Origin of the sequence: Actinoallomurus acaciae (assembly GCF_042429965.1) — a bacterium.
GTDB lineage: Bacteria > Actinomycetota > Actinomycetes > Streptosporangiales > Streptosporangiaceae > Actinoallomurus > Actinoallomurus acaciae.
Map to the genome: position 1 here is coordinate 54,923 of NZ_JBHLZP010000001.1, position 48,445 is coordinate 103,367.

The 48,445-nt window shown below is 69.3% G+C and carries 53 protein-coding genes, 2 tRNA genes, 1 other RNA gene and 5 pseudogenes (1 of these 61 only partly in view); 31 read left to right on the top strand and 30 right to left on the bottom strand.

The features are described 5' to 3' along the window. Both ACFFNX_RS00285 and ACFFNX_RS00290 read left to right on the top strand, forming a co-directional pair. On the top strand, window positions 1-147 hold the final stretch of the coding sequence (locus ACFFNX_RS00285) for a B3/B4 domain-containing protein (RefSeq protein ID WP_378193175.1). The gene continues 498 nt to the left of window position 1, outside the view; only the last 147 of its 645 coding nucleotides appear in the window; the start codon falls outside the window, past its left edge; it ends in the stop codon at window positions 145-147. Then, complete coding sequence (locus tag ACFFNX_RS00290; RefSeq protein WP_378193178.1) at window positions 144-977, top strand: EamA family transporter; 834 nt, start codon at window positions 144-146, stop codon at window positions 975-977. The genes ACFFNX_RS00285 and ACFFNX_RS00290 overlap by 4 nt, the downstream gene beginning before the upstream one ends. Before the next feature lie 64 nt (window positions 978-1,041). Here ACFFNX_RS00290 and ACFFNX_RS00295 read toward each other — a convergent pair whose 3' ends face one another. The 5 genes from ACFFNX_RS00295 to upp all read right to left on the bottom strand — a co-directional run bounded on the left by ACFFNX_RS00295 (window position 1,042) and on the right by upp (window position 4,486). Continuing rightward, on the bottom strand, window positions 1,042-2,367 hold the full coding sequence (locus tag ACFFNX_RS00295; protein ID WP_378193181.1) for a helix-turn-helix domain-containing protein: 1,326 nt from the start codon (window positions 2,365-2,367) through the stop codon (window positions 1,042-1,044). A gap of 135 nt (window positions 2,368-2,502) precedes the next feature. Continuing rightward, window positions 2,503-3,030 (bottom strand): PH domain-containing protein, encoded by a 528-nt coding sequence (locus ACFFNX_RS00300; RefSeq protein WP_378193184.1) that lies wholly within the window; start codon window positions 3,028-3,030, stop codon window positions 2,503-2,505. Continuing rightward, window positions 3,027-3,176: a hypothetical protein gene (locus ACFFNX_RS00305; RefSeq protein ID WP_378193187.1), complete on the bottom strand. Its 150-nt coding sequence runs from the start codon at window positions 3,174-3,176 to the stop codon at window positions 3,027-3,029. The genes ACFFNX_RS00300 and ACFFNX_RS00305 overlap by 4 nt, the downstream gene beginning before the upstream one ends. Before the next feature lie 132 nt (window positions 3,177-3,308). Continuing rightward, the gene (locus tag ACFFNX_RS00310; RefSeq protein ID WP_378193318.1) at window positions 3,309-3,521 is read right to left on the bottom strand and encodes a hypothetical protein; all 213 of its coding nucleotides are present in this window, start codon (window positions 3,519-3,521) and stop codon (window positions 3,309-3,311) included. Window positions 3,522-3,847: 326 nt separating this feature from the next. After that, window positions 3,848-4,486, bottom strand: a complete 639-nt coding sequence (upp, locus tag ACFFNX_RS00315; protein WP_378193189.1) for a uracil phosphoribosyltransferase — start codon at window positions 4,484-4,486, stop codon at window positions 3,848-3,850. Between the two features lie 63 nt (window positions 4,487-4,549). Between upp and ACFFNX_RS00320 the strand changes: the two genes are divergently transcribed. From ACFFNX_RS00320 to ACFFNX_RS00340, 5 genes are all read left to right on the top strand, one after another. Next, window positions 4,550-4,708 carry a hypothetical protein gene (locus ACFFNX_RS00320; RefSeq protein ID WP_378193192.1) on the top strand — a complete coding sequence of 53 codons (159 nt, stop codon included), beginning with the start codon at window positions 4,550-4,552 and terminating at the stop codon, window positions 4,706-4,708. 94 nt (window positions 4,709-4,802) lie between these two features. After that, entirely contained in the window at window positions 4,803-5,279 is a 477-nt protein-coding gene (locus ACFFNX_RS00325) for a tRNA adenosine deaminase-associated protein (RefSeq protein ID WP_378193195.1), read from the top strand. Window positions 5,280-5,306: 27 nt separating this feature from the next. After that, window positions 5,307-5,759: a tRNA adenosine deaminase-associated protein gene (locus ACFFNX_RS00330; protein ID WP_378193198.1), complete on the top strand. Its 453-nt coding sequence runs from the start codon at window positions 5,307-5,309 to the stop codon at window positions 5,757-5,759. 6 nt (window positions 5,760-5,765) lie between these two features. Further along, the gene (gene tadA, locus ACFFNX_RS00335; protein WP_378193201.1) at window positions 5,766-6,221 is read left to right on the top strand and encodes a tRNA adenosine(34) deaminase TadA; all 456 of its coding nucleotides are present in this window, start codon (window positions 5,766-5,768) and stop codon (window positions 6,219-6,221) included. A 32-nt stretch (window positions 6,222-6,253) separates the two neighbouring features. Continuing rightward, window positions 6,254-6,340: transfer RNA gene (locus ACFFNX_RS00340), tRNA-Ser, on the top strand. Window positions 6,341-6,581: 241 nt separating this feature from the next. Here the strand turns inward: ACFFNX_RS00340 and ACFFNX_RS00345 are convergent. Next, on the bottom strand, window positions 6,582-7,163 hold the full coding sequence (locus tag ACFFNX_RS00345) for a hypothetical protein (RefSeq protein ID WP_378193204.1): 582 nt from the start codon (window positions 7,161-7,163) through the stop codon (window positions 6,582-6,584). A gap of 629 nt (window positions 7,164-7,792) precedes the next feature. Between ACFFNX_RS00345 and ACFFNX_RS00350 the strand changes: the two genes are divergently transcribed. Beyond that, window positions 7,793-8,887: an alpha/beta hydrolase gene (locus tag ACFFNX_RS00350; RefSeq protein WP_378193207.1), complete on the top strand. Its 1,095-nt coding sequence runs from the start codon at window positions 7,793-7,795 to the stop codon at window positions 8,885-8,887. Here the strand turns inward: ACFFNX_RS00350 and ACFFNX_RS00355 are convergent. From ACFFNX_RS00355 to ACFFNX_RS00380, 6 genes are all read right to left on the bottom strand, one after another. After that, window positions 8,862-9,206 (bottom strand): type II toxin-antitoxin system VapB family antitoxin, encoded by a 345-nt coding sequence (locus ACFFNX_RS00355; protein ID WP_378193210.1) that lies wholly within the window; start codon window positions 9,204-9,206, stop codon window positions 8,862-8,864. The two genes, ACFFNX_RS00350 and ACFFNX_RS00355, sit on opposite strands and share 26 nt — an antisense overlap. A gap of 156 nt (window positions 9,207-9,362) precedes the next feature. Then, complete coding sequence (locus tag ACFFNX_RS00360; protein ID WP_378193213.1) at window positions 9,363-9,557, bottom strand: hypothetical protein; 195 nt, start codon at window positions 9,555-9,557, stop codon at window positions 9,363-9,365. 184 nt (window positions 9,558-9,741) lie between these two features. Beyond that, entirely contained in the window at window positions 9,742-9,852 is a 111-nt protein-coding gene (locus tag ACFFNX_RS00365) for a DUF397 domain-containing protein (RefSeq protein WP_378193216.1), read from the bottom strand. A gap of 13 nt (window positions 9,853-9,865) precedes the next feature. After that, entirely contained in the window at window positions 9,866-10,708 is an 843-nt protein-coding gene (locus ACFFNX_RS00370; RefSeq protein WP_378193219.1) for a helix-turn-helix domain-containing protein, read from the bottom strand. Between the two features lie 288 nt (window positions 10,709-10,996). Further along, window positions 10,997-11,758 (bottom strand): GNAT family N-acetyltransferase, encoded by a 762-nt coding sequence (locus ACFFNX_RS00375; protein WP_378193222.1) that lies wholly within the window; start codon window positions 11,756-11,758, stop codon window positions 10,997-10,999. Between the two features lie 44 nt (window positions 11,759-11,802). Continuing rightward, window positions 11,803-12,264 (bottom strand): nuclear transport factor 2 family protein, encoded by a 462-nt coding sequence (locus ACFFNX_RS00380; RefSeq protein WP_378193225.1) that lies wholly within the window; start codon window positions 12,262-12,264, stop codon window positions 11,803-11,805. Between the two features lie 168 nt (window positions 12,265-12,432). Between ACFFNX_RS00380 and ACFFNX_RS00385 the strand changes: the two genes are divergently transcribed. Next, window positions 12,433-13,029, top strand: a complete 597-nt coding sequence (locus tag ACFFNX_RS00385) for a hypothetical protein (RefSeq protein ID WP_378193228.1) — start codon at window positions 12,433-12,435, stop codon at window positions 13,027-13,029. 12 nt (window positions 13,030-13,041) lie between these two features. Beyond that, window positions 13,042-13,428: a VOC family protein gene (locus ACFFNX_RS00390; protein WP_378193231.1), complete on the top strand. Its 387-nt coding sequence runs from the start codon at window positions 13,042-13,044 to the stop codon at window positions 13,426-13,428. Here the strand turns inward: ACFFNX_RS00390 and ACFFNX_RS00395 are convergent. Together ACFFNX_RS00395 and ACFFNX_RS00400 are read right to left on the bottom strand one after the other, a co-directional pair. Continuing rightward, the gene (locus tag ACFFNX_RS00395) at window positions 13,418-14,047 is read right to left on the bottom strand and encodes an LppP/LprE family lipoprotein (RefSeq protein ID WP_378193234.1); all 630 of its coding nucleotides are present in this window, start codon (window positions 14,045-14,047) and stop codon (window positions 13,418-13,420) included. The two genes, ACFFNX_RS00390 and ACFFNX_RS00395, sit on opposite strands and share 11 nt — an antisense overlap. Window positions 14,048-14,153: 106 nt before the next feature. Further along, window positions 14,154-15,056 carry a LysR family transcriptional regulator gene (locus ACFFNX_RS00400; RefSeq protein WP_378193237.1) on the bottom strand — a complete coding sequence of 301 codons (903 nt, stop codon included), beginning with the start codon at window positions 15,054-15,056 and terminating at the stop codon, window positions 14,154-14,156. Between the two features lie 162 nt (window positions 15,057-15,218). Between ACFFNX_RS00400 and ACFFNX_RS00405 the strand changes: the two genes are divergently transcribed. The 7 genes and pseudogenes from ACFFNX_RS00405 to ACFFNX_RS00435 all read left to right on the top strand — a co-directional run. Next, window positions 15,219-16,154, top strand: a complete 936-nt coding sequence (locus ACFFNX_RS00405; RefSeq protein WP_378193240.1) for a zinc-binding dehydrogenase — start codon at window positions 15,219-15,221, stop codon at window positions 16,152-16,154. Between the two features lie 59 nt (window positions 16,155-16,213). Further along, the gene (locus ACFFNX_RS00410; protein WP_378193242.1) at window positions 16,214-17,371 is read left to right on the top strand and encodes a DUF2332 domain-containing protein; all 1,158 of its coding nucleotides are present in this window, start codon (window positions 16,214-16,216) and stop codon (window positions 17,369-17,371) included. A gap of 194 nt (window positions 17,372-17,565) precedes the next feature. Next, on the top strand, window positions 17,566-17,940 hold the full coding sequence (locus ACFFNX_RS00415) for a hypothetical protein (protein ID WP_378193245.1): 375 nt from the start codon (window positions 17,566-17,568) through the stop codon (window positions 17,938-17,940). A 31-nt stretch (window positions 17,941-17,971) separates the two neighbouring features. Beyond that, window positions 17,972-18,661 (top strand): annotated as a pseudogene (locus ACFFNX_RS00420) (caspase family protein); the annotation flags it as partial. Between the two features lie 117 nt (window positions 18,662-18,778). After that, window positions 18,779-20,653: pseudogene (locus ACFFNX_RS00425) on the top strand (AAA domain-containing protein); the annotation flags it as partial. Window positions 20,654-20,656: 3 nt separating this feature from the next. After that, the gene (locus tag ACFFNX_RS00430) at window positions 20,657-21,793 is read left to right on the top strand and encodes a DEAD/DEAH box helicase (protein ID WP_378193321.1); all 1,137 of its coding nucleotides are present in this window, start codon (window positions 20,657-20,659) and stop codon (window positions 21,791-21,793) included. A 284-nt stretch (window positions 21,794-22,077) separates the two neighbouring features. Further along, a pseudogene (locus tag ACFFNX_RS00435) lies at window positions 22,078-22,547 on the top strand (IS5/IS1182 family transposase); the annotation flags it as partial. Between the two features lie 99 nt (window positions 22,548-22,646). On the opposite strand, the gene ACFFNX_RS00440 reads toward ACFFNX_RS00435, so the two are convergent. The 4 genes and pseudogenes from ACFFNX_RS00440 to ACFFNX_RS00455 form a co-directional block, all read right to left on the bottom strand. Beyond that, on the bottom strand, window positions 22,647-22,979 hold the full coding sequence (locus tag ACFFNX_RS00440; protein WP_378193248.1) for a toxin-antitoxin system YwqK family antitoxin: 333 nt from the start codon (window positions 22,977-22,979) through the stop codon (window positions 22,647-22,649). Window positions 22,980-22,986: 7 nt separating this feature from the next. Then, window positions 22,987-23,778: a hypothetical protein gene (locus ACFFNX_RS00445; protein WP_378193251.1), complete on the bottom strand. Its 792-nt coding sequence runs from the start codon at window positions 23,776-23,778 to the stop codon at window positions 22,987-22,989. Window positions 23,779-24,069: 291 nt separating this feature from the next. Then, window positions 24,070-24,269 (bottom strand): annotated as a pseudogene (locus ACFFNX_RS00450) (IS5/IS1182 family transposase); the annotation flags it as partial. Between the two features lie 179 nt (window positions 24,270-24,448). After that, the gene (locus ACFFNX_RS00455) at window positions 24,449-25,303 is read right to left on the bottom strand and encodes a helix-turn-helix domain-containing protein (protein WP_378193254.1); all 855 of its coding nucleotides are present in this window, start codon (window positions 25,301-25,303) and stop codon (window positions 24,449-24,451) included. A 76-nt stretch (window positions 25,304-25,379) separates the two neighbouring features. Here ACFFNX_RS00455 and ACFFNX_RS00460 point away from each other — a divergent pair, with 76 nt between their 5' ends. Next, complete coding sequence (locus tag ACFFNX_RS00460; RefSeq protein ID WP_378193257.1) at window positions 25,380-26,213, top strand: tyrosine-type recombinase/integrase; 834 nt, start codon at window positions 25,380-25,382, stop codon at window positions 26,211-26,213. 59 nt (window positions 26,214-26,272) lie between these two features. Here the strand turns inward: ACFFNX_RS00460 and ACFFNX_RS00465 are convergent. Then, window positions 26,273-26,360: transfer RNA gene (locus tag ACFFNX_RS00465), tRNA-Ser, on the bottom strand. 10 nt (window positions 26,361-26,370) lie between these two features. Continuing rightward, on the bottom strand, window positions 26,371-26,685 hold the full coding sequence (locus ACFFNX_RS00470; protein ID WP_378193260.1) for a DUF952 domain-containing protein: 315 nt from the start codon (window positions 26,683-26,685) through the stop codon (window positions 26,371-26,373). A 78-nt stretch (window positions 26,686-26,763) separates the two neighbouring features. On the opposite strand from ACFFNX_RS00470, the gene ffs reads away from it, so the two are divergent. From ffs to ACFFNX_RS00505, 7 genes are all read left to right on the top strand, one after another. Then, window positions 26,764-26,859, top strand: an RNA gene (gene ffs, locus ACFFNX_RS00475) — signal recognition particle sRNA small type. A 23-nt stretch (window positions 26,860-26,882) separates the two neighbouring features. Next, complete coding sequence (locus tag ACFFNX_RS00480) at window positions 26,883-29,387, top strand: DNA polymerase III subunit gamma and tau (RefSeq protein ID WP_378193263.1); 2,505 nt, start codon at window positions 26,883-26,885, stop codon at window positions 29,385-29,387. Between the two features lie 192 nt (window positions 29,388-29,579). Next, window positions 29,580-29,960 (top strand): YbaB/EbfC family nucleoid-associated protein, encoded by a 381-nt coding sequence (locus ACFFNX_RS00485; RefSeq protein ID WP_378193266.1) that lies wholly within the window; start codon window positions 29,580-29,582, stop codon window positions 29,958-29,960. A gap of 84 nt (window positions 29,961-30,044) precedes the next feature. Beyond that, window positions 30,045-30,644, top strand: a complete 600-nt coding sequence (gene recR / locus ACFFNX_RS00490) for a recombination mediator RecR (RefSeq protein ID WP_378193269.1) — start codon at window positions 30,045-30,047, stop codon at window positions 30,642-30,644. Beyond that, on the top strand, window positions 30,637-31,170 hold the full coding sequence (locus ACFFNX_RS00495) for a DUF5063 domain-containing protein (protein WP_285577164.1): 534 nt from the start codon (window positions 30,637-30,639) through the stop codon (window positions 31,168-31,170). Before recR ends, ACFFNX_RS00495 begins: the two co-directional genes overlap by 8 nt. A 130-nt stretch (window positions 31,171-31,300) precedes the next feature. Continuing rightward, entirely contained in the window at window positions 31,301-32,569 is a 1,269-nt protein-coding gene (locus ACFFNX_RS00500; RefSeq protein ID WP_378193272.1) for an aspartate kinase, read from the top strand. Next, window positions 32,566-33,639 carry an aspartate-semialdehyde dehydrogenase gene (locus ACFFNX_RS00505; protein ID WP_378193275.1) on the top strand — a complete coding sequence of 358 codons (1,074 nt, stop codon included), beginning with the start codon at window positions 32,566-32,568 and terminating at the stop codon, window positions 33,637-33,639. The genes ACFFNX_RS00500 and ACFFNX_RS00505 overlap by 4 nt, the downstream gene beginning before the upstream one ends. A gap of 68 nt (window positions 33,640-33,707) precedes the next feature. Here the strand turns inward: ACFFNX_RS00505 and ACFFNX_RS00510 are convergent, their stop codons facing one another. Continuing rightward, a complete protein-coding gene (locus tag ACFFNX_RS00510) occupies window positions 33,708-34,202 on the bottom strand; it encodes a hypothetical protein (protein WP_378193278.1) in 495 nt (164 codons plus the stop codon). A 160-nt stretch (window positions 34,203-34,362) separates the two neighbouring features. On the opposite strand from ACFFNX_RS00510, the gene ACFFNX_RS00515 reads away from it, so the two are divergent. Next, complete coding sequence (locus ACFFNX_RS00515; protein ID WP_378193281.1) at window positions 34,363-35,025, top strand: TetR/AcrR family transcriptional regulator; 663 nt, start codon at window positions 34,363-34,365, stop codon at window positions 35,023-35,025. A 40-nt stretch (window positions 35,026-35,065) separates the two neighbouring features. On the opposite strand, the gene ACFFNX_RS00520 is transcribed toward ACFFNX_RS00515, so the two are convergent. Beyond that, window positions 35,066-35,941, bottom strand: a complete 876-nt coding sequence (locus ACFFNX_RS00520; protein ID WP_378193284.1) for an oxidoreductase — start codon at window positions 35,939-35,941, stop codon at window positions 35,066-35,068. A gap of 114 nt (window positions 35,942-36,055) precedes the next feature. Here ACFFNX_RS00520 and ACFFNX_RS00525 point away from each other — a divergent pair, with 114 nt between their 5' ends. Continuing rightward, complete coding sequence (locus ACFFNX_RS00525) at window positions 36,056-36,628, top strand: TetR/AcrR family transcriptional regulator (protein WP_378193286.1); 573 nt, start codon at window positions 36,056-36,058, stop codon at window positions 36,626-36,628. On the opposite strand, the gene ACFFNX_RS00530 is transcribed toward ACFFNX_RS00525, so the two are convergent. The 4 genes from ACFFNX_RS00530 to ACFFNX_RS00545 all read right to left on the bottom strand — a co-directional run bounded on the left by ACFFNX_RS00530 (window position 36,625) and on the right by ACFFNX_RS00545 (window position 41,616). Next, window positions 36,625-37,689 (bottom strand): SMP-30/gluconolactonase/LRE family protein, encoded by a 1,065-nt coding sequence (locus ACFFNX_RS00530; protein WP_378193289.1) that lies wholly within the window; start codon window positions 37,687-37,689, stop codon window positions 36,625-36,627. The genes ACFFNX_RS00525 and ACFFNX_RS00530 overlap by 4 nt on opposite strands. Further along, window positions 37,690-39,447, bottom strand: coding sequence for a S9 family peptidase (locus ACFFNX_RS00535; protein ID WP_378193292.1), 1,758 nt, complete (start codon window positions 39,445-39,447; stop codon window positions 37,690-37,692). Window positions 39,448-39,459: 12 nt separating this feature from the next. Further along, the gene (locus ACFFNX_RS00540) at window positions 39,460-40,434 is read right to left on the bottom strand and encodes a D-alanyl-D-alanine carboxypeptidase family protein (protein ID WP_378193294.1); all 975 of its coding nucleotides are present in this window, start codon (window positions 40,432-40,434) and stop codon (window positions 39,460-39,462) included. Window positions 40,435-40,863: 429 nt separating this feature from the next. Continuing rightward, the gene (locus ACFFNX_RS00545; RefSeq protein WP_378193295.1) at window positions 40,864-41,616 is read right to left on the bottom strand and encodes a maleylpyruvate isomerase family mycothiol-dependent enzyme; all 753 of its coding nucleotides are present in this window, start codon (window positions 41,614-41,616) and stop codon (window positions 40,864-40,866) included. A gap of 58 nt (window positions 41,617-41,674) precedes the next feature. On the opposite strand from ACFFNX_RS00545, the gene ACFFNX_RS00550 reads away from it, so the two are divergent. Together ACFFNX_RS00550 and ACFFNX_RS00555 are read left to right on the top strand one after the other, a co-directional pair. Continuing rightward, window positions 41,675-42,508, top strand: coding sequence for a PIG-L family deacetylase (locus tag ACFFNX_RS00550; protein WP_378193297.1), 834 nt, complete (start codon window positions 41,675-41,677; stop codon window positions 42,506-42,508). A 125-nt stretch (window positions 42,509-42,633) separates the two neighbouring features. Then, a complete protein-coding gene (locus ACFFNX_RS00555; protein WP_378193300.1) occupies window positions 42,634-44,793 on the top strand; it encodes an MMPL family transporter in 2,160 nt (719 codons plus the stop codon). A gap of 53 nt (window positions 44,794-44,846) precedes the next feature. Here the strand turns inward: ACFFNX_RS00555 and ACFFNX_RS00560 are convergent, their stop codons facing one another. Both ACFFNX_RS00560 and ACFFNX_RS00565 read right to left on the bottom strand, forming a co-directional pair. Then, window positions 44,847-45,431 (bottom strand): hypothetical protein, encoded by a 585-nt coding sequence (locus tag ACFFNX_RS00560; RefSeq protein ID WP_378193303.1) that lies wholly within the window; start codon window positions 45,429-45,431, stop codon window positions 44,847-44,849. A gap of 40 nt (window positions 45,432-45,471) precedes the next feature. Beyond that, on the bottom strand, window positions 45,472-45,717 hold the full coding sequence (locus ACFFNX_RS00565; RefSeq protein WP_512699842.1) for a nuclear transport factor 2 family protein: 246 nt from the start codon (window positions 45,715-45,717) through the stop codon (window positions 45,472-45,474). Window positions 45,718-45,834: 117 nt separating this feature from the next. On the opposite strand from ACFFNX_RS00565, the gene ACFFNX_RS00570 reads away from it, so the two are divergent. Beyond that, window positions 45,835-46,029: a helix-turn-helix domain-containing protein gene (locus ACFFNX_RS00570; protein ID WP_378193306.1), complete on the top strand. Its 195-nt coding sequence runs from the start codon at window positions 45,835-45,837 to the stop codon at window positions 46,027-46,029. Continuing rightward, a pseudogene (locus tag ACFFNX_RS00575) lies at window positions 46,026-46,256 on the top strand (SbtR family transcriptional regulator); the annotation flags it as partial. The gene ACFFNX_RS00570 and the pseudogene ACFFNX_RS00575, both read left to right, overlap by 4 nt. A 117-nt stretch (window positions 46,257-46,373) precedes the next feature. On the opposite strand, the gene ACFFNX_RS00580 reads toward ACFFNX_RS00575, so the two are convergent. Together ACFFNX_RS00580 and ACFFNX_RS00585 are read right to left on the bottom strand one after the other, a co-directional pair. After that, window positions 46,374-47,234 carry an RNA polymerase sigma-70 factor gene (locus ACFFNX_RS00580; protein WP_378193310.1) on the bottom strand — a complete coding sequence of 287 codons (861 nt, stop codon included), beginning with the start codon at window positions 47,232-47,234 and terminating at the stop codon, window positions 46,374-46,376. Between the two features lie 50 nt (window positions 47,235-47,284). Beyond that, entirely contained in the window at window positions 47,285-48,229 is a 945-nt protein-coding gene (locus tag ACFFNX_RS00585; protein ID WP_378193312.1) for an NAD-dependent epimerase/dehydratase family protein, read from the bottom strand. Between the last annotated feature and the right edge of the window lie 216 nt (window positions 48,230-48,445).

Below are 48,445 nucleotides of genomic sequence, written 5' to 3' on the forward strand. Positions count from 1 at the left end.
GAGCAGACCAAGAACGCCCTGTTCATCCTGGAACGGCTCGAGCCGTACTCGCTCGACCGGCTGATCGAGGCCGGCGACGAGCTGGCCGGCCTGCTGCGCGCGATCACTCCCGGGGCCACCATCGCCACCCGGCTGATCGAGCCATGATCATCGCACTCGCGCTCAGCTCCGCGATCGTCTTCGGCGCCGGCGACTTCTGCGGCGGAGCGGCGTCGCGGCGCGCCGGCTCGACCGGGGTCCTGACCCTCAGCCTGCCCGCCGGGCTCGTGCTCCTGCTGGCCGTGGCCCTGGCGTTCGGCGACGGATCGAGCGGCGGCGCCCTCGCGTGGGGCGTCGCCTCCGGCCTGGCGGGCGGCGGCGCCCTGCTGGTCTTCTACCGTGCGCTGGCGCAGGGGCCGATGAGCGTGGTCGCCCCGGTCTCGGGGCTGATGGCCGCCGTCGTGCCCGCCGTCGTCGGGGTGGCCAAGGGCGACCGCCTGTCGCCCACGGCCGTCGCCGGGATCGTGCTGTGCCTGGTCGCCATCTGCTTCGTCAGCATCGAGCCGAACGGACAGCAGGCCCGCACGGGGCTGCGCGGCCCGCTGCTGGCCGTGCTCGCCGGCACGGGGTTCGGGGCGTTCTTCGTGCTCATCCAGCAGGGCGACGACGGCACGCTGTGGCCCCTCGTCGCCTCCAAGGCGGTCGGCGTGGTGATCGTCGTCATCGCCGCGCTGGTGACCGGCGGCCGGCCGCCGTTGCACGACCGCGTCACCGCCGGCGTCGCGCTGCTGGCCGGGTCGCTGGACGTCCTCGGCAACGCGCTGTACGTCCTGGCGTCGCGCGCCGGCATGCTGAGCATCGCGGGCGTGCTCAGCTCGCTCTACCCGGCGAGCACCGTCCTGCTGGCGCGGCTGGTGTACGGCGAACGGCTCCGGCCGATCCAGCGCGTCGGCCTCGTCGTCGCGGTGGCCGGCGTCGGGCTCGTCACGTCGGGCTGACGGGCACGATCGCGCGTGCGCGTACGGCTCCGGCCGCTCTGGCGCTTCGGGCCGAGGGCCCGCGCTATCGCAGGTTGACGACGATGTCGGAGTGCTGCGGGCTGGACCGCAGACCGGCCGACTCCAGCGCCTTGCGGTAGGCGTCCATCATCGCGGTGGAGTCCTCGGCCGTGCCGAACAGGTCGCCCAGCTCCCGCCAGACCCGCGCGGTGGCCCGCGAGGCCTCCAGGCCGGCCAGCTCGTCGCGGGCCGCGCGCAGGGCGGTGAGCGCCTTCTCGCGGTCTCCGTCGGCGATGAGCGCCTGCGCGAGCATCAGCCGGGCGCGGATCGTCGTTACCGTCGCCCGCGGCTCGGCGGTGAGGTCGGCCAGCACGCCGTCGGCGATGCGGACGGCGGTCGCCGGCTCGCCGAGCAGCACCTTCGAGCGGGCCATCTCGATCCGACACTCGGCCGCGTCCATGCCGCTGAGGATCGGCTCGGCGTCGCTGAGGAGCTCGAGCGCCTTGCCCGCGTCCATCGGGGAGGCGCCGGAGGGCAGGAGCGTACGGGCGGCGGTGACGCGCAGGCGGGCGTGGGCCTTGGCCTGGTCGCCGCCGGCGTGCAGCGCGAGCGCCTGCTCGGCGAGGTACAGCGACTCGCCGCCCTCACCCTCTTCGAGGGCCTGCCGGCTCGCCTCGACGTAGGCGGTGATCATCACGGACGCGTCGGGCTCACCGGCGGCCAGGAGCCGCTCGGCCAGCTCGTGCGCCGGCGCGGGCTCGCCGCGGTCGAGGTAGGTCGCGATGAGCGTGCGGCCGATCTCGGCGGCGTCCTCGCCGCCGAGCAGGCGGAGGTCGGCCAGGCGGTTCAGCGCGGACTCACCGAGCGCGAGCGTGCGGCCGAGGTCGCCGGCGGCGCGGTAGCAACGGGCCAGCACGATCGTCACCGGCAGCCAGCCGGTGCGGCCACGGTCGCGCGTGGCCTCCTCGCGCAGCTCCTCAAGGGCCTTGATCGCCTCTTCGCCGCGGCCCATGGTCTCCAGAGCGCGTGCGCGACCCCACCGGGCGCGCTTCATCAGCTCCGGGTCGTTGTCGACCGCGTCGAGGATCTCGTCGAACCACGCCAGGGACTGGTCGGCGTCGCCCCCGAGGAGCGCCAGCTCGGCGTGGCGCGCGCGGACCTGTAGATGCAGACGCTCTTCGGGCTCGATGCCCTCAGAGAGGTATTCCGGCAAGCAGCCCAGCCGGCTGGCGAGCAGCCGTACGACGGCGGGAGTCGGGGTGCGCTTCCCGGACTCGATCAACGAGATGTAACTGTCGGACAACTCGGTCCCGGCAAGCTGCGCCTGAGAGAGGTGCTTACTCAGGCGCAGGTTACGGACTCGCTCACCAACGCTTCCTTGACCCGGCATCACGTCTCACTTACCGAAGGGCTACACGCGGATTGGGTTACGACCTGATTGTGAGTAGCACTACCTCACACAAGGAGGGTAACCCAAACAACTTGGACAAGGTGTAGGAGTCCGGGTCAAGTTACCCAGTAGAGATCAGTCGTCCGAAGAATCGCTCGTTGGAAAGATCATGCTGCAGACCTCTAGGTACAGCTGTTCAGGATACGGGAGGTAACTAACAACGCGGAAGGCTTGGTCCTGACCGGCCGACTCGAGGACGAACTCGCCATAGCCGAGCATGCGGCCGCTCATGGACCGCTGAAAGCTCATGTCGGTGACTTTGGACAACGGCATCATGGCGACCTTACGTGTGAGCAGGCCGGTGGTCAGGAGCATGCGCTGGTTGGTGATCACGAAGTAGTCCACCGACCACGTCGCGACCTTCCAGACGAACCAGGCGAGCAGCACCAGCCAGGCCCACCAGATCCAGTTGACCAGCGAACCGTTGCTCCCGACGACCACATTGCTCAGCACGCCCGCGACCACCAGCCCGCCCAGGACGAAGGCGATGGGGGTCATCAGAACGGCCGGATGCCGTCGTACGGTGATCACCTGCTGCTCGTGGGGCAGCAGGTAACGGTGAATCGATGCCGGCGCCGAGTCGCCGGGGGTTACGAGCCTCATAGCGCGTTGACGAAGCGCGACAGGGAGTTACCGGCCGATGCGAGGCTGCCGGCCGCGTTGTGAACGATGCGCGCGGCCCCGCTTGGGGAATTGAGCAGGTAGAAGACCACGAAGATCCCCAGTGCCCAAGTGAGGTACTTCTTCAAGGGACTTGCCTCCCGAAGCCCTGACGCACTGACCCAACTCAAGTAGTACACCAGCCGTGGAGCAGGGCTGCAAAGAGGTTCGTGACCGTATCTGCGGGCCGAATCGGCCTTGTCAAGAGGCGGTCGGGTGGATCAGGCGCCGCCGTGTCCCTCCGCGGCCGCCAGGGCGAGCACTTCCAGGTGCTTGCGCGCGATGCGTTCGACCAGCTCAGGGGAGGCTTCGCCGATGACTTCCTCGGCACTGTGGCGCGCCGCCTCGACACATCGGATGACCATCTCGGCCGGATGCACCTCGCCGAACTCCTCCGCGAGATTTTCGGCGACCGTCTCAAACGTCCACGCCATGACACTCTCCGCATCAGCCCGCCGCGGCCGCGACAACGCCGCCCGGGAATCGGTCACAATCCGTAGCAGGCTATTACCCTCCGCGTACGGATCTTGAACGCGTCCCCCTCAAGCCGGTCGCGGAGGCGTCACGGAGTGTCACGAAATTGGCCTGAACCGGCCGCGCGGGGCGGACCGTTCCAACGACCGGCTCGGAGGCGGGCGAGAGGGTGCGGGGCGGGCGGAAAGCCCCTGGACGTGGCCTTGACCGGCCATGGGAACGGGCGGGACAACCCACCCGGGCGGATGAGCGTCCATCCGCCCCCGGACGGTGTCCTCCCCGGCGGTCAGACGACGCCGTACAGGCGGTCACCCGCGTCGCCGAGGCCGGGCACGATGAAGCCGGACTCGTTGAGGTGGGAGTCGATCGCGGCCGTCACGATGCGCACCGGCACCGTACGGCCCGCCAAGGACTCCTCCATGTGCGCGATGCCCTCCGGCGCCGCCAGGAGGCAGATCGCGGTGACGTCGTCCGCGCCGCGGTTCAAGAGCAGTTGGACGGCCGCCGCCAGCGTGCCGCCGGTCGCCAGCATGGGGTCCAGCACGTAGCACTGGCGGCCCGAAAGATCGTCCGGCAGGCGCGTCGCGTACGTCGTGGCCTTCAGCGTGCCCTCGTCGCGGACCATGCCCAGGAAGCCCACCTCGGCCGTCGGCAGCAGCCGGGTCATGCCGTCCAGCATGCCGAGGCCCGCGCGCAGGATCGGGACCACGAGCGGCTGCGGGCGGGTCAGACGCACCCCCTCGGCCGGTCCGACCGGTGTGTTCACTGTCACATCCGCGACGCGTACGTCACGGGTCGCCTCGTACGCGAGGAGCGTCACGAGCTCGTCGGCCAGGCGGCGAAATGTCGGGGAGTCTGTCGTCTCGTCGCGAAGAGTCGTGAGCTTGTGGGCGACAAGGGGGTGATCGGCCACCAGGGTTCTCATATCGGATCACGGTAGCCGAATGGATACCTGAGCATGGGGAACGTACCTCGCATGGACGATCGCATGAGTCCTGAGGAGGCAAGGGATCGGCTTCGCCGCCGGGCGGTGTTCCTGCGAGAGCTGGCGGAGGCGCGCGAACTCCGCAAGCGCGTCATGCCCCGGCGATGGCGCCAGGAGCGCACCCGGGCCGCGCTTCGCATGCGTACGTTCCGCGCCAACTAGAGGCGTTGATGCCCCCGGGTTTCCCCGTGCCGTGAGTACGGCAGCCCCACATCTGCCAAGATGCCCGAGCAGGACGCGCGGCGGTGGGGTGAAGATGACGGAACTGGACACGGCGGACTTCGCTGTCGTGGTCTCCCGAGAAGACGACGCCTGGGAAGTCGAACAGCTTCCCATCGCGTTGACCGAGGACCTGGCAGGGCTGATCCACGCCCTCCGGCAACAGCCCAGCATGGCGGGCACGATCGGGCTGGCCGCGATCGGCGACGACTTCTTCGTCGCACTGCGGGTGCTGGCGGACGAGGTGATGGTCTACCTGTCCGACGTCACGGCCTCCCTCGACTGGCCGCTCGCGGGACAGGTCGTGGAGTACCTCGAACTCGACATCCCCGACGACGAGGACATCGACCAGGTGCTCCCGGCCGGCGACATGTCGATCTTCGCGGATCTCGGCCTGGACGAGATGGAGCTCGGAGCGCTCTCCGGCGACCTCGATCTCTACCCCGACGAGATGCTCTCCAGCATCGCCGCACGCCTCGGATTCGGAGCCGCTTTCGAGCGCGCGATCGAATAACCGCCGTCTTTTGGAGACAATGAAGGCGTGCCGTACTTCTCCGTGGCCTTCGCACGCAGCGACGCCGGATGGATCGGGACCGAGACCGACCTCACCGAGGTCGCCGGTGTCGACGACATCACCGACATCATGCGCGAGACCGCCGTCGAAACGGCGGGCGACACGGTCCTCCTCCTCATCGAGGAAGAGGACGAATGGTTCGCCGTCGTGCGCCTCGACGACGGCGAGGACCCCCGCGTCTTCCTCTCCGACCCCAGGGCGACCCTCGGCAGCGACCTCGCACGCATGCTCCACGAGCAGATCGGCGACGTCGAAGAGACGCCCACCGACGACCCCGTCGGCGACGCCGGTCTCCTGTCCGACCTTGGCACCGCCCCCGCCGCACTGACCGAGTTGGGCGAACGCACGCTCCCCGGCGACGCACTCTCGGACATCGCCGAGCGGGCCGGATTCGCCGAGGAATACGACCGCCTCCGGTAGCCGCCGATGCGCGAGCCGGACATGCGCGACGCGATGCGCCTCGCCCTGCGCGAAGCACGCATGGCCGCCGGCGACGTGCCGATCGGCGCCGTGGTCCTCGACGCCTCCGGCCGTCTCGCCGGCTCCGGCCGCAACGAACGCGAACGCACCGGCGACCCGACCGCCCACGCGGAGATCATCGCGCTCCGCCGGGCGGCGGCACGCCTCGGTGAGTGGCGGCTCACCGGCTGCACCCTGGTGGTCACCCTCGAACCCTGCACGATGTGCGCCGGCGCCGCGGTGCTCGCCCGCGTCGACCGCATCGTGTACGGCGCCATCGACCCCAAGGCCGGCGCGGTGGGCTCGCTCTGGGACGTCGTACGCGACCGGCGGCTCAACCACCGCCCCGAAGTCGTCGCCGGCGTCCTCGCGGAGGAGTGCGGGGCCCTCCTGACCGAATTCTTCGCCCGGCGACGGGACTGAGGAGGCCGTCGCTTCCGGTAGGCTCCCCTCTTGGTGGAGTCGCCTAGTGGCCGAGGGCGCACGCCTCGAAAGCGTGTGATGGGGCAACTCATCCGTGGGTTCAAATCCCACCTCCACCGCGGTCTCGGGCCTACCTGCTTGCCGCTTTGGGCGGCTTCGCCGGTGGGCCCGCTCCTTTCTCCCGGGGGCCGAGCCCCCGGAGCCCCCGCGATCGGTGGTTGCGGTCGGACGGACGGGGGTGCTGTCTCCTCGCTTGTCTCGCCTCGGGCTTTCTCGTTGCGCCTGCCGTATCAGTGCACCATTTCCCGTGGTTGCCCTATGTGATGGGCGCGCATCGTCGCCGTCGACGGGTGGGTGTGATCATGGCGGATCGTCTTCATCGTCTGGTGTGCGGTTGTGGAGCGTCGTTCTGAGGGTCTCTTCGCGGTGTTCGGTCTGGGCGTGCAGCCAATCTCGCCACGACGGGCTGGGGTGGCGCTCCCTCACCATGAGTTGGTAGGGCGTTAGGTCGTTGACGTCTTTTGCCACGGTGTAGCCGGCCGCTGACAGGATCTCGGCGATCGCGTCCTGCATCGCGCCCTTGGCCCTGCCTGCGAACCGGATGGCAGGGTCGCTTGCCTGACCGCCGGCGCTGAGGGCGTCCAGGGCGGCGGAGCTCAACACGAAGTGCACTCTCCACTCGACGAAGACACCGCCTCCGCTCTCATCGTCGAGGGAGTCGACGTACACATGCGCCCCGGCGCCGACCGCCGGGTTGCCGTCCTGCGGTACCAGGGGCAGTCCGGCAGCAGCCAACTCGTCCCTCACGGCCGCGGCGAGTACGGTACGGCGAGCCATGACCTCGGCATCGGCAGGCGCTGGCGTCCATGTCACATCGGCATGATCGATGACGCGGCGGCGCGGAGACAAGGTCCGTTCCAGCCAACTCGTGAAACACGCCATAGCCCGCCGTCTTCAGGTGCAGGTTCCGCGGGTGCGTTCGCCCACTCGCGGGCAAGACCGGCCGACGGGAAGCACTCCCCGCCGGGAAGGCACTCCCTGTCCGAGGGGGACTCCCTGTCCGAGGGGGACTCCCCGCCCGCAAGAGACTCCCCGCCCGCAAGAGACTCCCCGCCCGCCACGGGGGCTCCAGCCCACTTCCATTGTCAAGGGCTCGAATGCTCCAGCGGAAGACCGCGACTTGGCTGTGGATAACCACGCAGGGTTCGTGCCGGAGGCAGCGGAAGGGACCAGGCGGGTTCTGCCGGAGGCGGCAGAAGACCGGCAGCGGGCTCCGTCCGCCCCATGCCACCCGAGCGCCGCAACGTCCCCTAACGCACCGGGAGAGCGCAGTTCCGCCACCCACCACAGGCTTCGTGACCGGCCGGGCGCAACGTGATTGTCGGGCTTTGGTGACGTAAACGCGACAACGCGATTACTCTCGGTAAAGAAAGTTTGACGATCGGAATGGGCTCGTTGGGGATCTAACCCGCTCTTGCGGACGTCATCCTGACCAGAGCGGTACGGTGCGCGGGTCAGGTGACCTGGCCCTTCGTCCGGTGTGGTCCGGATTGTCGGCCGGAGGAGGATCGATGTTTGGTCCGCAGGGCTTTGCCGTCTTCGCCGTGCTCCTGGTGTTGTTCGCGGCTGCGCTGTTCTGGCTCACCCGGGTTCGGCATCTGGCGCTCAAGGTCGTGGCCGGTGCGCTCGCGTTTCCGCCGGCGATGGTGTTCGGTGTCGCGCTGGTCAACGACTTCTACGGCTACTACGACAGCTGGGACGACGCTTGGCGTGACCTCACCAACCAGGCGCCGGCGAGTGTGGCGCGGGTGCCCGACCTGGACGGTCGGCTCGACCAGGTCCTGCGCGAGGCCGTACGCAAGCGGCAGGCGCGCAAGAACGGCTTCGCGATGGAGACCACGCTGCCCGGGCCCCAGAGCCGGGTCAGCCGCCAGGGCGTGGTCTACCTCCCGCCGCAGTACTTCCAGAAGCCGTACACCACCGAGCGTTTCCCCGTCGTCGAGCTGATCCACGGCTCCCCGGGCACCCCGGGAGACTACGAGGGGCGGCTGAAGATCTCGGGCATGCTCCGCAAGCTGATCAGCCAGCACAAGGCCAAGCCGGTCGTCCTGGTCATCCCGGATGCCGACGGCGGCCTCGACCGGTCCACCCAGTGTCTGAACACCGTCCATGGAGAGCAGGACGAGACCTACCTCGCGACGGACGTCCCGGATGACGTCGCCGGGCGGCTGCGGGTGCAGCGTCCCGGGCCGGCGTGGGGCATCGCGGGGTTCTCCGAAGGAGGGTTCTGCGCGGCCAACCTCGCGCTGCGCCATCCCGACCGGTACGGCGCGGCCGCGGCGCTGAGCGGCTACTTCGAGCCGCTGCGCACCAACCGGCTGCCGCAGGCGGTGGACCCGTTCGCCGGGGACCGGTCGCTGCGCGCCGCGAACTCTCCGTTGAAGATCCTGGCCCGCGCGGTGCCGCCGACGCCGCTGCCGCGGTTCTGGGTGATGTCGGGCAACGCCGCGCAGAGCGACATGGTGCAGGCACGGGCGTTCATGGACCTGGTGAAGCAGTACCAGCCGCAGGCGCCGTTCCTGGTGATCAAGGGGGGCCAGCACAACTACGTCGCGTGGCGGGCGGCGTTCCCGAAGATGTTCACGTGGGTGACGGCCCAGATCTAGGTCCTGGCGGGGGCGCGACGTCGACCACATCCAGGTCGAGGACCCGTGCGTGCAGGATGACGCGCTGTTGCAGGGCGGCACGCAGCGCCCGGTGGAGGCCGTCTTCGAGGTAGAGCTGCCCACGCCACTGCACGACGTGGGGGAACAGGTCGCCGTAGAACGTGGAGTCCTCGGCGAGCAGCGAGTTGAGATCGAGCCCGGCTTTCGTGGTGATCAATTGATCGAGGCGCACCTGACGCGGCGGAACATTCGCCCAGTCACGTGAACTGAGGTTGTGCTCCGGGTAAGGACGTCCCTCGCCCACGGCCTTGAAGATCACGTCAAGCAGTTTAGGCGGCGATGCCGGTGATCACGCCACTTGTTGCGGTCCTGGTCTGCATCACTTTTCGCCGATAAGCCGTTGTGTGGCATACGAATCACAGGGGCCGGCGTCCGTACGGACACCGGCCCGCGTTGATGATCTTTTCGGCCGTTGTCAGCGTCGTCTGGATCGCCATGCGTGGCTGCGGCCCCGCCAGTCGTAGCGGGCTCCGAAACCGGCCAGGTGGAGCGCGATCAGCAGGAATCCGAGTGTGTCGAGGGTCTGGTAGTTGAAGAAGTCAGAGCCGGTGCCGAGCCAGTCGCAGAGCAGAGCGACGGCGAAGCAGATGGCGGCGACTATGGCGAGCATCTTTTTCCTCCACAGGGTCGAACGTCTCCCCCGAGATGCACCAGAGATCTCCGCTAGAAAAGTGATCAAACACCCGTCAGGCAACAGAATGGACACGGAGCCGCCCAGCGAGGCCGGGGGACCACAGCCCCCGGTACGAGAGAAGGCCCCCAGGAACCTGCCTGGGAGCCTTGTCACGCCGGGGTCAGGACGGTGCGAGTTCCCGGCCGGAGGCGACGGCGACCTCGACGCAGTTGCCGTCACCTCCCTGGCTGTGGGTGCTCGTACGCCACTCGAGGCTGGGCTGGTCGGGCACAGGCGCTACCTCTTCAGGATCTTTCGGTCAATCGACGCAGATAGGCGATCGACTCCTCCGGTCCGAGCGCCGCGGCGCTCAGGTGCTCGAAGACTCGGCGGCGTTCTTCTACCTGGTCCGACCCCTCCAGATAGACGCTGCTCGGCGAGATCTCGCGGTAGATGAGGCTGGGATCCTGGTCATAGTCCAAGATTACGAACGACCCCGACAGGCCTGGATGGAAGCCGACGGTCACCGGCAGGATCTGGATATCGATGTGCTCGAGCGGGCCGGTGTCAATCAGTCGCTGGAGCTGTTCGCGCTTGGTCTCCTCCGAGCCGAACGGCCGGTTCACCGCGCTCTCGTCGATGATCGCCCACAGTCGCGGCGGGTTGTCGAACGTCAGCAGCTTCTGCCGTCGCATCCGCAACTCGACCAGGCGGTCGATCTCCTTCTCGTCGCGCAGCAGCCACCCGCGCTGCAGTGCCCGCGCGTACGCCGGCGTCTGAAGCAGGCCCGGGATGACCGACAGCTCGAACGTGCTGATCTTCCGGGCCTCGCTCTCGAACTCCGTGTAGGTGTCCGACAGCGGCCCGTACGCCGCCCACCAGCCGCGCTGGCGTGCCTCGCGGGTCAGGTCGAGCAGCGCCTCGCGCTTGGTCTCCTCGGTCAGGCCGTACAGGTCGAGCATCGCCCGAATGTCGGTCACGCGCGGGCGTACGGCCTGGGCGCGTTCGAGCTTGTTGACCTTTCCGGCGGCCCATTCGAGCTGCCGGGTCGCCTCATCGGCGGTGAGTCCGGCGGCTTCGCGGAGGCGGCGAAGCTCCCGGGCGAGACGTCGTCGCCGGACCGTCGGGCTGCGTCGTGTGTCCTCCATGGGAGGGGGTCCTTTCCCGGGGGAGGAAGATCTTTCTCACTGATAGTAATGCATTAATCACGGAGACGGACAATAGGTGTCGCCGCGTCGCGTCAGGACGGTCCGGCGTACGGCGCCGCGCCGGCAGGGCGAGCACGGCATCAGCGCGGCAGCCGTCCGGCCATGATCGCCTCGGGCGCCAGGTAGAGGGCTCGGCCGCCACCGATCCACCCCGGCGCCGTACCGCCGGCGTTCACGACAGGGACGAACCGCCCGCGATCCCGCAAACCCGCAGACGGGTTTCTTCGTTCACCGGCCCGGATGGGTGAACGGGGTCGTCGTGGCGAGTTCGGTGAAGCCCAGGCGGCGCAGGATCGGGCGGCTGGCCGCGGTCGCGTCCACCTGGAGGTAGCGGTATCCCGCCTGCCGCGCGAGCGCGGCGCGGTACGCGACCAGGGAGCGGAACACGCCCCGGCCGCGCCAGGCCGGCAGGGTGCCGCCGCCCCACAGCCCGGCGAACTCCGTACCGGGCTGGAACTCCACACGCGCGGCCGAGACCGGCGTCTCACCGGCCCAGGCGATCACGGCCGCCGCCATGCCGTCCTCCAGCGCGGCCGCCAGCGGACCACTCGGGTGACGGCCGCCGAAGACCTCGTCGTGCACCGCGATGAGGGCGTCGAGGTCGCGCCGGTCGTCGACGGCGCGCAGTTCGACGCCGGCCGGCGGGCGCGCCTGGAGATCCAGGTCGGCGATCGCCCCGACGAGCAGCGTCTCGTCCTCCTCCGGGGTCAGGCCCGCGGCGACGAGACGTTCTCGAAGGTCGTCCGGCTGGTCGTAGGAGTAGTGCTTCCACTCCCAGGGCCGGCCGACCTCGGCGAACCGCCGGATCTGTGCCTGGATCCGGGCGTCGGCGTTGGCGGAGGTGAGAGCGGCCCACTCGACGCCGTTCCAGCCGTCGCCCGCCGACACCGTACGGATGACGTCGCCGTCGTCCTCGACGTGTCCGTCAACGGGCCGTGGCCGGCGTCGTACCTGCTCATTGAAGGCGGCCAGCAGCGTTCCGGGATTCATGCGGCCCACCCGACCATCCACGCGGCCGGGCGGCAAACGATTTGTCACCGGATCGGGAACGGGATGCCGTACTCGCTCTTCGGGCGCGGGCCGAAGATGCGGCGGTCGCCCTCCTCGATCCGCACGTCGTTGATGCTGGCCTCCCGGCGGCACATCAGGCCGTTCTCGCTGAACTCCCACAGCTCGTTGCCGTAGCTGCGCCACCACCGGCCGTCGGCGTCGTGGCACTCGTACTGAAACCGCACCGCGATCCGGTTGCCGTCGAACGCCCACAGCTCCTTGCGCAGCGCGTAGTCCAGCTCACGCCGCCACTTGGCGGTGAGGAACTCCTCGATCGCCTCACGCCCCTCCAAGAAGGCGTCCCGGTTACGCCAGACCGAGTCCTCGGTGTAGGCGAGGGCCACTTTGGCCGGGTCCCGGGTGTTCCAGGCGTCTTCGGCGGCCTGGACCTTTTGCTCCGCGCTCTGTTTGGTGAACGGCGGGAACGGAGGACGGCTGTTGTTCATCGCGGATCCCTCCCTGGGTGCACCTGACCAGCATCCCCAACGTGACTCGAGAGGGCGGCGTGAGGGTGGCCGTACGCCTCGCGCCGGTGAGATCGCTCTTGCGGGGGAGACGAAGAATCGCCTGCGTCGGCGATGTCCGGATGACGCGCGGAGACGAGGCTTGCCGGCATGAACGCACGCGTTGCCTTTCTCGCCGCTCCGGTCCTGCTCACCGCCTACGGGCTGATCCGTCTGGCCGACGGGTGGGACGGAGAACGGGGCCCCGGACCGGCCTGGACCACCGGGCACCTCGCCTTCCTCGGGGCCCTGGTGCTGTTCGTGCCCGTGCTGCTGACGCTGCGGCGGCTGGCCGGTGGCGGGCGCCTCGCCACGGCCACCACCGCGATCGGCCTCACCGGCGCGGGCCTGGCCATGGCGCAGATCACCATCGACATCGTCGTCGGCCTGCGAGCCGGCGACCACGCCGCGATGGGACCGATGTTCGATCGGGTGCGCCAGGTGCCGGGAGTCGCCCTGGCCGTGTACGACGCCGGTCCGCCGCTGTTCTACGTCGGCCTGCTGGTCGCGGTCGCCCACCTGGCGGCGCGGAGGGCCGCCCCGGTGTGGGTGCCGTTCGCGGTCCTGCTGGCGACTCTGGCCTCGGCCGTGGACCTGGACCTGGTGCCCGTGGGCGGGCTGTTGATGCTCGTGGCGTTCGTGCCGCTCATCCGTTCCGGGTCGACCCGTGTGAGGGTGGCCCGTACGCCGCCGTCCACCGCCAGATGATGAACTGGCCGGATGCGAATCGATCGGCTCGACCATCTGGTGCTGACCGTCGCCGACATGGAGGCGACGGTCGGGTTCTACGTACGCGTGCTGGGCATGGAGGAGGTCACCTTCGGCGAGGGACGACGGGCGCTCGCGTTCGGGCGCAGCAAGATCAACCTGCACCCGGCGGGCCGTGAGTACGAGCCCAAGGCCGCCCGCCCGACACCGGGTAGCGCCGACCTGTGCCTGATCACCGATACGCCGATCGACCGGGTGGTCGCGGAACTGGCCGAGCACGGTGTGCCGATCGAGGAGGGACCGGTGGCGCGCACCGGCGCCACCGGGCCGATCCTCAGCGTCTACCTGCGCGACCCCGACGACAACCTCATCGAGATCAGCACGTACGTCAGGGGTTGAGCTTCACCCGGACCTGGCTGCCGTACGTGGGCCGGGTGCCACCGGACGGGACGAACCCGTCGTTGTCCTGCCAGACGTACGTGACGTCGACCGGAGGCAGCGAGGCGCAGCAGGCGGGGTCCTGCGCGGCGTAGTGCACGTAGGTGACGGTGAAGTACCCGTTGCCTCCGGCGACCTTCGTGATGGACATGGCCTCGGTCTCGGCGTCCCAGCCGAGGAAGCGGTTTCCCTGCCAGAAGAAGACGAGTTGGCCCTTGCCGTCGGCGGACGGGGTGCGCTGTCCGATCACGGCCGTGAGGGTGCCGCCGTTCCGGTCCGACGCGGTCGCCGGCGAGCCGACAGGCGCGAAGTGCGTCGTCGGATCCTCCGCCTCGACCGTACGGGTCATGGCGCTCTGGATGGTGGCCTGATCGGGAGCGCCGGACGCGGGCGCCGAGCCGGGAGCGGCCGGGACCGTGGCCACCGCGTTCGGCGAGGCCGCAGAGGCCTTCGGCGACGGCGAGGACGCGCTCGACGCCGTGTCGGACGACTTGCAACCGGTGAGGGCCACGCCGGCGATCAGCGCGGTCGCCACCGGCACGAACGCCCGTGGACGGGGGGTCCGGTCTGCTGTGAACAAGCCTGCTACCTCGTCTCTGAACGCGCCGTCCAACGGCGTCTACTTCCAGCAGCCGAATGCTCGCAGGCTGTATCCGCGCTACGCCGATACTTCAAAAAAAGACGATCTATGGCCGGCTCGGCTCGCACAGGCACCGGAAGCACGCGTCGACGAAGACGCGGATGGCCTGCCGGTCGTCATTCGTGCGCCAGGCGACCGCGAGTTCGCCGGCCGAAAGCCCTGCGACGGGACGGCAGACCACGTCGTCGCGCCGGTAGATCTCCGCATTGCCCGCCGCCAGCAGCGCGACGCCCAGGCCGGAGGCGACGGCTTCGAAGGTCTCCTCTGCCGTCTCGGCCTCGGTGGCGATTCTCGGCGCGGTCTGTCGCTCGTCGGCGGCCAGCCAGAACCGCCGTGCCGGGCCCGCGGCGGCGGGCAGGGCGATGAACGCCTCGTCGGCGAGGTCGGTGAGTGTGACGGCGTGACGTCCGGCGAGGCGATGGTTCGCGGGCAGCGCCACCCAGCGCTCCTCGGTCGCGACCACACGCCAGGAGAGCCGCCCGGTGTCCGGCAGCGGCAACCACGCGATCGCGACGTCGACATCGGATCCATCGAGTCCCACGCCGGCATCTCCCCAGGGGACCTGGCGGAAGGCCAGCTTCCACCCGGGCAGCAGCTCCGCCATCCTCGCGGTGACGCCGGGGATGAGCCCGCGGCCGATCCGGGTCTGGAACCCGACCCGCAGCGTCGTGTCCCGCGTCGTCGCGGCCTCGGCCACGGCGCGGCGGGCCTCGTCCCACTGGGCGAGCAGCGGCCGGGCCTGGGCCAGCAGGACCTCGCCCGCCGTCGTCAGCCGCACCGTGCGACGGTCGCGCTCGAACAGCGTGGCGCGCATCGAGGTCTCCAACCGGCGGATCTGCCGGCTCAGCGCGGGCTGGGAGATGAAGAGCCGCTCAGTCGCGGCCTTGGTGAAGCTGAGCTCTTCCGCCACGGCGACGAAGTACCGAAGGTCGCGAAGGTGCGGGTCCATAGCCAAAAGGTATTACAGCGGGTCTTGGACGGGTACGCGTGCTGCGCCACAGGATGGGGTGATCAGTCCGCCGCGTCACGGCGGACGCCATCGCACTCCTCGAACGGCACGCCGACCTGGCGTGCTGACCTGGCGTGCTGACCATATTCCGGAAGGATCGCCATGCGTGCTCTGGTGCACGACGTCGACGCGCCCCGTGGGCTTCGCCTCGCGGAGGTCGCCGAGCCGGTCCCCGGCGACTCGCAGGTCGTCGTCGAGGTCCACACGATCTCGCTCAACTTCGGGGAACTCGCCTACATGGCCGAGCGGCGCCGGCCCGGTGACATCCCGGGCTGCGACGCGGCGGGCGTCGTCGTACGGGCCGCGGCCGACGGCTCCGGGCCTCCGCCCGGCACCCGGGTCACGACCTTCGGCTGGCAGGGCGGCTGGGCCGAACGTCGCGTGGCGGAGACCGCCGACCTCGCCGTCGTGCCCGACACCGTGGACCTCGGCGCCGCGGCCGCTCTTCCGGCCGCGGGAGTCACCGCGCTTCAGGCCGTACGCGGGCTCGGCTCCGTCCTCGGCCGCCGGGTGCTCGTCACCGGAGCCTCGGGCGGCGTGGGCCGCTTCGCCGTACAACTGGCGGCCCGCGCGGGCGCCGAGGTCGTCGCCGCGGTGGGCGACCCCGTCCGCGGGCAGAAGTTGCTCGAACTCGGCGCGGCGGAGGTCGTCACCCGCTTGGCGGACGTCGGCGAACCCCTCTTCGGTGTGCTCGACAACGTGGGCGGCGCCCTCCTCGCCGAGGCCTTCGGCCTCCTCGGACCCGGCGGCGTCGCCCTCAGCATCGGACGGGCCTCCGGGGAGGCGACCACGGTCGACTTCGAGAACGAGCGCCTCAAGGGCGGCGGCCGGCGACTGGAACCCTTCGTCGTACGCACACCGTTCGACGCCGATCTCACCTACCTCGTCGGCCTGCTGAGCAGGGACCTGCTCGACCCGCAGATCGGCTGGCGCGGCCCGTGGCAACGGGCCCCGGAGGCGGCGGAGGCGCTGTTCGCCCGGCGGATACTCGGCAAGGCCGTACTGGACGTGGCGGGCGAGGGCCCGCCGGACCGGTGAGGCCGGATCCTCCGCACCCGCCGGTGACGTCCGAACCGGCACAGCGGTAGGTTCGGACGGTGGCAGAGGGACCGGGTTTCCAGGTGGAGCGACTCCGGCGCCTGTTCCGGTTCTTCGCGGCCACGCAGTGCCGTGGCCGCTCCCCGGTGTACGAGGCACTGAGCGAGGGCGTCGCCGGCAACGACGACCTGCTGAACCTGCTGATGTCCACCCCCGGCGACCAGCGGCGGCCCAGCCTGCTGTTCGCGGCGGTGAACCTGCTCCTGGCATCGAACCCGGGCTCGGCGCTGGCCGGTTACTACCCGATCCACGGCGGTCGACGGGCGGTCGACGACCGGCTCATGCCGGCCTTCGCCGCGTTCTGCGCCGAGCACCGCGACGAACTCGGCCGGCTCCTGCGCACCAGGTCCACCCAGACCAACGAGATCCGCCGATGCGTGGCTCTCCGCCTCGGCCTCGATCACGTGCACCGGCACTGGCGGGGCCCGGTCGCCCTGGTCGAGGTGGGTGCCAGCGCGGGCTTGAACCTGCTCCTGGACCGCTACCGCTACCGCATCGGCGGCCAGGAGACATCCTCTGAAGACACCGCGCCGGTGACGATCACCTGTGAGGTACGCGGCGGCACCCCGGCAGGGCGTTTCCTCGGACCGATCCCGGAGATCACCTGCCGGCGGGGAATCGACCAGCACCCGGTCGACCTGACCGACCCCGAGGCCCGTGCCTGGCTGGAGGCGTTCATCTGGCCCGAGCACACCGGTGACCTCGCCGTCCTGCAAGGCGCCATCGACCTCGCTGTCTCCACCGCGAACGTGGACGTGGTCCCTGGCGACGCGACGACCGACACCGCCCGGCTGCTCGGGGAACTGCCGGGAAGCGAGCCCATCGTCGTCTTCACCGCCTCCCTGCTCAGCTACCTCACCGCCGACGCCAGAGCGGCCTTCGCCGCCCAACTCCAGCAGGCCGCCGCCCACCGTCCGGTGGCATGGGTCTTCGCGGAAGGCCCTGGCCTCGTCGCGACCGCTGAGGATCTGATCGCCCTGGAGGGCCCTTTGGCCCGGCGCAACTCCCTTTATCTGGTCGGCGCCAGCCTGCGCGACTCCGAACGCCGCGAGGCCGCCCTCCTCGCCCTCGCCGACCCGTACCTGCGCTGGCTCGCCCCGGCCCGAAACGAGACCGACGACTTCCAGTGGCTACCGACGAGCACAGACCCCGACTGAGCACGGCGCCGGCGACATGCTCTGGGCGGCTCTAATGAAATGGCCCTTGACCGAATTATATGCAGTCCAAAAGTCGCCATCCCGTCTGATGGAGTGCCGAGAACGGGAAGTATGCCTACGCTTGACACCCTTGTTCGATATCAAGGGCTGGGGGCGACGTGGGGGAAGAAAAGAATGGACAACACCGGATCGTCATGGTGGACGACGACCGGCTGCGAGCTCGCAGGGAAGCACGCGAGCTGCTCGGCGAGATCGCTGTGCTCGACCCCGAGGCCGCGCTCGACGTACGTCGGCACGGTGTCGTCGGCGATACAGACAAGGGCGGGTTGTCGGCGGACACCGTCGGACTCCTGATCAGCGCAGGCTCTCTGATCGCTTCCGCCGTCCAGATCTGGCTGGCGAGGGTACCGCAGCGGACCATCATCGCCACCCGATCCGACGGTGCCTCGCTGCGTATCAGCGGCCGGGAGGCCCGAGAGGACGCGGAGAAGATCGCGCGGTTCCTCGCCGGTGAGACGCCAGAGTCAGGCGAACGGAGTAGCAAGGACGACGGCGCGGCGACGAACTGATTCCTCGATGAACGACAACGACCGTTACGCCATGCTCATCGGCGTATCGACTTACGGCAACGAGGCCTACCCTGATCTTCCGTCCGTCCGCGCGGACCTGCATTACATGCAGGCGGTGCTGGAGAATACCGAGATCGGGATGTACAACGACTGCGCGATGGTGGCCGAGCCAACCCGCGCGGAGATGCTGCACGCCATTGAGACATTCCTCGAAGATCGTCAGCCGAGTGAGATGGCTCTTCTGTATTTCAGTGGCCATGGTGAGTTCTGCGAGGCCGACAACCAGCTCTATTTTCTGACCCGGGACACCGACCCGCGTGATCTGCCCGGTACGGCGGTGCCGGCCGAGTTCCTGGAACGAATGCTTCAGGGGTGCCGGGCCGCTTCGAAGATCGTGCTGTTGGACTGCTGCTCCAGTGGCTCTGTGGTGCAGGGATGGACGGCCAAGGGTGCGTCGAAAGCGGATGACGACGCCGCGCCCGCCAGCACGCTCTTGAGGCCGACCGGCGTGTACTTCATCACCGCCTCCGACGCCCTGCAAGCCGCATCGGCGATGGCTTCGCCCGGTTCCTCCCTGGGCACGTCGAGGTTCACCGGTGAGATCGTGGAAGGCCTTCGCACAGGGCGCATCAAAGAAAGCGGCTGGATCACGCCGGATGATCTCTTCGACTATCTCACCACGCAGATGGCCCGGAATGGGATCCCGGAGGAGCAACGGCCCACCAAGTCCACGATCCGCGCCACCAGAACTCTGCCTTTCGCGCGGTCGGTGGCCCGGTCCGTCGCGCTCCCGACGCTGTCAGGGGAGGCGGTCGAAGCGGCGCAGCGGTCGCCTCTCATGCTCAAGGCGAAAGAACTCGCCTCTCTGAGCGATCGGGACGAGATCGACTGGCAGCGACTGCTGCGGTACTACGTCCACTGCCTAGGCGCCCAGGCGGGAGCGGGCATGATGCCCGACCGGCAGAGCGGCCGTGACACCTCATACTTCCTGCTCGGCGGCGGTCCGGAGGAGATTCAGTCCGGTCTCGCTTCCTCATTCCGGGCGCCGGCGGCCCTGAGCCCGGCCGCGGGATCCGAGACGGGCGACACGCACCGGGAGTTCTGGTACGGCTACCCGGCGATCACGCTTCCCGTCCATAGGGGGAACGGTCGGCAACGGGTTCAGATGCGGGTGGCGCCGCTGCTGATCCAGCAGATGGAACTCGCCCCAGACGAGGACGGCCGCGAAACGCTGTGGCCGAGCGGAGTGCCTTCGCTGCACACCGGATTGGTCACGGAACTGCTCTCGGAGGAAGAAGCCGCCGACCTCATCTCGCGATGGCAGCCCAACTGGCAGGAGGGCAACGCAAACCAGATGCTCCGCGCCGTTCGGGAACTCCTGGCCGAGCTTTCACTGCCGGAACTGGAGCCGTTCGACCCGTCCGCGCTGAGCGATCGTTCCGTGACGCAGACACTGCGGCGAGGCGCACATAACGCGGCGGTGCTCCTCGTGCCTTCGGGCGTGGACAAGCTCGCGACCCAGGCACTGACGGAGAACCTGTGGGAGATGTCATCCAGGACCGCCCAGATTCCGGGTACGGCCCTGGACGCGTTGCTGAACCGCGGGGACGTCGCAGGACCGGCCGCCTCTCCGGTCGTGGTCGCCCCTGGACCATGTAACGAAAGTCAGGAACACGTCATTGCCTCGGCCATGACGCGGCCGCTGACCGTGGCCACCGGACCACCTGGAACCGGCAAGAGCGAGGTCGTTACGTCAGTCGTCGCCACGTGCGTCGCGTCCGGACAGACGGTGCTGGTCGCCTCCACGAACAACGAGGCGGTCAACGTCGTGGCCGAGCGTTGCCAGGACATCGCACCGGGCTTGCTGATGCGGACGGGCAACGCCCAGGCCCGGGAGCGGGAGGCGACGAAGCTGGAGGAGCTGTTGAGCGGGCCCCCGCAACAGCCACGGCGGAGCGCGGCGACCGCAGCCGGTGATCTGCGGAACGAGCATGCCCGGGCGGCCGTGTACCGGGAAGAGGCGGCCCACCAGGTCCTCGAGGAGGAGCACCTGCTTGGCCTTCTGCGGGGGCGCGGGCGACAGGCCATGGAGCTGGGCTTGTCTCCGGCGCTGCTCTCTGAGACCTGGCGCGGTGACGATGCCGCTCTACGGCGATGGGAAAACCGAGCCCGGAAGGCTTTGAGAGCACGCTGGTTCGGATCGTGGCGCAGAGGCCGCGTCATGTCGGCCTTCGCGGACGCGGTGGACGTCGCGGTGTTGCCGCGCTGGGTGCCTGAACGGCCGGTGGCCATCGATCGTCTCAAGGCTCTGTCCGATGCGATGACCGTCGAGCGAGAGGTGCGGGAACTCGCACCGCGAAACCTCGCGCGCGATGAGGAGGCTCTGAAGCAGGCACGCCTGAGCTCCGCCGCCGGCCTGGCACAGCTGTCGGCAGAGGTGGCACAGGCGATCTCTGCCGAGCACCTGCTTCGGGCGCGGTCCCTGATGAGTCAGCGGTTGCAGGCGCTGCGGCGGCGCTCAGGATTTCAGAAGAGCCAGAAGAACCTGATGGAGCACATCAAGGGATGGGCGATCAGCACCCATTCGGTGCGCCAACTGGAACTCAAACCGAAGCTCTTCGACCTCGTCATCATCGACGAGGCCAGCCAGTGCTCGATCCCCTCGGTGTTGCCCCTGCTCTTCCGTAGCCGCCGCGCCCTCATCATCGGTGACCCGATGCAGTTGGGGCACATCCCCGGGATCACGCCGCAGCAGGAACGGCAGGCTCGCCTCAATGCCCGACTGAGCGCCGCACAGCTTGAAGATCATCGGCTCGCCTATCACGTGTACTCCTCGTATCACGCCGCAGCCCAGCATGCGGATCAGGCGCACCTTCTCGACGAGCACTACCGGTGCCACCCACAGATCGCGGATGTGGTCAATGGCTTCTGCTACGCGGGTCAACTGAGAGTGCTGACCGACGTCCGGCGGCAGGTTCCCGCCCTGGACCCGATCGGCATGTCAGTGCCCGCACCGGTCCTGGGGTGGGTGGACGTTCCGTACGGTGAATCGGCGCGGGGCCAGGGTGGGATCTCTTGGACCAACAGCGCGGAGGCAGCCCGCGTGCGGCAGGTGGTCGAGGAACTGCTCGCCCGGCTCCCGGCCGATGCCACCGTCGGAGTGGTGACGCCTTTCAAGGCACATAGAGACGCCTTGGCGAAGGTGTTGCGCGACGAGCGGGTGCGGGTGGGCACAGTGCACTCTTTCCAGGGTGGGCAACGGGACGTCATGGTGCTGAGCCCGGTGGCCACGACGAACACTCCTCCGGAGACGACGCATTGGGTGGCAAGCCAGGTCAACCTCTGGAACGTCGCGGTCACGCGCGCCAGGTCACAACTCATCACGGTGGGAAGCCTGGCGTTCTGGCGGGGCCAAGTGGGGTTGCCGGCCCGGCTCGCGGAACGATCCTCGGTGCTGGGAGGTGTCGACGACGGCAGCGGCCCCGCTCCTTCCACCGACGCCGAACCGACTCCGCTCAAGGAAGAACTCGCCGACCGGCTTCAGGAGTACCTCGGTACGCGTGGGATCACTGACCTGGAGCGCACCGCGATGGTCGGAGGGCATGCCGTCGATTTGCTGTTCACCGTCGACGGCGAGAACACCGCGGTACTGATCGATACCGGTCGCCGAGATGGAGAGGACCCGGCACGTCACCTGCGCCTCACACATGCCCGAGGAGACTTGCTGACAGGCCTGCCGTCCGGAGGAAAAGGTGCGAAATCCTGCGCGGTCGGTCGAGTCATCAGGGTTCCTGCATGGCTGATCTTCGCCGGGGACGACGTGCTCGAGCCGCTGTTCCGCTGGATCAAATGAGCTGCGATGGAACGTGTCGGGCCGGCACCTGCGAGGTATTCGACCGACGTAATGCCTGCTCAGCGTGACGGAGGATGCGAGATTCGAACTCGCGAGGGGTTGCCCCCAACACGCTTTCTAACTGTCCACGTGATCGTTCAGGGGCGGTCGTGAGCGTTCGCGCGGCAGCTTGGACAGGGGCGCGTACGGCGACGAACGGTGGCGTTCGTCAGCGCACTGGACAAAGATCAGGACAACGGGAGGAGCGGCCAACGCCCTCACGCTCAGTGATCACCCGGGGGCCCGTGCCTGCCGTTGCGTCCTGCCTGCTCGAGCCCCTCTGGGACCGGTTCGCGGCGCTCCGGCCGGAACGCGAGGCGTTCGCCTCCAGCCACCCGCTCGGTTGCCACCGCCGCCCGATACCGGCCGCACGGCGTTCGAGCACATCGTGCTCGCCCTGGTCCACGGCTCTGGTTACGAGCGGATCGCCAGCCCGGGATGCTCCGACCGCGCCATCCGAGGCCGCGTCAGACAGTGGGCCGAGCTGGGCGTGGCCGAGCAGGTCCACGCTCTGGCACTGTAGGCCTACGATCGCATGATCGGGCTGGGGCTGGCCGAGATCTCCGTCGATGGATGCATCACCAAGGCACCCTCGGGTGGCGAGCGAGCAGGACGTTCGCCCGTTGACCGGGGTAAGCAGGGCCTGAAATGCTCGGTGGCCTCCGACACGCGACCAGCCGCTATCGCTGGGACGAACGCCCCGCCACACGACGCCTGAAGTGATCCATTCGCTGGTCGGTCTTACAGTAAGCATGCGCTCCGGTTCCGTTGCAGGTCCACTCGATGCCGTATACGAAGACGGATCTACCCTCCGTCAGTCGTCAATCGGCCGCCCGTCCTCGGTCCAGGCGCCGCGCGAGACGATGTGTCCCCGCTCGTAGATCAGCTCCTCCGCGAGTCGCCCGTTCTCGTGCCAGGTTCGCCACCGGCCGTTTCGGCGGCCGTAGTTGTGCCACCGTTCTGACTCGATCCGCTCGCCAGGACGGTACGCACGTGAAACTCCATGCGGAACACCTTCGTGGAAGGTCTGCTCAGTCATCACCTCCCCATTCACATAGAACTCCCATGCCGTCCCGGTATAAGGGATTCCCCGATAAAGTCTGCGCTGACTGTTGTCATATTCGAGTTCGTCCATGGTGATGCGCATGGCCTCGTCATCCTCGCGATTCTGCGTACGGAGGGGTAAATTTATCCACAGTCACGTTATCGTTCGGATACCTGTCATAATACTTCACCGGGTTCGGCACGTCATACAAGAAGTGCGTGCAGTTGGCGCAGCAAGGCGCCTGCTCAAGACCTTCCTTCACTCGGATCCATCGATTGTCGAAATAGAATTCACTTACGGTCTGCGGTGTGACCACCTCGCCGTCGGCGGTGCGCTCCCATAGTGCTTTGCTCGTCGCAATGACCTCTGCGTGGGTGCCCGGCTCTGAAAAGTGTGGGAATTCACCCGGCGGATGGGCTGACCCGTGGTTGAACGGGGCGACGTCATGCGACCATCTGGTGAGTTTCTCCAAGCGACTTTGCATGACGGGATGCAGGTCGTCGGGAACCCTGATCATGTCGTTGATGCCTTCGTACAACCGTCCGGTCTTCCGGTCCATGAGCACGGAGAGGACCGGTCCGGCCTTCTGATCGGAGAATGCGAGGTCGGTTCGGGCCACCCGGCGCCGCAGGTACTCCTTCGCGCGTGCATAGGTGAGGTCGCCAATGAAGTCGGCCACGGACCGGCCATTGACCGATTCGATGAGCCCGTCGGCACCGCGTTCGAAATGAAGTTCGTCCGGTCGTGGCAACGGAACGTGCCGCTCGAGCGGCGCGGCGGCAATGCGCCGTTCGGTTAAAAGTCGAGCCCGGACCGCATCCTTCAAGGCAGTTCTTTCTGAGCCGTGCTCGACCGCGGAAAGCGGAAAACGGAAAAACCGTCGGGCTACTGCGGCAAACATGCCCGCACCCTGGTCACCAATAGCCTCCGACTAGATTATGTAACCCGTGTTCGGTCGGTTCCGGAGGTCATATTACAGACGGCGACGCGCACCGTGATCTCGGGGCTCCGGCGTTCTCGCGATAGATGCTCGAATGTCCGATTCTCGTCGTCGACGGTACAGAGACCTGCCAGAGTGCCCGCGACGCTACTGACCTTTGTCTCGGCGCACCGGTGAGGCCTCTGTCGACGCGCGACGCGATTCGGACACTCGGGAAGCTTTCGCGACTACGCCGGAGCCCTGACCGTGATCTGACCTGGCTCGGCTGGCGATCCGCTCGTAACCAGAGCCGTGGACCAGGGCGAGCACGATGTGCTCGAACGCCATGCGGCCGGTATCGGGCGGCGGTGGCAACCGAGCGGGTGGCTGGAGGCGAACGCCTCGCGTTCCGGCAGGAGCGCCGCGAACTGGTCCCAGAGGGGCTCGAGCAGGCAGGACGCAACGGCAGGCACGGGTCCTCCGGGTGATCACTGAGCGTGGAGAACTCCATGATCACGCAGACCCATGCCTGTCCCACGCCCAGGCCACCTATCGCGAACGCCGCCTCACCATTTGCCGGTCGGGCTAAGCCGAAGAGAACGCTGGGCCGCACCCAAGACTCGGGTACGGCCCAGCGTCATTTCTCGTATGGCTATACCTTCCCCAGGTCCTTCGTCGCTGCGATGATCAGTTCTCGGGCCTGTTCTCCGGTAACGGCTTCTTCCCACATGCGATCGAGCGCCTTACTGTACGCGGCAGCCTCGTCGTCACGATGGAACGTCTCACCGATAAACGTCTCGACCGCGACAACCGTGTTGTCTCCAGCGTAGATCTGGAAGCTGTTCTGGGGAGTCGTTGAGAGTTCCACTCCCATTGGGACGATCCCGAACCGGACACGCTCCAAGCCGATGACGGTCTGGAGGCGGTCAAGCTGGCTTCGCATGACGGCCGGCGGGCAGATCAGCCATCGAAGCACAGGCTCGGCGAGCAGGAATTCGAAGTTCTTATCGGAGTCGTACAGCATCCGCTGTCGCTGCATTCGGGTTTGTACGGCCGCGTCAACATCGTCTCTCTTGAGGCCGTGCAGTGAGACCATTTCAGTGAGGACGCTGCGCGCGTAGTCGGGAACCTGCAAGAGGTCGGGCACGTACGCCGTCTCGAAGTGGCGGATTGTGTTCGGGCTGGAGACGAGTTCGTTGTAGCTTTCTTGGACCCGCGCCTGTCCCTTCCGCATCCGGCTTTGGAAGGTGGCGTGAGCGATCCGGGCTTCGCGCCGTTGCTGGAGAAGACTTTCGATCTCGGATTCGGCATTGCATGTCCGGGCCCACGCTTCGATGTCCGTGACGGATGGCATCTGCCTGCCGTTCTCGATGCGAGATACTTTCGACTGCTGCCAATCGTGGGCGTCGGCGAGTTGTTTGCCGGACAGGCCTGCTTGCGCACGCAGGGCACGGAGTCGGGTTGCCATGCCTTCCGGTCGGGTGAGCCACTGTTCGAGGGATTCCACGGGTTTTCCTTTGCCCTAGGCGGCGCCGTCGCGGCTGTTTAGCCGGACGCTGTGGTGGACGGCCAGGTTCTTCATCTTGCACGCCTGGATCACGACTTGCGGGTCGGCGTGGTCACGCGGCGAAGAACGCCGCCGCGTTGGCGAAACCGCCCGGATGGAAGAAGAGGAGACGGAGGTAGAGCCCTACTCCCTCGAAGAGGTTCAGCGCCTTTTGCTCGAAGTCAACAAGCGTCGGAACAGCGCGCGTTGGATGCTGGCGCTGGCGCTCGGCCTGCGACAGGGCGAGACGCTCGGACTGCGCTGGGCTGATGTCGACCTGGATAACGAGCACCTCAAGCTGCCTCGGAACCGTCTGCGCCCCAGGTACGAGCACGGGTGCACGGAAGCCTCACCGTGCGGCCGGAAGCCGGGGTACTGCCCGGACCGGGTACAGGTGCGGCGCGAGACCAAGAACGCCAAGTCCAGAGCGGGCCGCCGTGCGGTGCCCCTGCCGGGCCCGCTGGTGGCGATGCTCCGCTCGCATGCCGAGGAGCAAGCACGGGAGCGCAAGGCAGCCGGGAACCTGTGGGTCGAGTCGGACTACGTGTTCACCAAGCCGCTGGGTGGCCCGCTGAGCCCGAACACGGACTATCACGACTGGAAGCGGCTGCTCGAAGACGCACGCGTCCGGGGCGGTCGGCTTCACGACGCCCGGCACACGGCCACCACCGTGCTCATGCTGCTCGGTGTCCCGGACCGCGTCATTGATCAGATCATGGGGTGGGAGCCGGGCACCTCCGCCCGCATGCGGGCGCGATACCTCCACGTGCCGGATGCCATGCTCAAGGACGTGGCCCGGAAGATCGCCAGTGTCATCTGGGGAACCCCGGAAACACCCACTGTGGACAAAAATCAGGACAACGAGAACTGAGAAGCATGCGAAGGGTCCCGCTGATGATCAGCGGGACCCTTCGTTGTGCCTGTTCAGTGTGGCGGAGGATGCGAGATTCGAACTCGCGAGGGGTTGCCCCCAACACGCTTTCCAAGCGTGCGCCCTAGGCCACTAGGCGAATCCTCCGCGGAGAAGCCTACCGGGTTCGTGGCAGCGGCCGTACATCGATGACGGCCTCGATCGGGAGCGGGCCGTAGATGTGCGGGAAGACATCGTCGCCGACCGCCTCGTGGCGTACGTCCAAGCCCTCCGGGTCGACCGTGAGGAGTAGCAGGTCGTCCAGGTCCGCGTAGAACGCCCGCTGCACCGTACGGACCTGTTCCTCGTCCCGGGACGCGTGGATGAAGCCGACCTCGGCGAGGGTCTGGCCGCGAGTCGAGATCTCGTACGGGCCGCCGGAGGCGCGGGCGGCCTCCCAGTCGCGGCGTTCGGCGATGTGGAAGATCGTCATTCGTGGGTCTCCCGAGGATCGTTGGAACCGAGGAGAGCGTACGGGCCGAAGACGTCCTCGGGATGCCATAGACTCAGTCGAGACCCCTCGCATGGCGTCATCCTGTGAACCTCCCCAGGGCCGGAAGGCAGCAAGGATAAGCAGGCTCTGGCGGGTGTGCGGGGGGTCCTTTGCTTTCTGACGAGGACGGACCCCCGATGAGTCTGGCTCTATACCGAAAGTATCGGCCGGCGACGTTCGCCGAGCTCAAGGGGCAGGAACACGTCGCCGAGCCGCTTCAGCAGGCGTTGCGTAACGGGCGCATCAATCACGCATACCTGTTCAGCGGGCCGCGTGGCTGTGGGAAGACCTCCAGCGCGCGCATCCTGGCGCGTTCGCTGAACTGCGAGCAGGGGCCGACGCCCGAGCCCTGTGGCGCGTGTGAGTCCTGCATCGCGCTCGGGCCGTCCGGCGCCGGGCACATCGACGTGATCGAGATCGACGCGGCCTCCCACGGTGGTGTGGACGACGCTCGCGACCTGCGCGAACGCGCCTTCTTCGCCCCCGTGGCCGCGCGCTACAAGATCTACATCATCGACGAGGCGCACATGGTGACCCGCGAAGGGTTCAACGCGCTGCTGAAGCTCGTCGAGGAGCCGCCGGCCCACCTGAAGTTCATCTTCGCGACGACCGAGCCGGAGAAGGTCATCGGGACGATCCGGTCCCGTACGCACCACTATCCGTTCCGCCTGATCCCGCCGGGCACGCTGCGCGAGCTGCTCGAGGAGATCCTGCGGAAGGAGGACGTCCCGTACGAGCCGGCCGCGATCCCGCTCGTCGTACGCGCCGGGGCCGGGTCCGCGCGGGACTCCGAGTCGATCCTGGACCAGCTCCTCGCGGGCGCCGGCGAGGAGGGCATCACGTACGCCCGCGCGGTCTCGCTGCTGGGCTACACCGACGCGACGCTGCTGGACGAGGTGGTGGACGCGATCGCCGGCCGTGACGGCGGGGCGGTGTTCGCCGCGATCGACCGGGTGATGGAGGGCGGGCAGGACCCGCGGAGGTTCGCGGCCGACCTGCTCGAACGCTTCCGTGACCTGGTGATCCTCTCGAACGTGCCCGACTCGGGGACGACCGGACTGCTCGACGTGCCGCCGGATGAGCTCGAACGCATGCAGGCGCAGGTGTCCAGGCTCGGCCTGGCCGAGCTGACGCGCGCGGCGGACCTGCTGCACACGGGCCTGACGGAGATGCGCGGGGCGACGGCACCGCGGCTGCTGCTCGAACTGATCTGCGCGCGGATCCTGCTGCCGGGAGCGTACGACGACGAGGCGTCGCTCCTGACCCGGCTCGACCGCCTGGAACGTCGCCTGGCGATCGGCGACGGCGCCCCGGCCGCGGACCTGCCCCCGATCCGCCGCCCCCAGGCCCCGCAGCCGGGCGACGAACGCCACGGCCCAGGCCAAGCACCCCGCACCGACCCGACCGCACGCGGAGCAAGCCAGCCCCCACCCACCCGAGAACAGAGACAACCCACGCCCGCCCAAGCGGACAGACGACCTGCGCCCGCCCAAGCGGACAGACAATCCGCGCCCGCCCAGGCAGACAGACAACCCCCGCCCGCCCAGGGGGGCGACCCCACTTCCATTGTCCAGCGCGGTGGCGGCGCGCGGGAAGGTACGCGCGGGGCTGTGGATAACTCCGCAGCCGCCTCTTCGGGCTCGTCTTCCGTTTCCTCGCCTTCGGCTTCGGGGGGCGCGGCAGGCCCGGCGAGCTCGGCAGGCTCGGCGGGTTCGGGTTCGGGTTCGGCGGGATCGCATTCGGCGGATTCGGCTCCCGCGGCCTCGGCGGCTCCGACGGCCTCGGGTTCGCAGGCTCCCCCGGCCTCAGGCTCGCAGGCTCCGGCGGGTCCGCCCTCCGTGGCCTCAGCGGCGGCCTCATGGGGTTCTCCGGCCGCTCCCGCGGCACAACGGGCCCCGGCGGGACGCGACGAAAACCGATCCGGGCAGGCCGCCCGTGCCGGCGAACGCGGAGGCTCCCAGGCGAACGGCGACGACGGCTGGCCGGCCCCCACGCAACCCGCCGCCCGGCAGCAGCCGACCGAGCAACAGCCGAGCGCACAGCAGCCGAGCGAGCAGCAGCAAGGAGAGCCCGGAGGCGTCGACGTCGGCGCCATCCGCCGCATGTGGGCCGACATCCTCGAGGTCAAGCAGCGCAGCAAGGTCGCCTGGATCGTGCTCATGGAAGGCGTCGAGGTCGCCTCGCTCGACGGGAACGTCCTCACCCTCGCGTTCGCCAACGAGGGGAAGCGTCGCGGGTTCACCACCGGTGGCAAGGACGCCGTGCTCCGTGAGGCGCTCAAGGAGATCCTCGGCGTCGACTGGCGCATCGACGCGGTCCTCGACAACGGCGGCGGTGGTGGTGGCGGAGGTCGTCAGAGCCCGCCGCAGCCGCCGCCCGACACCGGTGGCGGCTGGGGTGCCTCGGTCCCCGCGCAACCCGCCCCCCGAGAGCCGCGCGAGCAGCAGCACCGGCAGCCCGAGCCGCCGCCGCCGGCGGCCGCTCCCGGGTACGTGCCGCCACCGCCGGGGCCGATGGACGAGGCCGACGAGGTCGATCCGGAAGGCGACGCCGACGCCGCCGCGGACAGCGCGCTGACCGGCATGGCGCTGATCGAGCAGGTGCTCGGGGGAAAGGTCATTCAGGAGATCGACAACGCTTGACCTTGGGATTAAGCCCATTTGCCGCGTCCGTAGGCCACTCTGATCCCGGCGGCCGCCAGGAGCAGGTCCCGCCCGCCGTGCGCGGTCACGGGCACGGGAGATGACCGGAATTTCGATCACGGGTGGGCGCGTACCGCATCGGCGGCGAACCCCGTAGTCTCGTGCCATCGGACGATCGAACGAGGAGACGCCGTGGAACCCGGAGGCGAGCCGAATATCCAGCAGATGCTGCAGCAGGCGCAGCGGATGCAGGAGCAGCTCATCAACTTGCAGCGTGAGCTCGCGGAGGCCGAGATCGAGGGCACCGCGGGAGGCGGGCTGGTCACGGCGACGGTGAACGGCCAGAACGAGCTGGTCAAGCTCGTCATCGACCCGGCCGCGATCGACCCGGGCGACCCGCAGGACACCGCCGAGACCGTTGCCGACCTGGTGGTCGCCGCGATCCACAACGCCGGCGAGGAGGCGCAGCGGCTGCAGGAGACCAAGATGGGGCCGCTGACCGAAGGACTGGGCGGGCTCGGGGGCGGACCCGGAGGAGGACTGCCCGGCGGGCTCGGGCTGCCCGGCCTGTGACGTACCGGGGCCGGGCTCCGGCGAGCCGGCCCCGCACACCTTACGATCTTCGCCCAGAACAACATCGACAGAGGGGAGGGAGCCGTGTACGAGGGGGTCGTTCAGAACCTCATCGACGAGTTGGGCAGGCTGCCCGGCGTCGGGCCGAAGAGCGCGCAGCGGATCGCCTTCCATCTGCTCGCGGCGGACCCCGCGGACGTCTCGCGGCTGACCGAGGCGTTGCGGGAGGTCAAAGAGAAAGTCAGATTCTGTAAAGTATGCGGTAATGTGGCTGAGGCAGAGGAATGCCGGATCTGCCGGGATGCTCGTCGTGACCTGCATGTGATCTGCGTGGTCGAGGAGCCGAAGGACGTCGTCGCGATCGAAAAGACGCGCGAGTTCCGCGGCCGCTACCACGTGCTCGGCGGTGCGATCAGCCCGATCGAGGGGGTCGGCCCCGACGATCTGCGGGTCCGGGAGCTCATGCAGCGGCTCGCCGACGGAGAGGTGACCGAGCTCATCTTGGCCACCGACCCGAACCTCGAAGGTGAGGCGACCGCGACCTATCTCGCCCGGCTCGTGAAACCGATGGGTCTCACCGTCACGCGGCTCGCCAGTGGCCTGCCGGTGGGGGGCGACCTGGAATACGCCGACGAGGTCACACTCGGCCGTGCGTTCGAAGGACGGAGGCTGCTCGATGTCTGAGAACAGCTGGACCACGCTCGCCGATCGAGTGGCGAAGCATGTCGACACATACATGGCCGGGCTCGAGGCCGTGGCGAAGGGCGAGGCCGGCGAGCACGCCGTGCCCTACCTGCTCCTCGAGGTCTCCCAGATCGCGATGGCCGGGGCGCGCCTGGGCGCGAGCACCGACGTCATCCTCCCGGACAACTGGGAGCCCGACGTCGGTGAGGACCCCGACCTGGACGCCGTACGCCAGGGGCTGGCCGAGCGCCTCACGCAGGTCGACGACTACATGGAGGTCTTCGACCCGTACAAGGACACCGAGGCGACGCCCTACCGGCTCTCCGACGACCTCGTCGACGTCGCCAGTGACCTGGTGCACGGCCGGCGGCACTACGAGGCCGACCGCAAGCTCGAGGCGCTGTGGTGGTGGCAGTACAGCTACTTCAACCACTGGGGCAACCACGCCGGGGCGGCGCTGCGGGCCCTCTATGCGGTTTCGGCGAGTGCGCGGCTGGACGTCATGGAGGAACAGGTCGCGGGTTGACGAAAGGTTTCCTGCGTGTTGCCTAGAAAGACGCAAATCTCGCATAGCGGGATATCGTTTCGCGGGGCAGGCCCCTGACCTCGGTAGACTCGGCGCGTCAAACTACGCCTGAACCGAGGAGTGCACACGCGTGGCTCTAGTCGTGCAGAAGTACGGTGGCTCCTCCGTCGCGGACGCGGAAAGCATCAAGCGCGTCGCCCAACGCATCGCCAACACCAAACGCGACGGACATGACGTCGCCGTCGTGGTGTCCGCGATGGGGGACACGACGGACGAGCTGATCGATCTGGCCAACCAGGTCACCCCCCTGCCGCCGGCACGTGAACTCGACATGCTGCTCACCTCGGGAGAGCGCATCTCGATGGCGTTGCTCGCCATGGCCATCGCCAACCTGGGTCATGAGGCGCGGTCCTTCACCGGCTCCCAGGCCGGCGTGATCACCGACGGCAGCCACGGCAAGGCCCGGATCATCGATGTCACGCCCGGCCGCATCCGCGGAGCCCTCGACGACGGCCTGATCGCGATCGTGGCCGGCTTCCAGGGGGTGTCCCAGGACTCCAAGGACGTCACGACGCTCGGCCGCGGTGGTTCGGACACCACGGCGGTCGCTCTCGCGGCCGCGCTCGGCGCGGACGTCTGCGAGATCTACACCGACGTGGACGGCATCTTCACCGCCGACCCTCGCATCGTTCCGGCCGCCCGGCGCATCCCCGACATCTCCTACGAGGAGATGATGGAGATGGCGGCCTGTGGCGCCAAGATCCTGCATCTGCGCTGTGTGGAGTACGCCCGGCGCTACGGCATGCCCATCCACGTGCGGTCGTCGTTCAGCAACAAGACCGGCACCTGGGTCAAGTCCAGCATCGAGGGAAGCACGATGGAACAAGCGATCATCTCTGGCGTCGCCCACGACCGGAGTGAAGCCAAGATCACGGTCGTCGGCGTGCCCGACAAGGTCGGCGAGGCGGCCACGATCTTCCAGACGCTCGCCGACGCCGAGATCAACATCGACATGATCGTGCAGAACATCTCGGCCGCCGCGACGAGCCGTACGGACATCTCCTTCACCCTCCCGCGCACGGACGGGCAGACGGCGATGGCCGCCCTCAACAAGATCAAGGAACGCATCGGGTTCGACTCGCTGCGGTACGACGACCAGATCGGCAAGGTCTCGCTGATCGGCGCCGGCATGCGCTCCCACCCCGGTGTGACCGCCAAGTTCTTCGGCTCGATCGCCGACACCGGCGTCAACATCGAGATGATCTCCACCTCGGAGATCCGGATCTCGGTGGTGGTCGACCAGGACGACGTCGACGCCGCCGTCACCGCCGCGCACCGCGCCTTCGACCTCGACTCCGACCAGGTCGAGGCCGTCGTCTACGGAGGAACCGGCCGATGAGTGTACGGAAGCCCACTCTTGCCCTCGTCGGCGCCACGGGTGCCGTCGGCACCGTCATGCGAGAGATCGTTTCGACCCGCGAGGACGTCTACGGCGAGATCCGTCTCGTCGCCTCCGCCCGCTCCGCCGGCCGGCGCCTGTCCGTACGCGGTGAGGAGCTCATCGTCCAGGAGCTGACCCCGGAGGTCTTCGACGGCGTCGACATCGCGATGTTCGACGTGCCCGACGAGGTCTCCAAGACGTGGGTGCCGATCGCCGCCGAGCGCGGTGCGGTCGTCGTGGACAAGTCAGGTGCCTTCCGGATGGAGCCGGACGTCCCGCTCGTCGTGCCCGAGGTCAACCCCGAGGCCGTACGCGAGCGCCCGCGCGGCATCATCTCCACGCCCAACTGCACGACGCTGTCGATGATGGCCGCGATGGGCGCGCTGCACGCCGAATACGGCCTGGACGCCCTCGTCGTCGCCTCCTACCAGGCGGTCTCCGGAGCGGGCGTGGCCGGCTCCGAGCGGCTGTACGCCGAGATCGAGGCCGTCGCCGGCGACCGTACGCTCGGCCAGACCGCCGGTGACGTGCGCAAGGCGATCGAGAGCCGGCTCGGCGACGCGGAGTCGCCGTTCCCGGCGCCGATGGCCCTCAACGTCGTGCCGTGGGCGGGTTCGCTGAAGGATGGCGGCTGGGCGTCGGAGGAGCTCAAGCTCCGTAACGAGTCCCGCAAGATCCTCGGCATCCCCGGCCTGAAGGTCTCCTCCACCTGCGTACGGGTGCCGGTGATCACCACGCACTCGCTGGCCGTGCACGCGACGTTCGAGCGTCCGGTCGACGTCGCGGGCGCGCGGGCGATCCTCGAGGCCGCCCCGACCGTGGTGGTCATGGACGACCCGGAGAACTCCGTGTACCCGACCCCGGCGGACGTCGTCGGCACCGACCCGACGTACGTCGGGCGGATCCGGCAGGCGATCGACTTCCCGAACACGCTCGACCTGTTCGTGTGCGGCGACAACCTGCGCAAGGGCGCGGCCCTGAACGCCGCGGAGATCGCCGAACTGGTCGCGGCCGAGTTCGCCGGCTGAGTTCGCCGACGTTGAGCGATGGAGGCCCGGGGCCATCCCGGGCCTCCACGTTTCACGCGAAACATTGATCACACGAATGTGATGTCCCAGTGTGATCGCTCACGTGCGAACAGGTTGCGGTCGGCCGTCCGGTAGAGCGCCGCGCCGTCGCCGCGCCGGTGAACGCGGTGGTAGTGACGGCGGACGAAGTGATTGAGGCAGCGGCTGGGCAGAATGTCCAGCTTGTGGCCCGAGCCGTGGCTGTACGGGCCGTGTGCGTGGCCCCTTTCGGTGCCGCCTGAGATCACCAGGCCGCAGCGGCTCGCCTCCCTCAGCCGGAGCACGCCGTCAAGTGTGGACGGCCGTAGCCCCTCGAACGAGGTGCAGTGCGGGTTCCTCCGGCGTGTGCAGTGTCCGGAGGAGGTCCAGCGGACCCCCGCCGCGTGGAGCAGAGAGCCGGCCTCCTGCTGGTGCAGGGGTGCCGACGGTGTTTTCCGGTCGTGCGTCCATGCTTGGGCCGGACCGGCCATTAAGGCGAGAAATGCCGTGGCGCAGCCGGTCATGACGGTCAGCCGTGTCGACATCCAACCTCCCTGTGCCGTCGCATGCGCCCAGCGGCAGCATCTGCCACGGGTCGCGCGACGGCGCGGCAAGAGACGCGCCGTTTTGCGAAATGGGATCCGAACCCTGGCTCGTTGTTGGCCTGCGCCGATTCGGTCCGTGAAGAGACGTACAGTGTCGGCTGTGGCCGTACCGACCAAGTCCGAGCAGACCCGGGATCTGATCGCCAAGACCGCTTTGCGGCTTTTTCGCGAACGCGGTTACGAGGCCACGACGATGCGGGCCATTGCCACCGAGGCCGGCGTTTCCGTGGGAAACGCGTACTACTACTTCTCTTCCAAGGAAGAGCTGATCCAGCTCTACTTCGAGCACTCCCAGGAGGACCACACTCAGGCGTGCCGTGAGGTCCTGGCCGGCGAGCGCGAGTTCCGCGCCCGGCTGCTCGGCGTGTTGCGCGCCCGCATCGACACGCTCCAGCCGTACAAGGAGTTCGCCGGCAAGTTCTTCAAGTACGCGGCGGAGCCGTCGAGTCCGCTGAGCCCGTTCAGCACCGAGTCCGGTCCGGTCCGCGAGGCGTCCACCGCGCTCTTTCGCGAGGCCGTGGAGGGCTCGACGCTGAAGACGGATTCGGAGATCCGGGCCGACCTGCCCGAACTGCTGTGGCTGTACTCCATGGGCGTGGTCCTCTACTGGGTCCACGACAGCAGCCCGGACGCGGCGAAGACCTACCGCCTGGTCGAACGCACCGTGCCGCTGATCGACAAACTGGTCGGCATGGCCCGCCTGCCCGGCATGCGCGGCGTCGTACGTGAGGCCCTGACCACCTATCGCGACCTGCGCGATTAGGACTCTTCGGGTTCGTCCGCCTCGTGCTGCGTCCGGCCGTTCACCGAGCGGCGATCGCGTCCAGCTCGCGCAGTGCGTCGGCGGGGAGGTCGAGTTCGGCGGCGCGTACGTTCTCGCGCAGGTGCACACGCGATGAGGTGCCGGGGATGAGGACGGTCGTCGCCGAACGCTGGAGCAGCCACGCCAGGGCGACCTGCTGCGCGGAGGCGCCGAGCCGTACGGCGACCTTGTTCAGCTCGTCGGACTGCAGTGGCGTGAACCCGCCGAGCGGGAAGAATGACGCGTAGGCGATGTTCTCCCGCGCGGCGCGCTCGACCATGGCGTCGTCGTCGCGCTTGACGATGTTGTAGTAGTTCTGGACCGCCACGACCGGCGCGATGCCCTGCGCCTCGGTGAGGTGGGCCTCGGAGGCGCCACTGAGCGCGAGGTGGCGGATCAGGCCCTGGGATCGCAGCTCGGCGAGCGCGCCGAACGGCGCGGCGAGCGACTTGTCGATGAAGCCGTCGTTCGGGGTCAGCGTCTCCAGCCGCAGGTAGACGATGTCGAGGACGTCGAGTCCCAGGTGATCGAGGTTCTCGTGCACCTGGGCGACGAGGTCCGCCGGATCCAGTGAGTGGATCCAGGAGCCGTCGTTCCCGCGCCGCGCCCCGACCTTCGTCGCGATGTGCAGGCCGGACGGGTACGGGTGCAGGGCCTCGCGGATCAGCTCGTTGGTGACGGCAGGCCCGTAGAAGTCCGAGGTGTCGATGTGCGTGACGCCGAGGTCCACGGCCTCCCGCAGCACCGCGACGGCCTCGTCACGGTCGCGCGGCGGCCCGAACACCCCTGGGCCGGCGAGCTGCATCGCGCCGTATCCCATGCGGGAGATGGTCAGGTCGTCGGCCAGGGTGAGCGTTCCGCCTGCCAGCGTGGTCATTGAGGTCACTCTTCCTTCATGAGGTCGCGGGCCGGGTCGGCCCGTCAGTTGACTAACCGGTTACCCAAATCATGCGCTCTGTCTAACCGGTTAGTCAACTGGTAACCTGGCGAGGTGAGCGCGACCGAGACCAAGCAACGCATCCTCGACGCGGCGTTCGCGGAGTTCGCCGAGTACGGTGTGGCGGGCGCCCGGGTCGACCGGATCGCCAAGAACGCCCAGTGCAACAAGAACCTGATCTACGTCTACTTCGACAACAAGGAGACGTTGTTCGCCACGGTGCTGCAGCGGCACCTGTCCGACGCCTACGCCGGCGCCCGGTTCGACCCCGACGACCTGCCGGGGCTGGCCGGCCGGGTGTTCGACCTCGCCCGGTCCAGGCCCGATGTCTACCGGTTGCTGGCCTGGGCGACGCTGGAGCGCACCGCGGCCCTGCCGCCGACGCGCGAGCAGGAGCACGATCGCAAGCTGGAGCTGTTGCGCGAGCGGCAGAAGACCGGCGCCCTACGCGACGACATCTCGCCGACGCTCCTGCTGATGGCCGTCCTCGCACTCGCCACCGCGTGGTCCCCGGACTTCCCCTTCGGCAGGACCGCGAACCCGTCCGCCGACCTGCCGGACGAGGAGGTCCGCGCCGCGGTCGTACGGATGGTCGCCGACATCACCGGGCAGCGGGAGAAGGCCTAGACCCGGATCTCGAGCACGAAGTCGGACGACTCGCGCCCGTCCTGGTCGCCGGCCATGACGAGGTTGCCGCGTCGGTAGGTCAGGTTCCACGGCAGTTCGCAGGGCAGCCTCATGGCGCTCACCGGACGCGAGGTCACCCGGCACCTGTCTCCGCGCACGTGCCGCGCGACGACCTCCGCGCTGCCTCCATGGATGTGGAGGACATAGCTGGCCGCGTCGGACCAGGTGAAGACGTAGACGCCGTTCGCGCCGTCTCCCGTCATCGAGGCCGGCGTCATCGACGCCGGGGCGCCCGGCACCCCGGCGATACTCGCCGGGAGGGCGAGCCGGCCGACGGTGCCGTCGGCGCGGATCGTGGTCACCTCGCCCAGGTGCGGCGTCCACGAGTACTTCGGGGTGTCATAGGAGGCCACGACGTACGCGGTGCCCTCCCCGTCCACCGCCGACGACGGAGAGAGCCGCACGTCCTTCGCGGTCCTGTTCGGCCTGGCCAGCCGGTGGACGCGGGTCAGCCGGCCGTTTCCGAGCGCCCACACCGTGTCGGCGTCCGCGATGAGCACGGAACCGTCCGGCCGCACGCCGAACGGGCGGGGATGGCCGCGGAAGCGGAAGTCGGCCGCGCCCGCGGACCGCGGAACGGCCGCCGGAGCGTGCCCGCCCGTGGATCCGGCCAGCACGGTCACCGAGCCCTGCGGGGTGACCTTCTTCACCACACGGCCGCTGCCGACGACGAGCGAGCCGTCCGGCAGGACCGCGAGGCCGTTGTACTGCTGCTCCGAAGAGTCCCGGCGCCGGACGGTCTCCACGGTCCGGTCGGGCTTCAGCCGGACGAGGGACTCATCCGCACCGTAGACGCTGCCGTCCGGGCCGGACCCGACCATCCCCCCGATGTCGGAGAAGGCCCGATCCGCGTCGCTGCCCGGGTCGGTGATCCGGAGCAGCACGCCCGCCTGTCCCGGCGCCGGAGCCTTCCACCGGTCGCCGTCCCCGCAGGCGGCCGTCAACGCCAGCACGGCGACGACGAACCAGGCCGTCCGCCCGACCCCGCGGGTCGAGCGCACCTACACGAGGTCCAGGTGCTTGCGGGCGAAGTCGATCGTCGCGGCCATCTGGCGGATCCGCTCCTCGACCACGAGTGAGCCGTGGCCCGCGTCGTACCGGTAGACCTCGTGCTCCTTGCCCAGCTCCCGCAGGCGCGCCAGGTAGTTGTCGATCTGCCGGATCGGGCAGCGCGGGTCGTTCTCGCCCGCCATGACCAGCACCGGCGTGGTGACCTGGTCGGTGTAGGTGATCGGCGACGAGGCGGCGTACCGGTCCGGCACGTCGGTCGGCGAGCCGCCGAACAGCGACCGGTCGAACGCCTGCAGCGCCTCCATCTCGTCCTCGTACGCCGCGACGTAGTCCGCCACCGGCACGATGCCGATCGCGACCGACCAGTCGTCCGGCTGCACGCCGATGCCCAGCAGCGTGATGAAGCCGCCCCAGGAGCCGCCGGTCAGCACCAGCCGTGACGGGTCGGCGAGATGCGTGGCGACCGCCCAGTCGCGCACCGCCTTGATGTCCTCCAGCTCCACCAGCCCCGGGCGGCCCTCGATCGCGTCACGCCACTCGCTGCCGTACCCGCTGGATCCGCGGTAGTTCACCCGGACGACGGCGAAGCCGTGGTCCACCCACGCCGCGGCGTCCGGGGAGAAGGAGTCGTCGTCGTAGGCGGCCGGACCGCCGTGAACGTCGAAGACGGTCGGGAACGGACCGGGGCCCGCGGGCTTGGAGATCAGCGCGTGGACCTCGCCGCCCGGGCCGGTCACCCAGGCATCCTCGACCGCCACCGACGGCGGCGCGGCCTCGCCGGGCGGGGTCAGCACGACCGCGCCGGAGGTCGAGCGGACCACCGGCGGGGACGCCGAGGAGGACCAGGAGAACTCCACCGTGCCGTCCGGACGCGCGGTGGCCGAACCGATCACGCCGCGCGGCGTGTCGATCTGCCGCAGCGTCCTCGTGGACAGGTCGTAGCGGTACAGCTCGTCGCGTGCGTGGTGGGAGCGGGAGACCAGCAGCGCCGACGCGTCCGGGTACCAGTCGGCGCCGACCTCGCCGGACAGGTCCAGCGCGATCTCCTCGACCGTGCCGCTCACCGGGTCCCAGATCAGCGGCTCGGACCGGCCGCGGCGCTCGTGCTCGACGAGCAGCCGCTGGTCGCCCGCGACCGGGGAGAACGCCATCGCGCTCAGGCCCTTGCCCGGCCCGTCCCACAGGTCGGCCACGGTCGAGCCGTCCGGCCGTACGACGCGCAGCGCCATGTGGCGGCTGTCGCCGTGCTCGCTGTGGTTGATCGCGACGAGCGACTCGTCCTCGGACAGGTCGATGACGTATGCGTCCTCGTCGTGCGCGTACAGGACGCGCGGCTCCTCGCCCGGGGCGCACCAGTGGATGGTCGAGCCGCTCTCGGTGGTCCGGCCGATCACCGCCAGCCCGCTGGAGCCGACCGCCAGCCCGGCCGGGTACGACGGCTCCAGCTTGGGGGCGGAGTCGTCGCCGCCGCCGAACGGCTCACGCCGCCACACCCCGAACTCGTCGCCGTCGGTGTCGGCGAACCACCAGATCCACTCGCCGGTCGGGTCGACGCCGCCCATCCAGGTGCCGTTCGGCCGGTCGGTCACCTGGCGTTTGCCGTCGGTCTCGCGGTCCCAGGTGTAGATCTCCCAGGTGCCCGTGGCGTTGGAGCGGTAGACGCTGCGGTGCGGCGCGTCATGGGCCCAGCTCGGCAGGCTCACGCGTGCCGCACGGAACCGTGCCTTCCAGCGTTCGTCATCGACCATGACCCAAGCATCTCAGTCCGTGGCCTGGCCCGGGGGCAGGGACCTCAGCTGACGCATGGCCGTCTTGGCGCCGAAGCCCCAGTCGAGCATGGCCGCGGCGTCCTTGAACCGGCGGTTCGAGTCCGTGGAGGTGCTGTTCAGCACCAGGCCGAGGAGCGTACGGCCGCTGCGCTTGGCGGCGAAGACCAGGGAGTACCCGGCCGCGTTGGTGTGCCCGGTCTTGATGCCGATCGCTCCGCTGTAGGAGCCGAGCAGCAGGTTGGTGTTGGCCCACTTGTAGGCCGCATGCCCGCTGGTCTTGCTGAGCGAGTACGACTGACGGGCCACGATGGTCTTGAAGTTCGTGCTGGTCATGGCGTAGCGGGCCAGCAGGATCAGGTCGTGCGGGGTGGAGTAGCCCTCTTTGTGCGTCGAGGTCGGCAGCCCGTCGGCGTTGAGGTAGTGCGTCGAGGTCATCTTCAGCGCGGCGGCCTCCTCGTTCATCTTCGCGACGAACTTGGTCTGGCCGGGCCCGTAGATGTCGGCGAGCGCGTACGCGGCGTCGCAGCCGGACGGCAGCAGCATGGCGTTCAGCAACTGCCGTACGGTCACCTTGTCGCCGGCCTTGAGGCCGGCGCTGCTCGCGTCGTTGTTCTTGACGTGGTCGACGTAGGACTTCTTGATCGTGACCGTCTTGTCGAGGCCGCCCGCGCGGAGCGCGATGACCGCGGTCATCATCTTCGTGATGCTGCCGATCGGCCGCTTCGTGGTCGTCGCGACGCCCCACAGCTTCTTGGCCGTGTCCATGTCGTAGAGGTAGGCGCCCTTCGCGGAGACGCCGGACGGGCCGGAGGCGGCCGTGGTGACCGCCGGGGTCACCGGGCCGGCGGGCGTCGTACGGGCCACCAGGCGGGTCTGGGCGGGGCTCGCGGCTCCGGCGGCGGCCGGGACCACGCCCAGCAGTCCCGTGACGGCTCCGGCGACGATCAGGCGGGCGCTGAGGCGCATGGGGGCTCCAGAGTTGGGGGGAATACCCGTGCATGCTGACAGCACGGGTATTTCATCGGCAACCAGGCGCGCGGGGATGGTTTCGGTCCTGGCCACTACCGGCGACCTGGCTCCGCGGTCAGCGCCCTCTGCCCTCGCAGGTGGCCGTACCGGGTTCTGGACCCTCGCGGGGCCGGGTGGCTTACCGTTGAGGGGTGGCGTCGCAGTCCTCGACCGAGTCAGTTCCCCGGCCCGCCGAAGACGGAGCCGACGAGGTCACACACGGCTACCCTCCGCCCGCCCGGCCGGTGGGGTCGACCGTCGTTGCCTACTGCGGTGCCGTCATGACCGTACGCGGCGAGTCGTCGGCCGCCCCGCCGCCGGACACCTGCGCGGAGTGCGCGGCCATCTGGAAGCGCCGGCGGCGCCGGTCGCGTTAGGCCCCGGCCGTCAGCGTGGCGCGGCGGCGGCCAGCCAGCCGGACAGCAGGTCCTCGTCGCCGAAGAGCGTGAAGCGCTCCGGCCCGTACCGCCCGTACAGGAGGAGGAGCAGGTCGCTCGTTGCCCCGCGCGCGGCGACCGCGCCTTTGCCGTGGCCGCGTTCCCACTTCGTGCCGCCCGGGTCGAGGTTGATCATCCACTCCCCGTCGCCGTCGGTGGCGTGCAGGTGCAGCGTCTCCCCGAACCGGCCGAACTCCGCGATCCGGGCGGCGATCCGCCGATGGTGGGTATAGACCGTGAGGAACTCCTCGACGCCGTCCGCGGCGAGCTCGCGGTCGATGACGGGTTCGCGGCCGAGGGCCAGCTCGGCGTCGGCGCGGTGGACGATGGTCTCGTGCAGCACCCGGCGTGACCAGAAGCGCACGTGACGGTCGGGCCCGAACGTCCAGGTCGGCGTCTCGCCCGGCGTCGCGCGAAGAGTCGCCACCAGCGGCCGTACGCCGGCCGCCAGCCAGCGCGGATACTCGTTCACGTCGTCGGGCAGGCCGAGGTCGAGGTCGCCTTCGGAGACGCGCTCCTCTGGCAGCGTGCGCACGATGTGGGTGATCCAGCGCTGGACCGTGCCGTAGTGCCGGATGAGGTCGGCGACGGTCCAGCCGGGACAGGTGGACACGGGCGTCGCGAGGTCGGCCTGGCCGACGACCTCGACGAACTGCGCGATCTCGGGCTCGGCGGCGGAGATGTGGCGTTCGTGGTCGTTCATCCGCCGGAGCATAGGCCGTGCCTGTGCGGTCCGTCCGCGCCACGGCATTCTGGAACACATGGAATCTGAACTCACGCTCATGGCCGTGCACGCCCATCCGGACGATGAGGTGCTGAGCACGGGTGGCATCTTCGCGCGATATGCCGAGGAGGGCGTCCGCACCGTCCTGGTGACCTGTACGAACGGCGAGCAGGGCGATGGTCCGGGCGGGGTCAAGCCCGGCGAGCCGGGCCACGACGAGGACGCGGTGCGCGAGCGGCGGCTCGCCGAGCTGCGCGACTCGGTCGCGCACCTGGGCATCGAGCACGTGGAGCTGCTCGGCTACCGCGACTCCGGCATGGTCGGCTGGGACGCCAACACCCGCGACGACGTCTTCGCCAACATCCCCCTGGCACAGTCCGCCGCCAAGCTCACCGCGCTGATGGACAAGTACCGCCCCCAGGTGCTGGTCACCTATGACGAGAACGGCGGGTACGGTCACCCCGACCACATCCAGGCGCACCGTGTCGCGGTGGTCGCGGCGGAGGCGCAGCGGGAGAGACGCGGCCTCCCGCACAAGCTCTACCACACGGCCATGCCCCGGTCCGGGTTCCGCGCGATGGGTTCGCTGCTGCGCGAGGCGGGCGTGGAATTCGACTTCGACTTCGACGAGCTGCCCGAGGACTTCGGCACGCCGGACGAGAAGATCACCACGCACGTCGACGTGCGGTCCTACGTCGACCGCAAACGCAAGGCGCTCGCCGCGCACGCGAGCCAGGCCGACAACATCTTCTTCCTGCGGCTGCCGGACGACCTCCTGCCGCAGGTGCTCGGCACCGAGGCGTTCGTCCGCGTCAAGAGCGACGTCGCGGTGCCCGACGACGAGGACGATCTGTTCGCCGGCATCCGCTGAGGGTGGTGCTGGCACCACTGCCGGGGAGGTGCGCTCCCCCGAAACGATCCGGGGGCCGCCGGGATGGGATCGCGGGGCCGTGATTTCTAGCGTCATCAGCGTATTCACTGAGCGAGGAGACGCTGATGAAACCCAACGTGGCCGCCCGGCTCGGCGGCTGGAGCGCGCGCCATCGTAAGACCGCGATACTCGGCTGGCTGATGTTCGTGGTGGCCGCCGTTCTCATCGGCGGAATGGTGGGGCAGCAGTCCCTGTCCGACGGTGAGGACGGCGTCGGTGACTCCGGCCGCGCCGCGAAGATCATCGACGACGCGGGCATCACGAAGCCCGCGTCGGAGATGGTGCTGGTGCACAGCGCGACCGTGAACGGGTTCCGCGCCGCGTTGCCGGACGTGGCGCAGGCCGTACGGTCGACCGGGCGGACGACGGCGCCGGGTAAGCCGCTGATCTCGCGGGACGGTCATGACGCCCTGGTGCAGTTCGACATGACCGGCGATCCCAAGACGGCCGGGGACCGCGTCGCTCCGGTGCAGAACGCCGTGGCCGCGGTACGGGCACGGCATCCGGAGGTGCGGATCGAGCAGTTCGGTGACGCGACCGGCGACCACTGGTTCGACCAGACGCTCGGCAAGGACTTCTCCCGCGCGGAGTTGACCGCCGTGCCGCTGGCGCTGGGCATCCTGCTCGTCGCCTTCGCGGCCCTTCTCGCCGCGGTGGTCCCCGTCGTCATCGCGGTCACGGCGTTCATGGCGGCCAACGGCCTGCTCGCGGTGGTCAGCCACGGCCTGCACATGGACGATTCGGCGAGCTCGGTCATGCTGTTGATGGGCCTGGCGGTCGGCGTCGACTACTGCCTGTTCTACCTGCGCCGCGAGCGTGAGGAACGCGCGGCGGGCCGCGATCGGGAGACCGCGCTGCGGATCGCCGCGGCGACCTCGGGCCGTTCCGTGCTGGTGTCCGGGCTGACCGTGATGGTGGCCATGGCCGGCATGTTCTTCTCGGGGATGCTGCTGTTCGACGGCTTCGCGGTGGCGACGATCCTGGTCGTGCTCATCGCCGTTCTCGGGTCCGTGACGGTGCTGCCCGCCCTGCTGTCGCTGCTGGGAGACAAGGTGGAGTTCGGGCGGATCCCGTTCCTGCGGCGTCGGCGTTCGACCGGGCGGTTCTGGGACGCGATACTCCGTCCGGTGCTGCGCCGTCCGGGCATCTCCGCGGCGCTGGCCGCCGGCGTGCTGCTGGTCCTGGCCGCGCCCGCGCTCGGCATGCACACCGAGAAGCTCGGCATCGAGAAGCAGGTGCCGCGCGCCACACCGCTGATGCAGACCTACGACCACATCACGGCCGCGTTCCCGGGCGGCCCGGACCCGGCGACCGTGGTGCTCAGGGCCAAGGACATCAAGGCGCCCGCGGTGAAGTCGGCGATCGCGTCCTTCGAGTCCTCCGTGCGCCGCGATCCGGAGTTCGGGCAGTCGGTGCGCACCCAGGTGTACGCCGGGCCGGACGTGGCGATCGTCGACGTGCCGCTGGCCGGGAGCGGGTCGGACGCCACCTCACAGCACGCGCTGACGACCCTGCGCGCCATGGTGCCGCGGGCGTTCGATCGGGTCGCCGAGGCGCACGTGGCCGGCACGCTCGCGTTCTCCGACGACTGGAACGACCAGTTGCGCGGCAGCATCGTCCCGGTCTTCGTCTTCGTGCTCGGCGTGACGTTCCTGCTGATGCTGGTCTCGTTCCGCTCCCTGCCGATCGCCGCGACGGCGATCGTGCTCAACCTGCTGTCGGTCGGCGCGGCGTACGGCGTGATGGTGGCCGTCTTCCAGCACGGCTGGGGCGCGAGCCTGGTCGGCACCCAGGGCGTCGGCGCGATCGAGGCCTGGCTGCCGCTGTTCGTCTTCGTGGTGCTGTTCGGGCTGTCGATGGACTACCACGTGTTCGTGGTGTCGCGGATCCGTGAGGCGTATGACCGGGGTGTGCCGACCTCGCGGGCGGTCGCGGAGGGCATCCGCTCGACGGCCGGCGCGGTGACGAGCGCGGCGATCATCATGGTCGCGGTCTTCGCGGTGTTCGGGACGCTGTCGATGCAGGACTTCAAGCAGATGGGAGTGGGCCTGGCGGTCGCGGTCCTGCTCGACGCTACCGTGGTGCGCGCGGTGCTGCTGCCCTCGGCGATGACGCTGCTGGGCGAGCGGAACTGGTACCTGCCGCGCTGGCTCGGCTGGCTGCCGAACCTGTCGCACAGTGAGGAGCCGGCCGCGTCCCTGCCGCCCGAGCCGGTGCCGGTGTGAGGCGGATCCCCGGCAGCAGGCCCGTCCCTAGTGGGCGGGCCTTCGCCGTGCGGTCAGTACGGCGGCCGGACGTACAGGTCGGCCGCGCGACGCGGTGTTTCGTGGCCGTACGCGGCGGAGGGCCGGCGGTGCGGGTCGGCGTGCCGGCCGCGGAGGCGTTCGACGGCCCGCAGGACGTCGTCCCGGTTGCCCGCGGCCTTGATCCAGGCCGGCAGGCAGGCGACCATGCTCATCGCCGGGCCGCTCCCGCGTTCGCGGAGCGTCGCCGCCACGTAGGCCTCGACGGCGTCGAGGTGGCGTTCGTTGTAGGCCCACAGCACCTTGCCTCGGCAGGGCGTCTGGAGCCAGAGCGGCAGGCCGAAGAACGGATCGTCCGGCCCGCCGAGCCGAACGCCGATGAGGGCGTTGCCCCGGCGCTCGGCCGCCCACTCGCGGGTCAGGGCGCAGTCGCCGCAGGTCAACCGGCGTGGGCGGAAGCGAAGCTCGGCGTAGTAGCGCAGTTCGGGCAGGCCCGGACGGGCCACGACCGCGGCCCGGGACCCGCACCGCGGGCACACGACGTGGACGAGGTCCGCGTAGGCGGTCAGCGGGCGGCCCCGGTCAATGTGCCGGCCGCCCGCCCGCTCCGTGCCGCTCATACGACGATGGTGGCTCATCGCGCCACGCGGGCGAAACCGGTTAACTCCCGCCGTAGGCGGCGGCCAGGTCGGGGAGCCGGCCCAGCACGGCGGCGATGGCCAGGGTGTTCTGGTATTCACGCCAGTGCACGACCTTGCCCTCCCGGACGCGCAGGACGCGGATGAACGACTCGGAGCCCCGGTAGCCGGTGGCGGGGATCACCCCGGCCAGCGCGTACTCCACGACGATCACCTCCGGGTCGGTCGTCTCGTGGACGACGACGTCGCGTACCTCCTCGAACCGCACCGGGAAGTTCGCCCGCTCGGGTTCGGTGCGGCGGAGCCGCTCCTCGCGTCCTTCGACGCGTGTGGGGCTGCCGGGCTGAGTCGTGACTCATGTTGTCCACCCTCCGGAGGTACGCGCGTGCCTGACGACCCCCGGCCGCTGCGCGCCGACGCGCGGCGCAACCGGGCGCGGATCCTCGCCGTCGCCGAGGCGGTCTTCGCCGAGAAGGGGCCCTCCGCCTCGACCGAGGAGGTGGCCGAGCGCGCGGGCGTGGCGATCGGCACCGTCTTCCGGCACTTCCCGACCAAGCACAGCTGCTTCAGGCGATCATGAAGGACGTGCTGTCGCGGCTCACCGAGCAGGCGACCGCGCTCGCCGCCGACGGCGATCCGGGCACCGCGCTGTTCACGTTCTTCGCCGACCTCGTCGCGCAGGCCGCGGAGAAGAAGACCGTGGTCGAGCTTCTGTCCACGACCGGTGCCGGCCTGACCATGGCCGACGCCGTACGGCCGCTGCGGCGGCAGGTCGCCGCGCTGCTGGACCGCGCGAAGGAGGCCGGCGCCGTCCGCGCGAACGTGCGGATCGATGAGGTGATGGCCCTGCTGGCGGCCACCTGTCAGGGGGGCTTCAGGGCGGCTGTGACTCCGACCTGCGCGAACGCACCCTCGCCATCGTCTTCACCGGTCTGCGCGGGTGAGCTTGTCGGGGTTGAGGACGCCGTATATGGCGTTGATGCGTCCGTCGCGGACGTCGAAGGCGACCAGTTGCCGCTGCCCGCCGATCACGGTCCAGATCGCCGGTTCGCCGTTGACCTGGGTCAGGCGGGCCTCCTCCACCGGGTAACGGGACATCAGCCCGGTCACGAACGCCACGACGTCGTCGCGTCCCACGATCGGGCGCAGCGCGGCGCGGACCTTGCCGCCGCCGTCGTTGTAGGCGACCGCGTCCTCGGCGAGCAGGTCGGTCAGGGCGGTCATGTCGCCGTTTCGCGCGGCGGTCAGGAACCGGGTGAGGAGTTCGGTGTGGTCCTCGGGCGCGGGAGTGAAGCGCCCGGCGCCTCTGCTCAGGTGCCGGGCCGCGCGGTGGTGCCACTGCCGGCAGGTCGCGACGGGCCTGCCGAGGATCTCGGCGATCCGGCCGTAGGGCAGGTCGAACGCCTCGCGGAGCACGAACACCGCCCGTTCGGGCGGCGACAGCCGCTCCATCATGTGCAGCGTCGCGTACGAGAGCGTGTCGCGCAGCTCGGCGGTCTCCAGCGGCCCGAACGCCTGCCCGTCGACGGGCTCGGGCAGCCACGGCCCGGTGTAGGCCTGCCGGGTCGCCCGCGCCGACCGTAGTTGGTCGAGCGCGAGGCGGGTCACGACCGTCACCAGGAACGCGCGCGGTTCGCGGATCCGCGACCGGTCGGTGTTCGTCCAGCGCAGGAACGCCTCCTGCACCACGTCCTCGGCGTCCCACATGCTGCCGAGCAGCCGGTAGCCGAGGCCCAGCAACAGCCGCCGATGCTCCTCGAAGATCTCGACGGCGTCAGTGTCCATCTCGGCTCCCATCCGCCCTCGCGGGATCCGCGGTCGGATCGCGGTAACGCTCATGCGACCTGGGCCATTCCGTCCGCCAGCTCGGCGGGGAACCCTTCGCTCACCGACGCGTGGCGGGGACGCCAGTCCAGGTGGAGCCGGGCGCGGGTGTTGGCGGCGCCGCGCAGGCGGTTCATGAACGCCACGCCCCAGCTGCCGACCGCCAGACGGGCCAGGGCGGCGGGTGCCTTCTTGGGCGTCGGCGCGCCGAGCACGGCGGCCAGCTCCGGCAGCCACTCGCGCAGCGGTGCGGGCCGGTCGTCGACGATGTTCAGCACGCCGGTGACGTCGGGCTTGTCCAGCGCGGCGGCCACGGCGGCCGCCACGTCGTCGGCGTGGGTGAAGGAGAACGCCGCGTTCCCTCCGCCGACCAGCGGGACCTTCCCGGCCCGTACCTGCCGGACGAACGATCCGTCGGCGGCGTAGATCGAGCCGGGTCCGTACAGGTGGCCCAGCCTCAGCACCAGCCCACCCGCCTGCGTGGTCAGGTGTTCGAGCTCGGTCAGCGCGGCCAGCACCGGCACGAACTGCTTGGGCGTGCCGGTCCGCCACAGCGGGGCGTCCTCATCGGCCAGGTCCTCGCCGGGCTGGTAGCCGTAGGCCAGTCCCTGGCTGATGATCCGTGCTCCGGGGGCCGCCTCGATCAGGTTCCGGGTGCCCTCGGTCCGCAGCCGGTCGGTCGGCGCGAAGTCGCGCGCCAGGTGCCGGGGGTCGATCTCGGCCGGGATCGCGGTGAGCATGTTCACCACCGCGTCCGGTGCCGCCCGTCGGACCGCCCGGCACAGCCCGTCCCGGTCGAGCGCGTCCGCGACGACAGGTGTCGCGCCGGCCGCCTCCAGCGCGGCGGTGTCGGATCCCGGCCGGGCCAGCCCCAGCACCTCGTGGCCCACCATGCCCAGCAGCGGAACCATCCGTCCGCCGATGACCCCGGTGGCTCCCGCGACGAGAACTCGCATGGTCGATTCCTCCGTCCCTCCCGGCGTCCGCGCCGGGGTGCGTCGATGACGGCAACAGGACGGGGGAGCCTCCTCCGACGTGACAGAGTGGCCGGTGATCCACGTCACATTCGGTCACCGGTGCGGATCCACACCGACCGCGACGATGAACGCCACGGCGGCGGCCAGCAGCGCCGCGGCGGTACGCCCGCCGACCGCCGCGACCAGGCCGACGAC

Excerpts from the sequence above, each read along its gene's own strand:
- ACFFNX_RS00290 (WP_378193178.1), top strand. The coding sequence starts at position 144 with ATGATCATCGCACTCGCGCTCAGCTCCGCGATCGTCTTCGGCGCCGGC.
- ACFFNX_RS00375 (WP_378193222.1), bottom strand. The coding sequence starts at position 11,758 with ATGAATCCCGGAACGCTGCTGGCCGCCTTCAATGAGCAGGTACGACGC.
- upp (WP_378193189.1), bottom strand. The coding sequence starts at position 4,486 with ATGAGAACCCTGGTGGCCGATCACCCCCTTGTCGCCCACAAGCTCACG.
- ACFFNX_RS00545 (WP_378193295.1), bottom strand. The coding sequence starts at position 41,616 with ATGAACGACCACGAACGCCACATCTCCGCCGCCGAGCCCGAGATCGCG.
- ACFFNX_RS00540 (WP_378193294.1), bottom strand. The coding sequence starts at position 40,434 with ATGCGCCTCAGCGCCCGCCTGATCGTCGCCGGAGCCGTCACGGGACTG.
- ACFFNX_RS00520 (WP_378193284.1), bottom strand. The coding sequence starts at position 35,941 with ATGACCACGCTGGCAGGCGGAACGCTCACCCTGGCCGACGACCTGACC.
- ACFFNX_RS00555 (WP_378193300.1), top strand. The coding sequence starts at position 42,634 with ATGAAACCCAACGTGGCCGCCCGGCTCGGCGGCTGGAGCGCGCGCCAT.
- ACFFNX_RS00505 (WP_378193275.1), top strand. The coding sequence starts at position 32,566 with ATGAGTGTACGGAAGCCCACTCTTGCCCTCGTCGGCGCCACGGGTGCC.
- ACFFNX_RS00380 (WP_378193225.1), bottom strand. The coding sequence starts at position 12,264 with ATGAACAACAGCCGTCCTCCGTTCCCGCCGTTCACCAAACAGAGCGCG.
- ACFFNX_RS00400 (WP_378193237.1), bottom strand. The coding sequence starts at position 15,056 with ATGGACCCGCACCTTCGCGACCTTCGGTACTTCGTCGCCGTGGCGGAA.
- ACFFNX_RS00370 (WP_378193219.1), bottom strand. The coding sequence starts at position 10,708 with ATGGAGGACACACGACGCAGCCCGACGGTCCGGCGACGACGTCTCGCC.
- ACFFNX_RS00535 (WP_378193292.1), bottom strand. The coding sequence starts at position 39,447 with ATGGTCGATGACGAACGCTGGAAGGCACGGTTCCGTGCGGCACGCGTG.
- ACFFNX_RS00585 (WP_378193312.1), bottom strand. The coding sequence starts at position 48,229 with ATGCGAGTTCTCGTCGCGGGAGCCACCGGGGTCATCGGCGGACGGATG.
- ACFFNX_RS00430 (WP_378193321.1), top strand. The coding sequence starts at position 20,657 with ATGCAGTTGGGGCACATCCCCGGGATCACGCCGCAGCAGGAACGGCAG.
- ACFFNX_RS00560 (WP_378193303.1), bottom strand. The coding sequence starts at position 45,431 with ATGAGCGGCACGGAGCGGGCGGGCGGCCGGCACATTGACCGGGGCCGC.
- ACFFNX_RS00385 (WP_378193228.1), top strand. The coding sequence starts at position 12,433 with ATGAACGCACGCGTTGCCTTTCTCGCCGCTCCGGTCCTGCTCACCGCC.
- tadA (WP_378193201.1), top strand. The coding sequence starts at position 5,766 with ATGCGCGAGCCGGACATGCGCGACGCGATGCGCCTCGCCCTGCGCGAA.
- ACFFNX_RS00345 (WP_378193204.1), bottom strand. The coding sequence starts at position 7,163 with ATGGCGTGTTTCACGAGTTGGCTGGAACGGACCTTGTCTCCGCGCCGC.
- ACFFNX_RS00470 (WP_378193260.1), bottom strand. The coding sequence starts at position 26,685 with ATGACGATCTTCCACATCGCCGAACGCCGCGACTGGGAGGCCGCCCGC.
- ACFFNX_RS00445 (WP_378193251.1), bottom strand. The coding sequence starts at position 23,778 with ATGTTTGCCGCAGTAGCCCGACGGTTTTTCCGTTTTCCGCTTTCCGCG.
- ACFFNX_RS00320 (WP_378193192.1), top strand. The coding sequence starts at position 4,550 with ATGAGTCCTGAGGAGGCAAGGGATCGGCTTCGCCGCCGGGCGGTGTTC.
- ACFFNX_RS00480 (WP_378193263.1), top strand. The coding sequence starts at position 26,883 with ATGAGTCTGGCTCTATACCGAAAGTATCGGCCGGCGACGTTCGCCGAG.
- ACFFNX_RS00360 (WP_378193213.1), bottom strand. The coding sequence starts at position 9,557 with ATGCTCGCCATAGTCGCCGCCATCTGCTTCGCCGTCGCTCTGCTCTGC.
- ACFFNX_RS00300 (WP_378193184.1), bottom strand. The coding sequence starts at position 3,030 with ATGAGGCTCGTAACCCCCGGCGACTCGGCGCCGGCATCGATTCACCGT.
- ACFFNX_RS00325 (WP_378193195.1), top strand. The coding sequence starts at position 4,803 with ATGACGGAACTGGACACGGCGGACTTCGCTGTCGTGGTCTCCCGAGAA.
- ACFFNX_RS00405 (WP_378193240.1), top strand. The coding sequence starts at position 15,219 with ATGCGTGCTCTGGTGCACGACGTCGACGCGCCCCGTGGGCTTCGCCTC.
- ACFFNX_RS00350 (WP_378193207.1), top strand. The coding sequence starts at position 7,793 with ATGTTTGGTCCGCAGGGCTTTGCCGTCTTCGCCGTGCTCCTGGTGTTG.
- ACFFNX_RS00310 (WP_378193318.1), bottom strand. The coding sequence starts at position 3,521 with ATGGCGTGGACGTTTGAGACGGTCGCCGAAAATCTCGCGGAGGAGTTC.
- ACFFNX_RS00495 (WP_285577164.1), top strand. The coding sequence starts at position 30,637 with ATGTCTGAGAACAGCTGGACCACGCTCGCCGATCGAGTGGCGAAGCAT.
- ACFFNX_RS00390 (WP_378193231.1), top strand. The coding sequence starts at position 13,042 with ATGCGAATCGATCGGCTCGACCATCTGGTGCTGACCGTCGCCGACATG.
- ACFFNX_RS00415 (WP_378193245.1), top strand. The coding sequence starts at position 17,566 with ATGGTGGACGACGACCGGCTGCGAGCTCGCAGGGAAGCACGCGAGCTG.
- ACFFNX_RS00440 (WP_378193248.1), bottom strand. The coding sequence starts at position 22,979 with ATGCGCATCACCATGGACGAACTCGAATATGACAACAGTCAGCGCAGA.
- ACFFNX_RS00295 (WP_378193181.1), bottom strand. The coding sequence starts at position 2,367 with ATGCCGGGTCAAGGAAGCGTTGGTGAGCGAGTCCGTAACCTGCGCCTG.
- ACFFNX_RS00580 (WP_378193310.1), bottom strand. The coding sequence starts at position 47,234 with ATGGACACTGACGCCGTCGAGATCTTCGAGGAGCATCGGCGGCTGTTG.
- ACFFNX_RS00550 (WP_378193297.1), top strand. The coding sequence starts at position 41,675 with ATGGAATCTGAACTCACGCTCATGGCCGTGCACGCCCATCCGGACGAT.
- ACFFNX_RS00510 (WP_378193278.1), bottom strand. The coding sequence starts at position 34,202 with ATGTCGACACGGCTGACCGTCATGACCGGCTGCGCCACGGCATTTCTC.